We start from the raw sequence: 57,671 nt of genomic DNA, 5'->3' as shown, positions 1-57,671 counted from the left end.
CGCCTTACCTGCGCAATCGCCTGCAGGCTGCGCGTGCGCAGGGTCCGGCGACGCTCACCGTGCACGGCGCCCGCGTACAGACATTGCAATGCGATGCCGATGGCGCGCTGTTGCAGCTCGACGATGGACAGACCCTGCAGGCCACCAGCGTGGTGCTGGCGGTAGGCAATGCGTTGCGGCCGTTGCCACTGCGCGGGGCCACCGGCCTGTCGGCAGCGCAGCGGGTGGAAGCCTGGGATACCGAGGCGGTCGCCGCTTTGCCGCAGGAGGCGGCGGTGTGCATCGTCGGCTCGGGACTGAGCATGGCCGACACGGTGGTGACGCTGGCCGCACAGGCGCATCGTGGGGCGGTACACGTGGTGTCGCGGCATGGGCTGCTGCCGTTGCCACAGGTGCACTGCGTTGCGGCGGACTTCGATCCGCAGCCGTTGCTGGCGCTGCCGCTGCGTGCGCGGATGCGCAGCGTGCGGCAGCATGCGCGGGTTGCGATGGCGCAAGGCCTGCCCTGGCAGAGCGTGATGGAGCGTCTGCGCCCGCTGAGCCAGGCCTTGTGGCAAACGCTGTCGATCGCCGACCAACGCCGCTTCCTGCGCCATGTGGTGCGCTATTGGGATGTGCATCGCCACCGCATCGCTGCGCCGGTGCATGCGCAGCTGCAGGCGATGCGCGCGCGCGGGCAATTGCAGCTGCATCGCGCGCGGCTGGAGGTGGCGTACCAGGCCGGTGCCTGCGTGCGGCTCAGTGCCGGCGCCAGTGCCGGGCATGCGCTGCAGCTGGATGTGCAGACGCTGGTCAACGCCACCGGCGTGGAAATGCGCGTGCAGGCGATGCGCAACCCGCTGCTGCAGCAACTGCTGGGGCAGGGCATTGCGGTCGCCGGGCCGCATGGGATCGGGGTGGATACCGATGCCGATGGCTGCCTGATCGATGCCGATGGGCGCGCCAATCCGCGGCTGCGGGTGATCGGCAGCCTGCGGATCGGTTCGTTGTGGGAGAGCCTGGCGGTACCGGAGCTGCGTGAGCAGGCAGCGGCGATTGCGCGGGATGTGTTGGGACTGCTTGGGCGGTGATTGATCGGCGTCGCTCCCTTCTCCCGCCGGGAGAAGGTGGCGCGTAGTGCCGGATGAGGGCGCTCAGACATCTACCAGTGCCTGCAGTGACAAACGCGTCGCCACGCGCCTTCGGACGTGATGCACCGACTGCTTCGCCTCGTACCCTCACCCCGACCCCCCCGCTCCGCGCCCGGGCCCGGGTTCGGGCGCGGCCCACGTCTTGCGACGCGGGCGATCCAGGACACGCGCGCCAATGGCGTGCAAGCGGCGCCTCTTCGCCCCAACGGGAGAGGGGCCTTACGTCCTTCTCCCATTGGGAGAAGATGCCCGGCAGGGCGGATGAGGGCAGGGCGCAGCGCCGCATTCCCAACCGCTTCATCGCAATCTCAGCCGCAGCGACGCCACAACCGGTAAAATACGGCGGTGGATGTCTCTCATTTGCTCGATCATTTAAACCCCGCCCAGCGCGAGGCCGTTTCCGCGCCGCCGGGGCATTACCTGGTGCTGGCCGGCGCCGGCTCCGGCAAGACGCGCGTGCTGATCCATCGCATCGCCTGGCTCAACGAAGTCCAGGGCGTGCCCAATCACGGCATCTTCGCGGTGACCTTCACCAACAAGGCCGCCGGCGAAATGCGCCACCGTACCGACCTGCAGCTGCGCAACGGCAGCCGCGGGATGTGGATCGGCACCTTCCATGGGCTGGCGCATCGGTTGCTGCGCCTGCACTGGCAGGACGCGCGACTGCCGGAAGGCTTCCAGGTCATGGACAGCGACGACCAGCTGCGGCTGGTCAAGCGCGTGGTGCAGGCGCTGGAGCTGGACGAGGGCAAGTATCCGCCCAAGCAGATGAGCTGGTGGATCAACGAGCAGAAGGACGAAGGCCGCCGTCCGCAGCATATCCAGCCCGAGCCCAACGACGACTGGACCGAGGTGCGCCGGCAGGTGTACGCGGCCTACCAGGAACGTTGCGACCGCTCCGGCCTGCTGGATTTCGCCGAGTTGCTGCTGCGCGCGCATGAACTGCTGCGCGACACCCCGGCCTTGCTGGCGCATTACCGTGCGCGCTTCCGCGAGATCCTGGTCGACGAATTCCAGGACACCAATGCCATCCAGTACGCCTTCGTGCGCGTGCTGGCCGGCGAGACCGGGCATGTGTTCGTGGTCGGCGACGACGACCAGGCCATCTACGGCTGGCGCGGCGCCAAGGTCGAGAACGTCCAGCGCTTCCTGAAGGATTTTCCCGGCGCGCAGACCGTGCGGCTGGAGCAGAACTACCGTTCCAGCGCCAATATCCTGGGCGCGGCCAATGCGGTGATCGCGCACAACCCGGACCGCATCGGCAAGCAGCTGTGGACCGACTCCGGCGACGGCGATCCGATCGACCTGTACGCGGCCTACAACGAGGTCGACGAGGCGCGCTATGTGGTCGAGCGCGCACGGCAGTGGGTGCGCGACGGCGGCAGTTACGGCGAAGTGGCGGTGCTGTATCGCAGCAACGCGCAGTCGCGCGCGCTGGAAGAAGCGCTGATTTCCGAGCAGCTGCCGTACCGCGTGTATGGCGGCATGCGCTTCTTCGAGCGCGCCGAAATCAAGGATGCATTGGCGTACCTGCGCCTGCTCACCAACCGCAGCGACGATGCCGCGTTCGAGCGCGCGGTCAACACGCCGACACGCGGCATCGGCGATCGCACGCTGGATGAAGTGCGCCGCCTGGCACGCGCCAACGCCTTGTCGCTATGGGAAGCGGCGATGCTGTGCACGCAGGAAAACACCCTGGCCGCGCGCGCCCGCAATGCGCTGGCCACGTTCCTGAGCCTGGTCGGCCAGCTGCATGCCGAAACCGGACAGATGGAACTGGCCGAGCGCATCGACCACGTGCTGATGCGTTCGGGCCTGCGCGAGCATTGGGCCAAGGAAAGCCGCAGCGGGCTGGATTCGGAATCGCGCACCGAGAACCTGGACGAACTGGTGTCGGTGGCCTCGCGCTTCACCCGCCCGGACGATGAAGACAGCCAGGGCATGACCGAGCTGGTGGCCTTCCTGGCCTATGCCTCGCTGGAAGCCGGCGAAGGCCAGGCGCAGGCCGGCGAAGAAGGCGTGCAGCTGATGACGCTGCATTCGGCCAAGGGCCTGGAATTCCCCATCGTGTTCCTGGTCGGCCTGGAAGATGGCCTGTTCCCCAGCGCACGCTCGCTGGAAGAAAGCGGCCGGCTGGAAGAAGAGCGGCGCCTGGCCTATGTGGGCATCACCCGCGCGCGGCAGAAGCTGGTGCTGTGCTACGCCGAATCGCGGCGCATCCACGGCCAGGACAACTACAACGTGCCCTCGCGCTTCCTGCGCGAAATCCCGCGCGAGTTGCTGCACGAGGTACGCCCGAAAGTGCAGGTCTCGCGCACCGCGTCGCTGGGCGCGACGCGCGGCGGACCGGTACACGGCGTGGTCGAAGCCGCACCGATCAAGCTCGGTGCCAATGTCCAACACCCCAAGTTCGGCGGCGGCGTGGTCGTGGACTATGAAGGCGCCGGTGGGCATGCGCGGGTGCAGGTGCAGTTCGACGACGTCGGCGCCAAGTGGCTGGTGATGGCCTACGCGAATCTGACGGTGGTGTAAGCGGGGCGAGCAATCGCCTGCATCGCGGGGTGTGTTCGGTACGCGGCAGCCGTGTCCCGATCCGGCCGGACAGTGTCATCGGCATGAAGGCACTGCCGGCAGCATTGGTGCATCGCCCGATGCATTCACTGCGGCATCCGTGACACCCTTGCGTTCGAATCGAACGCAGACAGACCCACGGCCCGATGCGCACCGAAAAACATAAGATGCTGGCAGGCGAGCTCTACAACGCTGCCGATGGCCAACTGCAGGCCGACCAGACGGCCGCGGCCGACTGGATGGCGCGCTACAACGCCAGCGCCGCGCAGCCGTCTGCCCACCGGCACGCGCTGCTGGTCGAGCGCTTGGCCGAGGTGGGTGCAGGCGCGGTGATCCGCCCGCCGTTTCATTGCGACTACGGCTACAACATCCGCCTGGGCGCCGGCGTGTTCCTCAACTTCAACTGCGTGATCCTGGATGTCTGCGAGGTCAGCATCGGCGAGGGCACGCAGGTGGGCCCGGCGGTGCAGTTCTATGCCGCCGACCATCCGCGCGACGCGGCAGGACGCGCCAGCGGGCTGGAGTTCGGGCGACCGATCCGGATCGGGCGCAACGTGTGGATCGGTGGTGGTGCGATCATCCTGCCGGGCGTGTGCATCGGCGATGATGCGGTGATCGGCGCCGGCGCAGTGGTCACCCGCGATGTGCCGGCCGGCGCGACCGCGCTGGGCAATCCGGCGCGTATACGTGCACGCCGCGACGCTGCCGATGCAGCGCCAACCGATTGAGTATTGCAGCAACCCGCGTGGCGGCATTGATGCGGATCAAGGCGTGTGCCGCAGCGGACTGTCAGGCTGAATTCCACCGGCAGCCAGGCCGGTCATCCAAGGAGGTCACCATGTACAAACGTATCCTGATCGCCATCGATGCGTCCGAGTTGTCGCATCGCGGGTTGTTCCAAGGCCTGGAGTTGGCGAAGGCCACCGGTGCCAAGGTGGACATCGTCACCGTGTCCGAGCCGTGGGCGATGGGCATGTACGACGCGATGGGCTGGAGCGTGGGCTACGAGGCAAGTCCGGAGTACCGCAAGGAACGCGAAGCTGCCGCAGAGAAGATCCTGCGCCCGGCGCTGGAGCTGGCAGCCGCGGCCAATATCAAGGCCACCTCGCGCCACGTGCTGGACCGCTTCGCCGCCGAAGGCATCGTGCAGACCGCCAAGGAGTGCAACAGCGATCTGATCATCATGACCTCGCACGGCCGCCGCGGCATGCGCCGCGTGCTGCTCGGCAGCCAGACGGTGGAAGTGCTCACGCACAGTTCGATTCCGGTGCTGGTGATCCGCTGACTGCCGGACGTCTTGCTGCGCAGGACCACCGGGAGCGCATCGCGCGCTCAAATCGCACATCCTCTTGGCGGCACGTCTTTTCGTAGGAGCGCGCCCGAGCGCGACGAAGCGTTACCGGCAACATCCCATCGCGCGCAGGCACCGCTCCTACGCCGATTGGATCAGCGTTCCATCGGCTCCGGCCGAGCTGCAGCAAGGCGTGTGGCGTGTGCAAGACGCCGTAGCGCTTCGGGATGCAGCAGGTCGCGATCCAGCAAGGCTGCGGAGCGCACCGGCGGCATGCCGGTACGCTCCGGCGCGTCTTCCCGGAGCGGGTGCGGGCTCAGTTCGCGCATGAAGCGCCATAGCGGCATGGCGTGCCCGCGGCGTGGCGCATGCGTCGGCTGCGCGGCACGGCACTGGCGGCGCCACTGCACCGGCGGCATGCCGAAACGCTGCTGGAAACAGCGTTGGAACTGGCGCTCCGATGCAAAGCCCACTTCGTACAGCAACCAGGTCAGGCTGCACTCCGGGTAGGCCTGCAGATAGCGGTGCGCGGTGCACAGGCGCCGCTCGCGGATATGGCGGGCCACCCCGCCACGCGACTGGAACAGCCGGTACAACGACGCACGCGACACCGCGAATGCCTGCTGCAGGGACTCGGTACCGAGCTCGGCTTCGCCGATATGCTGCTCGATGTAGGCCAGCAGCTCGCTCATCAGCGGCGCGTGCGCCTCCACCAATGCGGAGGCCTGCGGGACGATGGCGTTGTCATAGCCGGTGTTGCTCATGCGGGTGCTACCTGCGGCCCGCTCCCCGGGGCCTGTCATCTGACCAACCGAGAAAAGCGGCGCCAGGCCATCACCGCGTTTCGTGAACCCGGCGCTGCGTCACGCGTCGGTGTGATCGATGCCGATCCAGGCCAACCGGCCGGCCCCTTCCTCGATGCACCGCGGCGCTGGAAAGCTGCATGGACCCTGCCTGTGCCTTGGGTGGCGGCCAACGCAAAGCCAATCGCAACGGCATCGCATCGAGGTCGGGGTCGGGAACGGCGCTGGCTGGAGAAAATGCAGCATGGCAGGCTGACCGTTGCGCGGGATGCTTGGGTACCAAGCCCCGGCTGATCGAGCGAGCTAAACCGTTTGGTTTTGAAACGCCCACCCGATCGCCAATGCGGGATACTGGGTTCTCACGCAGGCGAGATGGCCCGATGTCCGAGCTGCCGATCACCGAGTTGTTGCAGGCCTGGCAGCGCGACGAACCCGGCGCGGGCGATGCGTTGGCGCGGCAGGTGTACACGGCGCTGCGCGAGACCGCGTTGCGGGCGCTGCGGCGCGATGCACGCGCGGGCTTGCAGGCGACCGAGCTGGTACATGAGGCGTGGATGCGGCTGGAGCAGGGCCAGCAGGGGTTTCAGTCGCGCGCGCATTTCTATTCGGTCGCCGCGCTGCAGATGCGCCATCTGTTGGTGGATCTGGCGCGGCGGCAGGCCAGCGCCAAGCGGCTCGGGCAGGCGGTAACATTGACGATCAGCCTGTCCGATGGCGCGCCGCGGCCGGAGGCATTGCTGATGGTTGCCGATGCCTTCGACAAGCTGGCGCGCGTGGATGAGCGCAAGGCCAAGGCATTCGCGCTGACCGAACTGGTGGGTTTCAGCGTGGCCGAGGCGGCCGCGCAACTGGAGGTATCGGTGCCGACGCTGGAGCGCGATCTGCGCTTTGCGCGGGTGTGGCTGGCGGCGCAGCTATGAGCAGTGCCGCCACCTCCTGGCAGCGATTGGAAGCCTTGTTCCATCAGGCCTGCCAGCTGCCGGTGGACGCGCGCCAGGCGTTTGCGCGCGCGCAGGCCGGCGAGGACGTGGTGCTGCGCGATACATTGCTGGCGATGCTGGCAGTGGAATCGCAGGCCACACTACGCGTCCGCGCACCGTTGAAACAGGCCGTGGCGGCATTGCGCGCGCCATTGCCGGAACTGCCGGCCGGTACCCGCTTCGGTGCATGGGCGATCGACCGTCTGATCGGTGCCGGTGGCATGGGCCAGGTATATCTGGGCCATCGCGCCGACGGTGCGTACGAGCGCGAGGTGGCGATCAAGCTGGTCGCCGCCGACGCGCTGGATGTGCAGGGCCGCGCGTTGTTCGAGTTTGAATGTCGCTTGCTGGCGCAGATGGTGCACCCGGCGATCGCGCAGATCCACGACGTGGGCACCGACGCGTACGGCCGCCCGTACCTGGTGATGGAATACCTGCGCGGCGAGCCGATCACCTGGTGGTGCGATGCGCATCTGCTGTCGCTGCAGGCGCGTGTGCTGCTGATGCTGCGGGTCAGCGAAGCGGTGCAGCATGCGCACCAGAAAGGCGTGATCCATCGCGACCTCAAGCCCGGCAACGTCTTGGTCAGCGACGTCGACGGGCGGCCGATGCCGGGCGTGATCGACTTCGGCATCGCGATCGATGCGGCCAACCCGGCCATGCGCTTCGCGCAGGGGCGCGGCACGCCCGGCTACATGAGTCCGGAACAGGCGCGCGGCGCGCAGGACGTGGACGCACGTAGCGACATCTATGCACTGGGCGCGATGTTCTATGAGTTGAGCTGCGGGCTGGCGCCGGTGGCCGGGCGCGATGGGTTGCCGCAGCCACCATCGCAACGCGTGGCGGCGGTACCGGCCGACGCGCGTGCGCGGATCTGCGCGGCACGCGCGACCACGCATCCGCGACTGCAGCAGCAACTACGCGATGGCCTGGATGCGATCTTGTTGTGCGCGTTGGCGCCGGAGCCTGGTGCACGCTATGCGTCGGTGTCGGCCTTGATGGACGACCTGCATCGCTGGCTGGACGGGTATCCGCCACGCGCCCTGCAGGCCGGCCATTGGTTGCGCGTGCGCAAGTTTGCCCAGCGCCACCGCAGTGGCGTGTTGGCTGCCGCCCTGGTGTCCACTGCGCTGATTGCCGGCCTGGGCGCAACGTTGTGGTCGCTGCAACATGCTGCGCGCGATGCGCAACGCGCGCAGGTCACCGGCGATTTCATGAGTTCGGTATTGTCCAGCGTGGATCCGGGCATTGCGCAGGGCCTGGACAAGACGCTGATGCTGCGCGTGTTGCAGCAGGCGTCGCAGCGTGCCGCGCGCGAGCTGGCCGACCAGCCGGACGCGCGTCTCCAGGTGGAGCTGACGCTGGGCCGCACGCTGATCGCGCTTGCCGACTATCCGCAGGCGGCGGCGCATCTGCGGACTGCGCATGCACTGGCGCAGCGCAGCAAGGGCGCTGCCAGCCTGCAGGCATTGCAGGCAGCGTCGATGCTCGGACAGGCGCTGACTGGCGCCGGCAAGACGGGCGAGGCCGAACAGGCGCTACGCCAGGGCATGGCGCAGGCAGCGCACGGCAACGCGAGGCAGCAGGCGCTGGGCAATGAGATGCGTGCGTGGCTGGCGTGGACGCTGCGCGGCCAGGGCCGCATGCGCGATGCACTGATGGAGGGCCGGCACGCCTATGTCGCTGCCGTGGCCAACACGTCCACCACTGCCGACCAACGCATCGACGCGGGCAATGTCTATGCCGGCATTCTGGCCGACGTCGGGCAACTGACCCCGGCGATTGCGTTGCAGCGCAGCCTGCTGCGCGAGCGGGTTGCCGCACATGGTCCCGACCACCCGCTGGTCGTGCCGATGCGCAACAGCCTGGCCATGTTCCTGCTGATGCAGCGCGATTTTGCCGCAGCCGAAACCGAACTGGCCGCGCTGCTGCGCGTCACCCGCAAGCTCTATGGCGATAACGCCGCCGATACCTTGATGGTGGAAGGCAACCTGGCCCATGCATTGCGTCAGCAGGGCAAGCTGGCCGAGGCCGGCCCGCATTACCGCGCCGCGATGGAGCGTGCGCGCACCGTGTTCGGCGACGATGCGCAAGCCACCATCACCTACCGCAGCAACCATGCCCTCTGGCTGCTGGATGCCGGGCAGGTGGATGCCGCATTGGCCGAACAACGCGCATTGCTGGCCCCGTCCCTGCGTGTGTTGGGCCGGGGGCATCCACAGACCGCCGAGATCCTGCGCGGCATGTCCGAGGCCGAGCGCAGGCTCGGCCAGCGGGCTGCCGCGCGCGCTCACGCACAGCAGGCCTTGCAGATCCTGACCGGCATCTACGGCGATGCCGAGGAGCCGTTGCGTGCCGCACGCCTGACCTTGGCGCAGGTCACCCCGGCCAGTGCGCCTCCTGCCACTGCCAGCGCACCGAACACGGCTACGGTTGCGCAACGCTGAGAGCCCGTGCCGGGTTGACCGGGTGCCACCGGCCGAGCGTGGCTACCACTGCAAAAGTTCGAGCGTGGCCCTGCATGTCGCGCGCCTGACAGGCCTGGACGCGTGCCCGATGATCGCCGGCGAGGCACCGTCTGGCGGCGTGTCGGGGGTCGGGCCTGAGGCCCAACGCCCAAGGGCCAAGGCACTGACCATGCTGATCGGCGGCCTGCCCGCGACGCGCATCGTCGGCCTGGCGATGTACCTCGGCCCCCGTCTGGCAGCGTGGCCGGCGTGCCCATCGCATCAGCCGGCATCCGGACCGTCACCGCAGCCGGCACGCCGCCGGCCTCCATCAACGCCACCAGTGCCGCTGCCGGCCTGCTCGATCCGGCCAACGCCTCCGGCTCACCGTGCCGGCCTCCGCCGTTGCCGTCGGCGGGCAGCGCCCGGCCGGCCACAGCGTGGGGTTTGCAGATCTGTCCACCAGCGGCACCCGCCCCGGGCCTGACCCGCACCGACCCCGCGCACCAATTCGCCGCCGCAACGCCACAAGGTGCCGTCACCGGGACCAGCGACTGAAGAGCCAATGGACCGACCCTCTACGATTCCCGATTCCCGATTCGATCCCGAATCCCGAATCACCAGCTATACAGCTTCCAATACACCTTGTTGACCTTGTCCCTCTCGGCATCGGTATGCCCGTCGTGATCGCGGTCGTACAGGAAGTAGGGCGCCCCGCGTGCAGGCGTCACCCGCACCATTTCCAGCTGGCCGTTGACGCGGTACTCGTCGACCTTGTCGCCGTTGCCCATGGTCTTGCTGGTCACATCCGCGCCGGCCGGCACATCGCCGACCGCACCGCTGGTGGCGCAGCCGCCGAGCAGCAGTAACGGCAGCAGCAAAAGACTCGCTCTGATCATTGTCGTCATCCGTTCTAGGTCGTCGGCCAGTATGCGCTGGCAAGGTGTAGCGTGGGCGTGCAGCGTAGAATTGGCGCATGAGCAGATTAGTCCTGATCGACGGGTCCAGTTACCTGTACCGCGCGTTCCACGCGCTTCCGCCGCTGACCAATGCCCAGGGCGAGCCCACCGGTGCCTTGTTCGGCGTGGTCAACATGCTGCGCGCCACCCTGAAGGAGCGCCCGGCCTATGTCGCGTTCGTGGTGGATGCGCCGGGCAAGACCTTCCGTGACGATCTGTATGCCGACTACAAGGCCAATCGCCCGTCGATGCCCGACGAGCTGCGCGCGCAGGTGCAGCCGATGTGCGACATCGTGCATGCGCTGGGCATCGACATCCTGCGTATCGATGGCGTGGAAGCCGACGATGTGATCGGCACGCTGGCCCTGCAGGCCGCCGCCGATGGCCTGAGCGTGACCATCTCCACCGGCGACAAGGACTTCGCCCAGCTGGTGCGTCCCGGCATCGAGCTGGTCAACACCATGAGCGGCAGCCGCATGGATTCGGAGGAGGCGGTGATCGCCAAGTTCGGCGTGCGCCCCGACCAGATCGTCGACCTGCTGGCGCTGATGGGCGACACCGTCGACAACGTGCCCGGCGTGGAAAAGTGCGGCCCCAAGACCGCCGCCAAATGGCTGGCCGAATACGAGTCGCTCGATGGCGTGATCGCCAACGCCGACAGGATCAAGGGCAAGATCGGCGAGAACCTGCGCGCCGCATTGCCGCGGCTGCCGCTCAACCGTGAGCTGGTCACCATCAAGACCGACGTGACGCTGGCCAGTGGCCCGCGCGCGCTGGACCTGCGCGAGCCCAACGCCGAGACGCTGGCGGTGCTGTACGCCCGCTACGGCTTCACCCAGGCGCTGCGCGAACTCGGCGGCGCCGCTGCCCAGGCCGGCCTGCCGACCGAGCCGATGGCGCTCGGCGCCGCCGCCGCCAGCGCCCGCACCGAACCCGGCCGCGCCCGCGGCACCGGCTTCGTGTCCGGCCCGGTCAGCGCCCCGGTGGAGGTGGACCCGGCACTGTCGGCACCCGGCCAGTACGAGACCATCCTGACCCAGGAACAGCTCGACGGCTGGATCGCGCGCCTGCGCGCCGCCGGCCAGTTCGCCTTCGATACCGAAACCGACAGCCTGGATCCGCTGCAGGCCGACCTGATCGGCCTGAGCGTGGCCGCCGAGCCCGGCCAGGCGGCGTATCTGCCGTTCGGCCACAACTTTCCCGGTGCCCCGGCCCAGCTCGACCGCACCCAGGCGCTGGCGCAGCTGGCACCGCTGCTCACCGACCCTGCGGTACGCAAGCTCGGCCAGCACGGCAAGTACGACCTGCATGTGATGCGCCGCCACGGCATCGCACTGGCCGGCTACAGCGACGACACCCTGCTGGAAAGCTTCGTGCTCAATTCCGGCAGCGCCCGCCACGACATGGACAGCCTGGCCAAGCGCTACCTGGGCTATGACACGGTCAAGTACGAGGACGTCTGCGGCAAGGGCGCCAAGCAGATCCCGTTCGCCCAGATCAGCCTGGAGGACGCCACCCGCTACGCCGCCGAAGACGCCGACATCACCCTGCGCCTGCACCAGGTGCTCGGCCCCAAGCTGGCCGCAGAACCCGGCCTGGAGCAGGTCTACCGCGACATCGAGATGCCGCTGGTGGAGGTTCTTGCACGCATCGAGGCCAACGGCGTGTGCGTGGACGCGGCCGAACTGCGCCGCCAGAGCGCGGACCTGTCCAAGCGCATGCTCGCCGCCCAGCAGAAAGCCACCGAGCTGGCCGGGCGCAGCTTCAACCTGGATTCGCCCAAGCAGCTGCAGGCACTGCTGTTCGACGAGCTCAAGCTCCCCGCGGTGGTCAAGACGCCCAAGGGCCAGCCCTCGACCAACGAAGAGGCGCTGGAGGCCATCGCCGATCAGCACGAGCTGCCGCGGGTGATCCTGGAATACCGCGGCCTGACCAAGCTGCGCAGCACCTACACCGACAAGCTGCCGGAGATGATCCATCCGCAGTCCGGACGCGTGCACACCAGCTACCACCAGGCCGGTGCGGCCACCGGGCGGCTGTCCTCGTCCGATCCGAACCTGCAGAACATCCCGATCCGCACCGAGGACGGCCGCCGCATCCGCCGCGCCTTTGTCGCCCCGGCCGGGCGCAAGCTGATCGCCTGCGACTACTCGCAGATCGAGCTGCGCATCATGGCGCACCTGTCCGGCGACCCCGGCCTGGTGGGCGCGTTCGAGTCCGGTGCCGACGTGCACCGCGCCACCGCCGCCGAGGTGTTCGGCCGCACCATCGACACCGTCAGCAATGATGAGCGCCGCGCCGCCAAGGCGATCAACTTCGGCCTGATGTACGGCATGAGCGCCTTTGGCCTGGCCCGCCAGCTCGGCATCGGCCGAGGCGAGGCGCAGGACTACATCGCGCTGTACTTCAGCCGTTACCCGGGCGTACGCGACTTCATGGAGACCACCCGCCAGCAGGCGCGCGACAAGGGCTACGTGGAGACGGTGTTCGGCCGCCGGTTGTATCTGGATTTCATCAACGCCGGCAGCCAGGGCCAGCGTGCCGGCGCCGAGCGCGCCGCCATCAATGCGCCGATGCAGGGCACCGCCGCCGACATCATCAAGCGCGCCATGGTCAGCGTGGACGGCTGGATCGCTGAGCACGCGCAGCGCGCGCTGATGATCCTGCAGGTGCACGACGAACTGGTGTTCGAAGCCGAGACCGATTTCGTCGACACGCTGCTGAGCGAAGTGACCGCGCGTATGTCGTCTGCTGCTGAATTACGCGTGCCGCTCGTGGTTGACTCGGGGGTTGGCGACAACTGGGATGAGGCGCATTGATGCAGTAGTGGCGCCGATATGCTGAACGCGCAGACCAGACATAATGCGTATCGGACCTGCGCCGATGGAATGAATAACCGCTAAATTCTACATTTTTTTAACAGGTATCTTCACGATCCATCAATGTAGAAAATGGTGTTATATCCCTCGACGGGCGCAACGCCTGTCGTCAGATCTCTCCCATCCCCTGGAGCAGATCTCGGAACGGAAACTACTCCCCAAGTTTCCGTTCCCTGGCCCCGCCGACCTCCCCCTGGTCTGCGGGGCTTTTTATTTTCGGCGTCGAATTATTTTGCTACGCAACATAACCGGTTCAGCGCATTGCGCATTCATCGGTACCGTTGGTAATCACAAATTTAAATGGGCTGTATTAATTCAATTAATCAACACAGCGTTTCATCAGTACCGTGTTCTTTATCTGGATTCAGCCCAGCCAGTCGCGCGGTACCAGATAGTCCATCAGCCGCGCCTCGGCGCTACTCGGTTCCGGCGTGAAGCCATATTCCCAGCGCACCTGTGGCGGCAGGCTCATCAGGATGCTTTCGGCACGCCCGCCACTTTGCAGGCCGAACAGCGTGCCGCGGTCGTAGACCAGGTTGAACTCCACGTAGCGGCCGCGGCGGTAGAGCTGGAACTGGCGTTCGCGCTCGCCATAGGGCGTGTCCTTGCGGCGCGTGACGATCGGCAGGTAGGCATCCAGGAAGCCGTCGCCGACCGCGCGCTGGTAGGCGAAGTCACGTTCGAAATCCTGACCCAGGTCGTCGAAGAACAGCCCGCCCACGCCACGGGTCTCGTTGCGGTGACGCAGGAAGAAGTATTCGTCGCACCAGTGCTTGTGCGCGGCATAGCGTTCGTCGCCGAACGGCGCGCACAGTGCCTGCGCGGTGCGGTGCCAGTGCAGCACGTCCTCGTCGACCGGATAGAACGGGGTCAGGTCGAAGCCGCCACCGAACCAGGCCGCCACCACTTCGCCATCGCGCTCGGCGCGGAAGTAGCGCACGTTGGCGTGGGTGGTGGGGACATGCGGATTGTGCGGATGGAATACCAGCGACACGCCACAGGCGCGCCACGTCGCCCCGGCCAGCTCGGGCCGATGCGCACTGGCTGACGGCGGCAGGCGCGAGCCGGACACATCGGAAAACCCGATGCCGGCCTGCTCGAACACCGCGCCATTGCGCAGGATGCGGGTGCGTCCGCCACCGCCTTCCTCGCGTTGCCATAGGTCTTCGGCAAAACGCGCGCTGCCATCGATGGCTTCCACAGCAGCGCAGATACGATCCTGCAGGCCGGTCAAATAATCGCGTACACGGTCGAATTCGTTCATGCCACGATTCTAAGCGCTGCGTCGCGCTTCTTGCAGTCGGGCAAACGCGCCCGTTTGTCGCAGGGCGAGGCGCTGCGTCGTGTGGGGATTGGGCGCATGAGCAGCCAGGCTTTGCTGCGTCGTCCCACACCAGGCTTCACGCCTGGCGTTTTCCGTTGGGATTGGGCGTGTGGGCGAGGCAGAAGCACGAGCAAAAGCAAAAGCAAAAGCAAAAAAAGCAGGGCGTTGATCTGCTGGTTTGCTGCAGGGCCCTTGCCCGCCCACCATCGCAGGACACGCCGCAAGTACGTCCTTGTAGGCTCTTACGCGGCATCCATGCCGCGTAAGGTCCCGCGACGGTAGGCGGGCAAGGACCAGTCGGGATGGCCGGTGTACATGGAAAGAGCAGAAGCGGGGGTGGCGGTCGGGCCAAGGTCCCGCGGCGGCGGGCGGGCAAGGACCAGTCGGGATGGTCGGTGTGTATGGGCAAGAACAGAAGCGGGGTGGCGGTTGGCCAAGGTCCCGCTGCGGCGTGCACGGACCATCGGGGATGGTCGGTGTGCATGGCTGGGGACGCAGGCCAACTTCAACCAGCGATCATGCCTTGCGCGAGGCCGTAAATTCGGCGCGCACCGCAGGCGTGCACAACCGCCATGCCAGCGCTGCGTGGAGACAGCCGATCGCCAGCACGCCCAGGCCCGTCAGCAGCAGCGCCGCCTGGCGTGTTGCCTGCAGGCGTGCCTGCAGCTCCGGCCACTCGGGGCTGTGCAGGACGTCGGCCGGCAGCATCGCCTGCACGCCCTCGAACACCGGCCCGATCAACGCCAGGCCGCCGACATTGAGCAGCCCGGTCACCAGCAACACCGCTACGAACCCGACCCGCGCCCACTCGCGTCGCTGCAGCAAGGCCCAGCTCAACCATGCGAAGGCGACCGACAGCACCACGCCTACGACCGACAATGACACGGCATGATCGATCAGCCACTGCAACGAGGCGGGCAGGGTGATCCCTTCGGGCAGGCCCAGCGTCGCCGCGTCGGGCATCAGCGCGATCATCACGATCTGCAACAGGTTGGACATCGCACTGACGACGCCCAGCAACAAGGACACCCACGCCAGCGGCGTGACGAAGCCGCCTCGTGGTCGGGAGGCTGGTGCCGGCGTGCTCATTGCAGCAAGGCGATATGGGCGGCCACGGCAGCCTGGCCCGGAGGATCCAGCGCTGGCTGCAGTTGCGCGTACCAGCCCGGCAGCGCGTCGGCCGGCAGGCACTGGCGCAACAACGGTGTGCTGCGCTCCAGGAAGGCGTCGAGGAAGGGCAGCCCGCGCACGTAGAGGAAGTGGCTGTCGGTGATCGACATTCCGGCGTAGGCTTCGCGCAACCATTCCAGATGCGGCAACGCGTGTGCGCCGTGACCGGCGCGGGTCAGCGCGGTGAGGAAACTGGTGCGTGCGGTGGCCGGCGAGGTCGAACGCTCCTGCGCGTTCAAATCATCGAAGGTCAGCAACCACTGCTCGCCACGATCGATCTCGTTGCACATCACCGAGGTGGTCGCCAACTGCAGTGCGTTGTGTGCGGTGGGTTCGAGCTCGTACAGCGCCAGCCAGTGCGGATACGCCTCGTGATAGCGGTCCAGCGCACTCAGCGCCAGTGCGCACAGGCGTTGCGCGTCGGCACCCAGGTGCAGCTGCGCCTGCGCAGCGTTGTAGGCGCCCAGCTGATCGCCGCGCTGGAACAGGGTCAGTGCGGGCTGCAGTGCCGGGTCGATCTCGACGTCGGTCGCGGTGTCGTCGGCTGCAGCCGCCGGCGCTGCGGTGGGTTCGGTTCGGGGCGTCGTGGCCACCGGGGTCTTGCGTCCAAACAAACGGTCCCACAGGCCCATCGCGATTACCTTCTGCACGCCGCGGAAGTGGAGACCGCTGCGGTGCCGGCGGCGCTCCGGTCGGGCGGCGGGCCGGCAGAGGGGAGCGCACTGCGCCAGCGATCTGCCGATCCTGCGCCAAGCTTAGAGCTAGTTGCGTACGTGGAGGTGAGTACCGACATGGTGTCGCGTGGCATGCGTAACGCAGTGGCGCATCACGCGTGCGACGTGGCTGGCCTGCAGCTTGCTGCAGGATGCGGATGCTGCCGCTGCGACATGCCATCGGCCGGACGATGTACCACCCATCGCCCGGTCGCAGCGCCATGGCTTACGGCTTCACCTGCTCATTGAACAGCTTGAGGATGCGCTTGTATTCGTCCAGCCACGAATCGGCGCGGGTAAAGCTGTGGCGTTCCAGCGGATACGGCGCCACCTGCCAGTTGTCCTTGTGCAGCTCCATCAACTTCTGGGTCATGTCGACCGAGTCCTTGAAGAACACGTTGTCGTCGATCATGCCGTGCGCGATCAGCAGATGGTCGCGCAACCCGTCGGCGTAGTTGATCGGCGATGAGGTCTTGTACGCGTCGGGGTCGAGCTCGGGCGTGTTGAGGATGTTGGAGGTGTACTCGTGGTTGTACTGCATCCAGTCGCCGACCGGACGCAGCGCCGCGCCGGCCTTGAACGTGCCGGGGCTGCGGAATAGCGCCATGTAGGTCATGAAGCCGCCGTACGAGCCGCCGTAGATGCCGGCGCGCGCACGGTCGCCCTGCTTCTGCGTTACCAGCCACTCCAGCCCGTCCAGGTAGTCTTCCAGCTCCGGATGGCCCATGTTGCGGTAGATCGCGGTGCGCCAGTCGCGGCCGTAGCCCTCCGAGGCACGGTAGTCCAGGTCCAGCACGATGTAGCCCTGCTGCACCAGCAGGTTATGGAACATCTGCTCGCGGAAATACGGCGTGTAGCGCTGCGAGACGTTCTGCAGGTAGCCGGCGCCATGCACGAACATCACGATCGGATACTGCTTGCCGGGCTCGGGGTTCTGCGGCCCGTAGTACTTGCCCCAGACCGTGCCGGCGCCATGCCGCGACGGCACCTGCACGTACTGCGGTGCGATCCACGGCTGCGCCTTGAAGGCGGGGGTGCGGGTGTCGGTCAGCAGCGTGGCCTGGCCGCCTGCGGCCGGCACCACCGCCAGCTGCGGTGGCAGGTAGCTGCCGGAATAGCGCACCAGCAATTGCTGCCCGTTCGGCGACAGACGGAAGCCTTCCACGCCATTCAAGGCGGTGACTTCGGTGAGCTGGTCGCTGCGCAGATCCAGCTTGCACACCTCGTAGTCGCCCGGCCATGTCTGATTGCACAGAAAGAACATGCTGCTGCCGTCGGCGCTGGGTACCGGCATCGACACTTCCCACTTGCCGCGCGTGCGCTGGCGCGGCTTGCCGTTGCCTTCCACGGTGTACAGCTGCGAATAGCCGGATTCTTCCGACAGCAGCCACAGCGTGCGGTTGTCGGGCAGCCAGCCGAAATCGTTGAAGTCCCAGTTGATCCAGGCGCTGTCGCTCAGGCGATGCCGCGGCTGCAAGGTGGCATTGGCCAGGTCCACGCTGGCGATCCAGCGGTCCTTGTTGTCCACCGCGCGAATCTCCACCGCCACATTGCGCCCGTCATCGCTCCAATGCACCGCCGGCCCGCTGCCGTCGCCATCGCTTTCCACACGCACGGCGCGGTTGCCCTTGAGCGGATCTTTCCTGGCGGCCTTGCGCAGCGCGGCCAGCGGGTCGGTGGCAATGCCCGGCAGCGTGTCGAACGACAGCGCTCTGGCGGTGCCGGCGCTGACATCCACCAGCCACAGCGCATGCGCCACCGGTGCATTGCGACCGACGCGGGTGCGCACTTCCTGGAATTCCTCGTAACCGGATTCGGTCACGTACTTGGGCATCTTGCCGGCCTGGCCCTCTTCGGCGCCCTTGGCCTGGGTGACCACCAGCAGATGGCGGCCGTCCGGCGACAACGCGCTGTCGACGATCTCCACCTCATCGCCCAGATACACCGGTGCCGCCGCACGGGTGGCATCGGCGCGGCGCCAGGCGTCTTCCTGCGCGCGTAAGGCATCGCGCTGCTCACGATCGCGCCGCAGTGTGGCCAGCGTGGCCAGCTGCTGCTCGCGCAACACGTCGGCCTTGGGCGCAGCGTTGGGATCGCGCTCGGCCTTGACCACCGCAACCTGCGCGGTGCCGGCGTCGGCGCGCCAGTGGTACCAGTTGTTGCCCGCGCGCCAGATCGCACCGCCATCGCTGGCGAACTGCGGCCGCGATTCGACCTCGTTGCTGCGGGTCAGCTGGGTCAGCGCGCCGGAGCGCAGGTCGCGCAGGAAGATGTCGCCATTGCGCGCAAACAGCATGCGCTGACGGGTCGCATCGTAGCTCGGGTTATCCGCATCCAGGCCGGCACGGGCGTTGTCGGCCACGCGTTCGGCAGTGCCGCCGCCGGCGCCCTGGCGGTAGGTGTCGCGCACCGGTGAGCCATCGCGCTTGAGCAGGTATTGCACCTGCTTGCCGTCCCACTGCCACCAGGCCTGATCCACCGACGGCCCGATCCAGTCCGGATCGGCCATCACCTGTTCGATGGTGAGCGGTGTGGCGGACTGCGCGTGCGCGGTGACAGCCAGCAACAACAAGGACAGCGGCAACAATCTGGGCATCGGTAACGACTGGACGCAACAAGGAGCGGACAAGCCTAGCAGCTCGCTTCCATCGGGGGCTTGGGCCACAGGTCATGGACGCGGGGCGGTGCGTGCGTCATCGACGAGGCAAGGCATTCGCCGCTGGCGGACGCGACCAGCTGCGGTGCGCGCATGTCGGCCAACGCCAGCGCATCGGCGCGATGCACTCCACGCCGCGCGCCGCGCCAGCAGCGGCGTGGAGCCTGGGTCATGTACGCCTTCGGCCAGCTTCGAACCGCCGCCGCCGCCGCGTAGCGGGAAACCTCCCGACTTGCCAGCAGCGCAGGTGGCGGCCAAGCTAGCGCGCTTTTGCGATTGTCGGTTCCCATGTCCAGCCTGCCTGTTCCTGCCGTTTCCCACCCGATGGCCGTCGGCGCGCCCGGCCGGCCGCTGGCCTGGCGCGCGGGGCAGTCGGTCGACCTGGCCACCTTCATCGCGCACGTGCACGGCCTGGCGCAGCAGCTGCCGGACGGTCGCCACGTGGTGAACCTGTGCGAAGACCGCTATCGCTTCATGGTCGCGTTCTATGCGTGCGCGCTGCGCGGCCAGGTGTCGCTGCTGCCGTCCTCGCGCGCACCGGCCGTGGTCGGCGAAGTGCAGGCGCGGCATGCCGATGCGTACTGCCTAGGCGATCTGGCGCTGGAGCTGGCGCCGCCGCGCTACTGGCAGTTGCCGGCCGAGTTGCCGCAGGCCCCGGGCCCGATCCCGCAACTGGCCGACGATGCCCTGGTGGCCATCGGCTTTACCTCCGGCAGCACCGGCAGCCCGCAACCCAACCCCAAGACCTGGGGCAGCTTCCTGACCAGCACGCGCCAGGACCTGGTTGCGCTGGAAAGCCTGTGGGCGCACACCGACGCGGTGCCGCACGTGGTCGCCACGGTGCCGCCGCAGCACATGTACGGCATGGAATTGTCGGTCCTGCTGCCGATGGTGACCGCGCTTGCGGTGCATGCGGGCCGCCCGTTCTTCCCGGACGATGTGGCGCGCGCGCTGGCCGATGTTCCCGCCCCGCGCGTGCTGGTGACCACGCCGGTGCATCTGCGCGCGCTGGTGGAATCGGGCGTGGTGTTGCCGCCGCTGGTCGGCATCGTCTCGGCCACCGCGCCGTTGGCGCAGGACGTGGCCGCTGCCGCCGAGGCGCGCTTTGGCGGCGAGGTGCGCGAGATGTTCGGTTCGACCGAAACCTGCGTGTTCGCCGTGCGCCGCACCGCGCTGGAAGCGGCATGGACACCGCTGCCCGGCGTCCGCCTGGAAACGCAGGCGGCAGGCACCTTGGTGCACGCGCCGCATCTGGCCACGCCGGTGCTGTTGGCCGACATGATGGACGTGGCCGCCGACGGCCGTTTCCAGGTGCGCGGCCGGCAGGCCGATCTGCTGGAAATCGCCGGCAAACGCGCCTCGCTGGCCGATCTCACCCGTCGCCTGCTGGCCATTCCCGGCGTGATCGATGGCGTCATCGTGCAACTCGCACCCGACCCCGGCCAGGCGGTCGGGCGCATCGCCGCACTGGTGGTCGCCCCGACCCTGGACGAGGCGCAGATCCTCGACGCCCTGCGCGTCAGCGTCGACCCGGTGTTCCTCCCGCGCCGCCTGCGCAAACTCGCCGCACTGCCACGCAACGAAACCGGCAAGCTGCCACGCGATGTGGTGCTGGGTTTGCTCAACGGCTGAGCGATACTGGCCGGACACCAAGGAGGCGTGGCCGCATGCGCAAGGGATCTGCAAGCAGATTAGTACTCATCAGTGTCGCAGTCGTATTGGCGATTGTGGCGATGTGTCTGGCGTGGCTGCGATGGCATCGCCTGGATCAGGCAGTTGAGGCAGATCCTGTGCATGCGGCCACTGCTGTTGTCATGCCGGCCGGACAATCCAAGCCTGTTGTCGCTTCTGCGCCTCTACCGCCAGCTGATACGCCGCTGCGCCAAGTCTTCGACGACCTCAGTCGTCGCGCGGATCAAGGTGATCCAGCGGCCGCATGCCGCTTGGCTATCGAGCTTGATCGCTGCGATGTGATCCAGCAGCAACTCGCCACTTACGACGAGTTGGTGTGGCGCGCACAGCGTGCGCGTGAGCGAAAGGTCGTCACCCCCAATGCGAACGCCGACTTTGCTGCATGGGACAAGATGCTGGATGGCATGGCGACGGGACTGCTCAAAGCTGCGGATCGTTGCGAAGGTGTACGGCAGGTTTCCGTGGCCGAGCGGGTCGCGTTGTGGCGACAAGGTGCGCTTGGTGGCAATCCGGGGGCGCTTGCGCACTACGCGGTCGGCAACGCGTTTCGGCGCCGCGACATGCTGGAGCTTCTGCCGGAACTGCAGCGCTATCGAAAAGAAGCGGAATCGATGGCGCTGCAGGCGGCCTCGCGCGGAGACCTGCAAACCTCCCTGGCCTTGGCGGCGGCTTATTCGCCTCGCCGCGATACCGGTGAGCGATTTTTCCTGGCGCAGGTGGTCCAGACGGATCTGGCCCGATCGTTGGCGCTGTATCGACGTGGCAGCCAGCAGCTGCCGGCAACTGCCGGCCCGCGCTCGCGCGAGGTGATAGACGACAACATCGCCTGGTTGCAGAAGCGCGCGACAGCCAGCGATCTCGCAAGAGCTGATGTGCTGGGCAATGCGTGGGCGCGGCAGTGGTCTGCTACGCCAAAGGCTGGGTCAGCCGCGTTGACGGTGAACGAAGAAGGCGGTGTGGACGATATCGAACCAGCGCAATGCGCTCAATGACTCACCCATGCACCCCGTCGATCTCCACCGCCAGCTCGTCGCGGCAGATCACCGCGTGCAGCAGCAGGCGCGGCACCGCATCGCCGAAGCGGGCGTCCAGTGCCTGGGCGACCTTGGGCAGGTCGTCCTGCTCGCGCACGTAGACCTTCAGGCGGGTGCCGGCGCCGAACTGCGTGGGCAGGGCGGGGGCGTGCTGGCGTGCGGCGCCGAGCAGGGCGTCGAAGTTGGCGAAGGTTTCTTCCAGCTGCGCCAGCAGCTGGCCGGTGTGCATCGAGGCATGCCCGACCACGGCGGCGGTGCCCGACAGCAGCAGCGGCATGTCGCTGCCGGCCGGCGGCAGCATGGCGCGCGCGAAACTCGGCGGCTGCGGGCCGTACTGGCGCGGGTAGTTGTAGGCGCTGACCTGGCGCGGATTCTCCAGCGGGGTGCCGGCGTCGCTGGCGGCCAGCCAGTAGATCTGGATGATGCGCTCGGCATCGCAGCGGCCCACCGCGGTGGCGGCCGGCAGCTGCGCAGTGTCGAAGGCGCCCAGGCCGCGCGCACGGCCCACGCAGAACTGCCGGTAGCGTTCGCGGTCGCCACTGCCCAGGGTGATGGCGTCCAGATAGTTCCAGATACGCAGCAGGCGCGGCGTCTGGCTGCCGGTGACGAAGGCGGTGATTTCCGCATAGGCCTTGGCGGCGGCGGTTTCGATATCGACATCCTGCTCGTCGATTTCGATCACGCCGAACTGCAGGCGGCCGTCGCTGGCCCAGGCGATGTTGCCATCGCGGCCGCTGTGCACGGCTGCATCGCTGCGCCACACTTCCAGCATCTCGGCCTGATACGGCTGCAGCGGCACGCGCAGGTAGCGCGGGTCGTCCAGGCGTGGCGCCGCGGTGCCGAAGCCGAACACGGCCAGCACCTGCGGGTCGGCCAGCAGTGCGGACGGGTCGGTCTGCTCGACATAGTCGACCTGCAGACGGGGATGGCGCACGCTGTGCGTGGTCTGGGCCTGGGAAGCGGTCATCGGGTGTCCCGTCGTTGCGTGTCGCGTTGCAAGGTCTCGCCGTCGAAGCCGAGCGTGGCCTGACGTCGGCGTTGGCGCCAGGACTGCCAGGCGCGCGGTATCATCGACAAGGTGGTCAAGGCATAGATGGCGCGGAATGCGCGCAGGCGCAGGCGCACCCTGGGGCTGTCGAACACGTCGCCGGCCAGCATCGCCACCACCGCTTCTTCGATCCGCCAGGTGTTCTGCGGTTGCGCAAACAGGGCGCGCATGGTCGGCGAGGTGAAGCGGTAGATGAACCACTTGAACTCGTCCACGCCGCGCCTGAGTTCGCGCTGCAAGGCGCGCTGCAGTTTCGCCTCGTGCTGCGGCATGCGCAGGGCCTGGTCCACCATCGCCGCACCGCGTTCGGCGCTGTGCATGGCCAGAAACACGCCCGACGAAAACATCGGGTCGACGAAGGTGTAGGCATCGCCCAGCATCAACCAGCGCGGGCCGGACATGCGCGTGCATTCGTAGGCGTAGTTGCCGGTGGCATGCACCGGGGCCACGCGTTCGGCGCCGAGCATGCGCGCGTTGAGCTCGGCATTGAGCGCGAGCGTGCGCATGAAAAAGCCCTCGCTGTCGCCCTTGCGGGTCTTCATGTATTCCGGGTAGCAGACCGCGCCCACGCTCATGATGTCGTCCGGCAACGGAATCAGCCACATCCAGCCATGCGCGTGGCGGTAGATGCTGATGTTGCCGGCATCCTCGCCCGGCCGGCGCGCCACGCCGCGGAAGTGGCTGAACAATGCGGCCGACTGATGTTTGGCATTGGCGCGTTTGAGCTTGAAGCGGGTGCCCAGGAAGGTGTCGCGGCCGCTGGCATCGAGCAGATAGCGCGGGCGGAACCGCTGCACCCCGGCCACGCCTTGCGCCTGCAGCACCGGCTGCTGCCCGTCGAACTCCACCGCTTCGACCTTGACCTGATCGCGCGCATCCACGCCCACCGCCCGCGCGCGCTCGAACAGCACCTGGTCGAACTGCGCACGTGGCACCTGGAAGGCGAAATCGGCCTTGGCATCGAGCGCATGCGAAAAACGAAAGGTGTTGTAGCCGCCGCTGTCGTTGGGAAAGTCCGCCCCGCGCTTGAGCACGCCGATGTCGCGCACGTCCTCCAGCACGCCCAGGCGTTCGAGAATCGGCACGTTCATCGGCAGCAGCGACTCGCCGATATGGAAGCGCGGATGCTGCGCCTTCTCCAGCAAGGTCACCTGCCAGCCCTGCTGGGCCAGCACGATCGCCGCCGTACAGCCCGCCGGCCCGCCGCCGATGATCAGGACATCCGGGCACTCGGGCCCGGGAGCCGGCCCGGCTGCCGGCATGGCGGTCGGGGTGGGGCGAACAGCAGTGGAAGTCATCCTGGAACGAACCTGCAGCGGGCGAGCGTCATGCAGTCATGATAGCCTGACCGGCGGCCCGGACAGGTATGCCGGCCGCCGAATCGTTGTTGCAGAACGATCGACGCCATCGACAATGCGGCCGCAAGGCAGCCGCGGCGAGTGCTCGGAATCGGCCGGCACGGCAACGTACACTGTGTTGCGCAATCGCCCACGCCGACCTGACGGTTGTCTGTGACGCTGCGGTGGTTGTGCTGAAATTTCTCGCTCTGATCCTGTCGCCCGACCCTCACCTGGAAGCTCTCTGGATGTCCTCGCAAACCGCTGCCGAACGTGAACTGGCCGAACTCCTGGTCGAAAGCCTGAACCTGGAAGACGTCCAGCCCGCCGACATCGATCCGGAGGCGCCGTTGTTCAATACCGGGCTGGGGCTGGATTCGATCGACGCGCTGGAACTGGCGCTGGCAATCAGCAAGCGCTACGGCTTCCAGCTGCGCTCGGACAATGACGAGAACCGTCGCATCTTCGCGTCGCTGCGCGCATTGTCGGCGCATGTCCAAGCCAACAAGACCGTCTGACCTGCCAACTGCAGCGCCTGCCGATGCGCCCCCGTGGGTGCTGGGGCTGGGCGTGCTGCTGGCGGTGGCGTATTCGCCGCTGGCGCATTGGGCCAACGCCAGCCATCGCCCGGACCTGGCGGTCATCGCCGGGGCCTTGCTGGTGCTGATGGTGCTGATCGAACCGATGGTCGCGCGCCGCGCCTGGGCCTGGGCGCTGGCCGTGCTGACCTTGCTGGGCCTGAGCGCGTTGTGGCACTCGCCGTACGCGATGCTGGTGCTGGCCGCGCCGCCGGTGGTGTTCACCGGCTGGATCGCCTGGTTCTTCGGGCGCAGCCTGCGCTGCGGGCGCACGCCGCTGATCAGCCGCATTGTCGAAGGGCTGTATCGCCAGGCCGGCATGCCGATCACCCCGGAGCAATACCGCTACACGCGCCGCCTCACCCTGGCCTGGGCGTTGCTGCTGTGCGCGCTGACCCTGGTCAACCTGGTGCTGGGCCTGTGCGCCGAACCCAGTGGCGTGCTGGCGCAACTGGGCCACGCCTCGCCGCTGCCGATCAGCGACGCGCGCGCGTCGTTGTTCGCCAATCTGCTGGCGTACGGGGTGGTTGGCGGGTTCTTCGTGGGCGAATATCTCTTGCGCAGCCGCTGGTTTCCACAGCGCCCCTATCGTAATCTGCCAGACTTCTTGCGCCAGATGGCGCGGCTCGGGCCGGAATTCTGGCGCGATCTGCTGCGCTGAGTGCGTGGCCAGGGCAGCGACGTACGTGCACATTTTCGGGGACAAGACAAAAATGCCGTTGGCAAGGATGCCGTCGCGCCTGGCGTGGGCCGTGTTCAATCTGCTGCAACTGGCCTTCACGCTGACGTTTACCGCTGGCGGAATCGTCTATGCCCTGGTGCTGCTGGCGATCACGCGCGATGCCGACCGCCTGCTGCGCATGGGCGCCTGGATGTGGTCGCCGGTGCTGTTTCGCGGCGCCGGCGCCAAGGTGATCGTGGAAGGCCGCGAGCGCGTGGACTGGTCCAGGAATTATCTGTTCGTCAGCAACCACCAGTCGGTCATCGATATCTGCGCGTTGTTCTACGCCTTGCCGGTGCCGCTGCGGTTCCTGCTCAAGGACGAGATGCTCAAGGTGCCGTTCGTGAACTGGTATGCGCGGGCCACCGGCATGCTGTTCCTGGACCGCGACAGCCGGCGTGCCGGGGCGATGGTGCGCCGGCAGGCAGCGGCGCTGCTGCGCGAGGGCAAGCAGTTGTGTCTGTTTCCCGAAGGTACCCGCAGCCGCAGCGGCGCATTGTTGCCGTTCAAGGCCGGGCTGTTGCAGGCCGCTATCGATGCTGGCGTGCCGGTGGTGCCGGTGGCGCTGGATGGCTGCGGCAAGGTGCTGCCGGTGGAGGGTGTGTTCAGGGTGCGCCCGGGCATCATCCGTGTGCGTATCGGCGATCCGATCCCGGTGACCGGGCCGGATGCGCCGGACCGCCAGCAATTGACCGAGCAGGCACATGACGCCGTGGCTGCGATGCTTCAACCCAGGATTTGAGTTGCCCGCTTATGGATTTTGTCGTGCCGCATGATCATCCCTGCCTGCCCGGGCACTTTCCGGGGCGTCCCGTGGTGCCTGGCGTGGTCGTGCTCGACCATGTGCTGCAGGCGGTGGAAGCCGCCCATGGCCCACGCGCGGCGGCGCGCCTGCCGCAGGTGAAGTTCGTGCGGCCGTTGCTGCCGGGGCAGGTGGCATCGATCACGCTGGACGGCGTTGGCCCGCGCTGGCGCTTTCGCGTGCAGCGCGCCGACGAGCTGCTGGTCAGCGGCGAACTGGTGGCGGAGGCGGCGCAATGAGCAGCCAGTGGAAGCAACGTCCCGAAGGCGGCGGACGTTTCGCGCTGTGGCTGATCCGCGGCATCGCCCAGCACGCCGGGCGCGCGGTGGGACGCGCGCTGCTGTACCCGATCACGCTGTACTTCCTGCTGGTGCGTGCGCCCGAGCGCAGCGCCTCGCGTGCCTATCTGACCCACGTGCTGGACCGCCCGGCCACGCTGCGCGATGTGGCGCGGCATATCCACACCTTTGCCTCGACGATTCTGGACCGCGTGTACATGCTGTGCGGGCAGATGCAGCGCTTCCGGGTCGACATCACCGGGCTGGATCAGCTGCATACGCAGATGGACCGCGGCCGCGGCGTGCTGATCTTCGGCTCGCACCTGGGCAGCTTCGATGCGCTGCGCGTGCTGGCCACCGAGCGGCCGGACGTGCAGGTCAAGGTGGTGCTGGACAAGGCGCACAACCGCGCCATGACCGAGCTGCTGGGCGCGCTGAATCCGCAGCTGGCGGCCAACATCATCGATGCCGGCATGGATGCGACCTCGATCGTCATGGCGATCAAGGACGCCACCGATGCCGGCGCGCTGGTCGCGCTGCTGATCGACCGCCCGCGCGAGGGCGACCCGGCCTTGCCGGCGATGTTCCTCGGCCGCAACGCGATGTTCCCGACCTCGCCGTGGCTGATCGCCGCAGCGCTCAAGGTGCCGGTGGTGCTGGCGTTCGGCCTGTATCGCGGCGGCAATCATTACGAGCTGGCGTTCGAGACCTTCAGCGAAGGCCTGGACGTGCCGCGCCGCCAGCGTGCACCGGTGCTGGCGGTACTCATGCGCGATTACGCGGCCAGGCTGGAACATTACACACGCTACGCGCCGTACAACTGGTTCAACTTCTACGATTTCTGGAACACCCACCATGCCGATGTGCCGCACCCTGCCGTGGATGCTGATACTGCTGTTCAGCGCCGCACCGCTATGCGCCGCACCGCCTGAGACGCTGGACGTGGGCCAGGTGCTGCAGCGCCTGGCACGCCCCGCACCGGTCAGTACCGAGTTCGTCGAACTGCGCGGCTCGGCCCTGCTGAAGACGCCGCTGCGCGTGCAGGGCCACTACCGGCGTCCGGACGCGCAGACGCTGGTGCGCGAGGTCAGCGCACCGTATCGCGAGACCACCACGTTGCAAGGCGACCAAGGCGTGCTGGAACGCGAAGGCAAGGCGCCGCGGCGTTTTGCGCTCAGCCGCGTGCCCGAGCTGGCCGGCTTGAAGTCCGGCTTCGGCGCATTGCTGGCCGGCGACCGCGCGCTGCTGGAGCAGCACTACCGCATCAGCGGGCAGGGCCAGCTGCAATCCTGGGCATTGACCCTGCAGCCCAAGGACGCCGCTGTCGCCAGGCAGGTCCGCCAGTTGCGGCTGTACGGGCGCAATGACGAGTTGCGCTGCATCGAAAGCCTGCCGGCCAAGGGCGAGGTGCAGCGCACGCTGCTGGCCGGTGCCGCGCGCGAGGCCGCACGCGTAACCGATGCGGCGGCGCTGATCACGCTGTGCCACGGGTCGGGCGCGTGACGCAGCGCGCCAGCGGCGCCAGCAAGGCGCCCGCACAGCCCGATGCCGCGCGCGCGGCCGGTGCACGTTCGGCCACGCAGCTGGAGCTGATACATGGCATTTGAGTTGAATGCCAACCACCGCATCGGCCTGGCGCTGCTGTGGCTGGCCTTGCTGGCGGTGGCCGGGCTCTGGTTGAGCGAGACGCTCAAGGTCACCGGCGACCTGCGCAAGTTCATGCCCGCCCCGCGCACGCCGGCGCAGAAACTGCTGATCGAGGAACTGGGCGAAGGCCCCGGCTCGCGCCTGTTGCTGATGGCGCTGTCCAACAGCGACCCGGCCACGCTGGCCGCGCAGTCGCAGGCACTGCAGCAGGCCCTGGCCGCACAGCCGCGGCTGTTCGAGCTGGTTGGCAATGGCGGCACTGCGGGCCTGGATGCGATCCCCGAGCGCCTGCTGCCGTATCGCTATCTGCTCAGCGACAGCTTCGACGCCGCGCCGCTGGATGCGCACACCCTGCAGGCAGCGTTGCAGTCGCGCGTGCAGGATCTGGGCTCACCTGCCGCTGCGATGGTGGAGCCGTTGTTGCCGCGCGACCCGACGCTGGAAGTACTGCATCTGGCCGAAACCCTGCAGCCGGCCGCGGCGCCGCAGACGCGCAACGCGGTGTGGTTCGACCGTGCCGGCACCTCGGCCCTGCTGATCGTGCAGACGCGCGCAGCCGGCTTCGATCCCACCGGCCAGCAGCTGGCCTACGACGCGGTGCGGACGGCGTTTGCCAAGGTCAGCCAGGGCACCTCGACGCAGCTCGTCCTGACCGGCCCCGGCGCCTTTGCGGTGGAAATCACCGCGCGCACCCAGGGCGAGGCGCAATGGATCGGTACGCTGGATACGGTGGGGCTGGTGCTGTTGCTGCTGGTCGCCTACCGCAGCTGGAAGATCCCGGTGCTCGGCGTGCTGCCGTTGGCCAGTGCCGGCCTGGCCGGTCTGGGCGCGGTGGCCGTGTTGTTCGAGGGCGTGCACGGCATCACCGTGGCATTCGGCTTCACCCTGATCGGCGTGGTGCAGGATTACCCGATCCACCTGTTCAGCCATCAGCGTCCCGGTCTGGATCCGCGCGACAACGCGCGCCATCTGTGGCCGACGCTGGCCACCGGCGTGGTGTCGACCTGCATTGCCTATGTGACCTTCCTGTTTTCCGGTGTGGACGGCTTGCGGCAGCTGGCGGTGTTCACCATCGCCGGGCTGGCGACCGCCGCGATCACCACCCGGTGGCTGTTGCCGGCGTTGATCGACCCGGCGCCGCGCGACTACGCCGATTCGCGCGTCCTCGCCGCGGTGTGGCGTGGCATCGCGCGGCTGCCACGGCCGCGCATCAGTCTGGCGGTGATTGCGCTGATCGGCATCGCGGTGATCGCATTTGCACCGGGGCAATTCTGGCAGAACGATCTGTCGAAGCTGACCCCGGTGCCGCCCAAGGCGTTGGCGCAGGACACGCACCTGCGCCAGGAACTGGGCGCCCCCGACGTGCGCTACGTGCTCGCATTGCCTGCCGCCAGCGACGAGGCCGCGCTGCAGGCCAGCGAGCAGTTGCGCCCGCGCCTGGATGCGCTGGTGCGCGCCGGTGCGTTGACCGGTTACGACATGGCCGCGCGTTATCTGCCCAGCATCAAGACCCAGCATGCGCGTCAGGCCGCGTTGCCGGGGGCGACGCAGGCGCGCGCATTGACCGACAGTGCAGTGGCCGCCACGCCGTTTCGCAGCGATGCGTTTGCGCCGTTCCTGCAGGACCTGGACGCTGCCAAGCGCGCCGCGCCGCTGTTGCCGAAGGACCTGGCCGGCTCGCCGCTGGCGACCTCGGTCGGCGGGCTGCTGCTGGGGCGCGGTGATCGCAGCACCGCGCTGGTGTCGTTGACCGGCCTGCGCGATCCGTCGGTGGTGGCTGCCGCCGTGCAAGGCAGTGGCGCGCAATTGCTGGATCTCAAGGATGCCTCCGAATCCCTGGTTGCCGCCTATCGTGGGCGTGTGCTCGGCGCGCTGGGGCTGGCTGCGCTGCTGCTGGCGGTGACGGTGGCAATCGCGTTGCGCAGCCCGCGCCGGATCGTGCGCGTGTTGCTGCCGATGGCACTGACCACGGTGCTGATCCTGGCGATCCTGCGCGGCATGGGGGTGGAGCTCAACCTGTTCCACCTGATCGCGCTGATCCTGGCGGCAGGCCTGGGCCTGGATTACGCATTGTTCTTCGACCATGCCGGCGACGATCACGCCGACCAGTTGCGCACCTTGCATGCCTTGATCGTGTGCAGCCTGATGACCTTGCTGGTGTTCGCGTTGTTGGCTGCCTCCAGCATCCCGGTGTTGCGGGCGATCGGCAGCACGGTGGCGTTGGGGGTGTTGTTCAATTTCATCCTGGCCTTGCTGGTATCGCGCGAGCCGGCGCTGGAGCGCGCAAGAAGTGGAGGTGCACATGCAGGGACGTGACGCGATTGCTGCCTTGATTCCGCACCAGGGCAGCATGTGCCTGTGGGAAGAGGTGGTCGACTGGGATGCACAGCGCATCGTGCTGCGCAGTCACGCGCATCGCAGCGACACGCATCCGTTGCGCGCCGATGGCCGCCTGCGCGCGCTGCACCTGTGCGAATACGGTGCGCAGGCGATGGCGGTGCATGGCGGTTTGCTGGGGCATGATCCCAGCCAGCCAGCGCGCCTGGGCATGCTGGTCGCCCTGCGAGGCGTGGAGTTGCATCTGGCCTATCTGGACGACCTTCCTGCTGCGATCGAATGCGAAGCAGTGGTATTGATGCAGGCCGACGACAGCCAGCAATACAGCTTTCGCCTGACCCACCAGGGGCAGTTGCTCGCCGAAGGCCGCGCCACGGTGATGCTGGTCGCCGGGCGGGCCCCGTAGGAGCGCGCTTGCGCGCGATGAAGCGTTGCCGTTGAAGCCTCATCGCGCCCAAGCACGCTCCTGCCGAATGTGGGCGATCAATGCGGGCGATCTATTCCTGCACTTGCTGCCAGTCGTTAGGATGAGGCTCTTCCCGCCGTCATTTCTGCGGCTTCCATCGAGGCGTCCATGAGCACATCCATTCCACAGCGCCGCGCGCTGGTCACCGGCGGCAGCGGCGATCTCGGTGGTGCGATCAGCCGTCACCTGGCGGCGCAGGGTCGCCATGTGATCGTGCACGCCAATCGCAATCTCGCCCGCGCCGACGAGGTGGTCGCAGCGATCGTGGCCGACGGCGGCAGTGCCGAGGCGGTGGCATTCGATGTGGCCGATGCGCAGGCCAGTGCAGCGGCGCTGGCAAGACTGCTGGAGGTCGGCCCGATCCAGATCGTGGTCAACAATGCCGGCATCCACGACGATGCGCCGATGGCCGGCATGAACGCCGAACAGTGGCATCGGGTCATCGACGTGTCGTTGCACGGGTTCTTCAACGTCACCCAGCCGTTGCTGCTGCCGATGGCGCGTACGCGCTGGGGCCGTATCGTCAGCGTGTCGTCGGTGGCGGCAGTGCTGGGAAATCGCGGGCAGACCAACTACGCCGCGGCCAAGGCCGCCTTGCACGGCGCCAGCAAATCGCTGTCACGCGAGATGGCCAGCCGCGGCATTGCCGTCAACGTGGTCGCGCCGGGCGTGATCGAAAGCGAGATGGTCGGCGAAAGCTTCGCGCCGGAGGTGATCAAGCAACTGGTGCCGGCCGGCCGCGTCGGCAAGCCCGACGAAGTGGCCGCATTGGTTGCGTTCCTGTGTTCGGAGTCAGCTGGCTATATCAACGGCCAGGTCATCGGCATCAATGGTGGCATGGGCTGAGAGCCGCTATCGAAATGACTGCGGCCGCCGCTTGGTGGGCGCGTGCCCGTACACCCGCTTCTGAACGTGCCGTCAGGTTGCAACTCCGTCGTGTTCAATGAGTTGAGGCTCCGCTGCTGCAGAGGACTACAGCAGCGTAAGACGGCTTTAGCCGCCGGTCTCGTCGATGTTCATGATCAGATCGCGCTCGCGCGCGCCCCGCGTGGCGCTGCAATGCACCGACACGGTATTGCCATTGGCACGTAGGCGGCCGTCGACATACAGGCCATCCCCGCGATCGTGATACGACGCCGTCCAGTTGTAGATGCTGGCGCCTTGTGCGAGGTAATGGGTTTCAGCGGCGCGCCGACATGCGGGGACCAGGTCGCTGCCGTTCATCAGCAGCGGTTCGGGGAGGTACTGCACGATGTTTTGCGCCACAGCCTGCGTACTGATAGCGCCGGCGATTGCCACAACAAGCCAATAGAACAGTCTTCGGTACACGGCTCACCTCCTGTGAGTGCAGATGCCCGAAGTATAGATGCTAGGTCTGAATGCAGAAACGCACGCGCCGTCGCCGGCACGGTCTTCAAGCTTACGCTGCGTCGGCGTACCAGGCGGCGGTGAGGATGGGTTCGCCGACGGCGTTGGCGGTCAAGGCGTCCAGTCCATGGTCCGGCAGTCCGGCATGGCGCTGACGCGCCTTGTGCAGGATCTCGCGCGCCAGCACCGCCATCTGCGCGACATTGCGGTGGATGCGCGCGGCAAAGGCATCGTCGTCGAGGGTGTCGTGCAAGGCGCCGTTGAGTTCGTTGAACCAGCCGATCAGGTATTGATCGAGCAGGCGCCCATCGTCGCTGGCCAGGCCTTCTGCAGTGTTGTGCTGGCCCCAGTCGTGCAGCACGCGCTGCATCGCCAGATTCATGTCGCGCGCGTAGAAAAAATCCGCCTTCATGCGCGAGAGCAGGCTGAGGTCGGCGATCCGTCCGCTGCAGAACAGCGGCGCCAGCAGCGACCAATAGTAGGTGTAATCCCAGATCACCTTGACCGGCATCACCTGCGCATCGCCGAACAGGGCGTACTGATCCTGATACAGGGTCAGGGTGTTTTCGTAGAACGAGAAATACAGCTGCTGATACAGCTCGACATACGGGCTGAGCGATCTGCCGGCGCGGTCGCGGCCGATCAGTTCGCAGATGTAGGTATTGGAAATTGCGATGAAGTCGCTGCCGGGCGAATAGAACGGGTCCAGGAACAACCCCGCTTCGCCGGTCAGCGCCCAGCGCTGCGGCGAGAACACCTGCGTGCAGCCATAGGAGAAGTTGCGCAGGAACAGGAAGTCCTGCAGCCGGTAGTCGGCCTTGTCGAGCGTGGCGGCGACCTGCGGCTGATGCGTGCGCAGCCAGGTCATCGCCTTGTCGTGGGTGTTCATCGTGTCCAGCGGATGCATGGCCGCATCGCAGACGATGCCCAGCGAATGCGCGCCGGAGGAGAGCGGAATCAACCAGAACCAGTAGCCCGGCCCGCACATGTGGTTGGTCGAGCGCCAGCGATCCGGCGGCGTGCAGCGCTGCAGCCAGCTGCTGTCCTGCGACCAGCCATTGGGGTCGATCAGGCCTTCCACGCGCCACCACACTGCATTGGCGTCGTGCGCGTTGTCCTGCGCCAGGCCGAGCTTGCGCTTGAGCAGGCCGGCGCGGCCGCTGGCATCCACCACCCAGCGTGCGCGCAGCGTGCCGGCCTCGCCTGCGCGCTCGTAGCGCACGGCGTGGTCGGCATCGTCATCGGCCAGGTCCACGCCCTTGACGCTGCAGCCGTCGACAAACGTGATGCCCTGCGCGCGGGCGCGCTCGCCGAGGAAATTCTCGAAGCGGCCGCGATCGATCTGCCACGACGGCGTCGGCAGGATCTGGCTGACGCCCAGCTCGGTGCAGCGGTCGATGTCCTGGCGCCTGTCGGAAAAGAAGAAGCGGAAACCGAACTTGCGGATCTGCTCGGTCTCCAGGTGCTCGCGCAGGCCCAGCACGTCGGCAAAATAATGCGCGCCGATTTCCACCGTGGATTCGCCGACCTTGAACGCGGCCTCGCGCACCGGGTGCGCACGGCGCTCCAGCACGGTGATCGCCAGTTCGGGGTCGCGCTGGCGCAGCTGCAGCGCCAGGCTCAGGCCGGCCAGGCCACCACCGGTGATAACGACATCGGCACGCTGTGCATTCATGGGGATGGCTTGTTGGTGGTGACCGCTGGCACAGTAGCAAATTCGCCGTCGGCGTCGTCGATCAGCACCGGGTTGGCGCGCACGCGGCGGTACTCGCGCCAGATATGCCCGTAGCTCCAGGCCTGGACGACCACGTGCGAGGTGATTTCCCACAGGTCGCGCACCAGCCGGAAATGGCTCTTGCGGAAGGTGCCCGGCGAGGTGCCGGCGTAGCGGGTTTCGATCGGCACCGCGACCACGCGCGCGCCGGCCTGGCGCGCGGCGGAAATCAGCAGCTGCGCTTCGAACACGAAGCCTTCGCCGGGCACGTCGGGCAGGGTGAACACCGAGGCCGGATACAGGCGCTGGCCGCTCTGGCTGTCGACCAGCTGGAAGCCGCAGGCCCAGGCGATGCCCCAGTCGCCGAAATCGTTGCCGATGCGGCGGATGGTGGGCTGGGTGGCGCGCTTGCGCATGCGTGCGCCGACGATGACACAGCCGGGGTGGCGGTTGGCCGCGGCCAACAGGCGCGGGAAATCGGCCGCCTTGTGCTGGCCGTCGCCGTCCATGGTCATCACGGCGCGCATGTCCATCCGCTGCGCCTGCGCAAACCCGCTGCGCAACGCGGCGCCCTTGCCCTTGCGCTGCGGATGCCGGATCAGGGTGATCGGCAGGTCGGCGATGCAGTCGGCGGTGCCGTCATCGGAGCCGTCGTCGATCACGATCACGTTCGAGCAATAGGTCAGCGCATCGTTGACCACTTCGCGGATGCGCAGCGACTCGTTCAGGGCCGGCACCAGGATCGCGGTGTCCTCGCGGGTCAGCGGTTGCCGGCTCACTGCTGGACCTCCAGCTGCAACACCCGGCCCGGGCCGGCGTACAGCGCCACGCGCTCGCCGCCAGCGGCGAGCAGGTCGAACAACGGCAGCATCGGCGCCATCGCATTGCCGGCGACCTGCCGCGACAACGGGCCCTCGCCCGGTGTCGGCGTGCCGTCGTCCAGCCACGCCCGCAGCTGCGGCTTGCCGGCCTGGCCGGGGGCGCCCAGCACCAGCGCGCCGCCCAGCAACCCCTGGCTGGGTGCGACCCGGCCCAGCGGCCCGACCGAGCGGGCGTCGTAGCCGGCCAGCAGCACCGCGTCCATGCCGGCGGCGCGTTGGACCAGCGCCTCCAGCAGGCCCTGCGCGAAGCTGCCCAGGCTGGCGCTGATCGCCGTGGCCGGGGTCATCGCCCCGGCACCGATGGTCCAGTAGCCGGCCGCGGCGTTATGCACCGAGTTGTGGAACTTGGTCGGCGAGATCGCCAATGGGTCGCTGGCCAGCGTGGTGCACATGTAGTCGGAGATGGCCAGATCGCCATAGGTGGAGGTAAAGATCGACGGCAGGCTGGCCGGCGCGCGGCCGGCGGCGTGACAGGCGGCCAGCGCCGCTTCCAGCGAGACCGCCACCGTGTCCGGTGCGCGGCGGCGTTCGTTGGCGGCCAGCAGCTGCGGCGCCGGGCGTGCCCCGGTGTCCTGCAGCGTGCCGTCACGGACGAAGGCCGCAGCAGCCTCCCAGCTCGGCAGGCCCTGGGTCCAGAAGCCGATTCCCTCGATGGTGGCAGCCAGCATCAGCGGGCCCGCCCGAACAGCAGCGAACAGTTGTTGCCGCCAAAGCCGAAGGAGTTGTTCATGGCGTAATCGATCTTGGAATGGGCATTGTCGAAACGGATCTGCGGGCCGCAGGCCGGGTCGGGCACGGCGCTGTTGAGCGTGCCCGGCAGCACGCCGTCGCGCAGCGCCAGCAGCGCGATCACCGATTCGACGATGCCGGCCGCGCCCAGGGTGTGGCCGGTCCAGGCCTTGGTCGAACTGGCGTGCAGGGTGGCGGGGAAGATCGCCGCCACCGCGGCCGCCTCCACGCTGTCATTGGCTGGGGTGGCGGTGCCGTGCAGGTTCAGATAGCCCACCGCATCGGCGTCCAGGCCGGCGCGATCGAGCGCATCGCGCATCGCCAGCTGCGCGCCCAGGCCCTGCGGATGCGGGGCAGACATATGGTGCGCATCGCTGGATTCGCCATAGCCGTACAGCCACAGGGTGGCGTGCGGTGCGGCAGCGGTGCGTTCGAGCAGGGCAAAGCCGCCGGCCTCGCCCAGGCTCAGGCCGACCCGGCGCGCATCGAACGGCTGGCACAGCTCCGGCGCCACCACCTGCAGCGAGTTGAAGCCGAACAGCACGCTGCCGCACAAGGTATCCACGCCGCCGACCAGGGCGGCATCCACCACCCCGGCATCGATCAGGCGCGCGGCCTGGGCGAACACCTTGGCGCTGGACGAACAGGCGGTGGCCACGGTCACGCTGGGGCCGCGCAGGCCGGTGGCGTGCTGCACGAAGTCGCCCAGCGAGTGCGGGGTATGCACGATCGGGCGATCCAGATCGTCGGGGAAGCGTGCGCCGTCGGCGTCTTCGACCAGGCGCGTATAGGCCGCCTCGCTGGCACCGATGCTGGAGGTGGAGGTGCCGATGATCACCGCCACGCGCTCGGCGCCGTAGCGCTGCGCGGCGGCCTGCACCGCCTCGGCCATGCCGTCCTGCTGCAGGGCCAGCCAGGCCAGGCGATTGTTGCGGCAGTCCCAGCCTTGCAGAGATTGCGGCAGGACGACGTCTTCCACGCCCTCCACGCGGCCGATCCAGCAGCGCAGCGGCTGCGGGCCGAAATCGTTGCGACGCATGCCGCTGCGGCGAGCGGTCAGGGCGGCAGCCTGGGCATCGAGCCCGGCGCCGAGCGCGGTGGTGGAGGTAAAGGCGGTGACGGCGACCGGGGCCATCTGGGACGGATGCTGCGCTTGGCTCACGGTGGTCTGCTGGCAAAAAGTGGGCTCAGTATATCGATGGCGGGTCTGCCTCCCGTCGATGGCGCAACTGAACGTGCCGGTCATGTCGCTGACGGGGCAGGACTTTTCGCGTGCTGCCGCGCTTTCGCCATCGGCACAATTGGGACACAATCCTGCGACACACTTGCCGATCGAGCGCGACCACGCGCGCATGCACGCCTACGTCTATAAAAGCCAACGCAAGCAGGACACCTTCGTCTATCTCGCCACGCGCGACGACTTCTCCGGTCTTCCTGCCGCCGTGCACGCGCAGCTGGCGCCGTTCGCGTTCGTGCTGGAGGTGGCGTTGACGCCCGAGCGCCGCCTGGCGCAGGCCGACGTGACCACGGTGCGCGACGCACTTGGCAAGCATGGCTTCTATCTGCAGCTGCCCAAGACGGTGGTGCTGGCGGGCGAGTGCGACTATGACTGAGGCCGCACGGGCCGCACGCGTGCGGGCCGCAGCGCTGGCCGGGGCGGCCGGCGTGGCGTTGTCGTTGCTGGGCGGCATCGGCGGCGGCGTTGCCGCGGTGGCGCTGTGGCTGGCGCAGCCGGCGTTCGCGCTGGCGGTGTCGTGGGCGCGCGGTACCCGCGCATTGCCCAGTCCGCCGCGCGCGGTTGCGCAGGCCCTGCCGCCGCTGCTGACGGTCTGGGGCGTGGGCCTGCTGGCGCTGGCCGCCCTGATCAGCTGGCCGCTGACCGCCCTGCGCGACAGCGGCAGCCTGGCTGCCGCGTTGGCCCTGAGTGTGGCGGTCAGCGCTGCGCTGCTCGGGCTGTGGCGGACCTGGCCGCTGTGGGGCGAGGTCGAGCGCGATGGCGGCGCCCTGGCCCCGCGCTGGCATGCGCTGGCGACGCAGGAGTTGCACGCCTGGCGCGGCCTGCTCGCCGCTGCCCTGGTGCTGGCGATGTGCACGCTGGTGGTGGCGCTGGCCTGGCCGGGCTGGCTGTCGAGCAGCTTGCGCTGGAGTCTGGCGATCGCCGCCAGCGTGCTGCTGCCGGCCGCCCATCTGCTGTTGCAACGCACCGCCGCGCCGGGACGCAGCGACGCCCCGGCGGCCTTGCAGGCGGCCGATTTCTTTTCCGAAGCGGCGGCCGAGCCGCGTCCGCTGGAGCCGGTGGCCCAGCATCAACTGGTGCCCGAGCTGTTCGAGGCCGCGCGCAGCGGACGCGTGGACCGCGCACTGCAGTTGCTCGATGCCGGCGCCGACCCGCAGGCGATGCCGCTGCCGGAGTGGCGCGACCAACGCAGCCTGCCTGCGCTGGCCGCGGTGCTGCCGGACCTGCGCCTGCTGCGCGAGCTGATCGTGCGCCGTGTCGACGTCAACCAGCCGCATCGCGGCATGACGCCGTTGCTGGCCGCCACGCGCGACAGCTGGCACGGTCGCCCGGACGCGGTGATGACGCTGCTGGCCAACGGCGCGGACCCGCGCGCCAGCGACAACGACGGCAATACGCCGCTGCATCATGCGGTGCGCAGTTCCGACCCGGGCGTGGCCGCGCTGCTGCGCGATGCCGCCGCCGAGCTCGACGCGCTCAACCACGATGGTCACTCGCCGCTGGCGATGGCCTGCCAGGTCGGCAACTGGCGGCTGGCCAAGTTCCTGCTGGAACGCGGCGCCCACTCCGAACCGGACGGCGGCGCGCCGGTGCTGCTGGCAGCGGCCGGCACCGAGGAGGACGACCCGGCCGGCGTGCAACTGCTGCTCAAGCACAAGGCGCGCGTGGATGCGCGCGACCGTCAACGCCGCAGTGCCCTGCACGAAGCCGCACTGGCCGGGCACGGCGACATCGTCGAGGCGCTGCTGGCGGCCGGCGCCAATCTGGAAGCGCGCGACCTGCTCGGCCGCACGCCGTGGCTGGATGCGGCGCGGCAGGCACGGAGCGGCGTGCTCGAACGCCTGGTCGCACGCAAGGCCGATGTGCTGGCCGTCGATGGCGAGGGCCGCAACGCGGTGATGCTGGCCTGCGCCGCCGACAACGTGTCGCCAGCCCTGATCCGGCGCCTGCTCGACCTGCAGGTGCCGGCCGACAGCGCTGATGCGCACGGCCGGCGCGCGGTGGATGTGGCCGCCGAAGCCGGGCGCTGGGCGATCGTGCAATTGCTCGACCCCGCCTATCCGTTGCCGGCGGCGGTCAGCGATGCGCACGGCGAGACCCCCGGCGTGGCGCTGCTGCCCGACCGCCCGCCCCTGGTGTTGTTGCGCGAAGGCCTGCAGTTCGGTCAACGCGACGGCCTGGTCGCGCTGGCCCGCCTGTGCGGCCCGGAAGAACTTGGCAGCCTGCTGCACGACGCGCATCTGGCCTTGAACGCCGATGCGGTGGACTGGCTGCTGCGCCATGGGGCCGATGCCGAAGTGCGCGATGCCTGCGGCGACGTACCGATGTTTGCACTGCTCTCGCGGGGCGTGGAGGCGGTGCCGGCACTGCAGGCGCTGCTGCGCCATGGCGTCTCGCCCGCCGGTGCGGGCGGGCTGACACGGCTGCTCAGCGCCTGCGTGCAGCACGATGCGGCATCGCGCGGGCTGGAACAGTTCGCGCTGGAATTGCTCGAACGCGGCGCCGACCCGTTCGCCGCGTCGGCGGCCGGCGATCCGCCGTTGTCGCTGGCGGTGCGGCTGGGCTGGCTGCGCCTGCAGCAGTGGTTGCTGGAACACGGCGTGGACCGCGAGGCGCGCGACAGCCACGGCATGACTGCGCTGCACCTGGCCACCGCGCTGGGCCGCGAGGCATCGCTGAAATTGCTGGTCAAGCAGGGCGCCTCACCGGAAGCGCGCGCTGCCGACGGGCAGACCCCATTGGGCGTGGCGCTGTCGATCGGCCGCCGCGACCTGGCCGACTGGCTGGACTGGCGCATCTGGTCGCTGCCGCACCGCAGCCTGCGCGAGGCGGATGTACCGGCGGCCGCGATGGTCGGCGACACCGATGCGGTGCGTCGCCTGATCGATCTCGGCCTGCCGGTCGACGCCATCGATGCGCAGGGCTGCACCGCGCTGCTGCGTGCGGCCGGTGGCGGCCATCTCGGCGTGGTGGCGCATCTGCTCGGTCGCGGCGCCGATCCGCAACGCGCAGCCAATAGCGGCGCCACGCCGTTGTCGGCGGCGGTGAGCATGCGCCAGACCGAGATCGTGGCCGCGTTGCTGCAGGCCGGCGCGCAGATCGAGCACCGCCTGCCCGGCGGCGTCACCGTGCTGATGCTGGCCTGCGCGCTGGGCCTGCCGGATATCGTGGCGCGCCTGCTCACCGCGGCGGCCGACGTGCACGCCAACGACGACCAGGGCCTGGCGCCGCTGCATTGCGCCGCGCTGTACGGCTTCACCGCGCGCGACAAGAGCCGCCTGCTGGCCCTGCTGGATACCTTGCTGCTGGCCGGCGCCGACCCGGAGTATCTGGCCGGTGGCCGGGTCAGCCCCCTGCTGCTGTTGCTGGGCGCGCGCGCCGAACCGGGCACCGCCTGCGACGAGCAGGTGGTGCTGGCCGGCGTCGAACGCCTGCTCGATGAAGACGTCTCGCTGGACGTGGCCGATCAGCGCGGTTTCGGCCCGCTGCACCTGGCCGCACTGCACGGTTTGCCGCTGCTGGTGCAGCGCCTGCTGCGGGCCGGCGCCGATGCCGACCGCCGCGACGCGCTCAACCGCACCCCGCGCGAGATCGCGATCATGCGCGGGTTCATCGATGTGGCTGGCCAGTTCGAGCCCGCCTTGCCGGGTGTGTCCTCGATGGCGCGCTTCCTGCGCGAAGGCCGCTGAGCCAGCGCGGCGGGGCACCGCTGCGGGTGCTGTTCGTGTGCAGCCGTAACCGGCTGCGCAGCCCCACCGCCGAGCGCGTGTTCGCCGACTGGCCGGGCGTGCAGACGCAGTCGGCCGGGCTGGCCGCCGATGCGGACGTGCAGCTCACCCCGGAGCTGTTGCACGAGGCGCAGCTGGTGCTGGTGATGGAGCGTCGCCATCTGCAGCTGTTGCGCAAACGCTTTGCCGCGCATCTGCGCCATTGCCGGGTGGCCTGTCTGCAGATTCCCGACGACTACGCCTACATGGACCCGACACTGATCCGTCGCCTGGAACACACGGTGCCACCATTGCTGCGTCTGCCGGCGTTCTCGTAACCTGATCCCGACACTGCGCGTGCAAGACTGGGCCTTCACTCGCACGAAGGAAGCGCCTCTACGATGAGCGTGCGTATCGAGGACCATGCCATGCTGGGCAATTGCCACAGCGCGGCCCTGGTCGACCACCGTGGCACCATCGACTGGCTGTGTCTGCCACGTTTCGATTCCGACGCGTTTTTCGCATCCCTGCTGGGCGATGAGCAGCACGGGCAATGGGCGTTGTCGCCGGCCGGCGACTTTCGCAGTGAACGTGCCTATGAAGACGACAGCCTGGTGTTGTGCACGCGCATGCGCACCGACACCGGCACGGTGGAACTGGTCGACTTCATGGTCGCCAGCGAGGAAGGCGACGGCCACCAGCACCTGGTGCGGATCGTGCGTTGCGTGCAGGGCGAGGTGCCGATGCACATGCGCCTGACCTTCCGCTTCAACTACGGCCGCACCGTGCCCTGGGTGACGCGTATCGATGGCGGCATCCGCGCCATCGCCGGGCCCGACCAGCTCGCCCTGCGCTCGCCGCAGGCGCTGCATGGCGAGGACATGGGCACCGAAGCCGACTTCACGCTGCGCCAGGGCGAGAGCACCTGGTTCCTGCTGAGCCATGGCCTGTCGCATCAGCCCACGCCAACGGCGATCGATCCGGAACAGGCGCTGCAACGCACGGCCGCGTTCTGGCATGGCTGGGCACGTCGCTGCACCGATGTCGGCCCCTGGACCGAGCAGGTGCGTCGCTCGCTGGTGGTGTTGAAAGGGCTCAGCTATCTGCCCACTGGCGGCATCGTCGCTGCGCCGACGGCCTCGTTGCCCGAGCATCTGGGCGGCACCCGCAACTGGGATTACCGCTACTGCTGGCTGCGCGATTCGGTGTTCACGCTGATCGCCCTGCTGCAGGCCGGGTATCGCGACGAGGCAGAGGCCTTCCGCGATTGGGTACAGCGTGCCATCGCCGGGTCGCCGGACCAGTTGCAGGCGCTCTACGGCATCGCCGGCGAGCGCCGGCTGCAGGAATGGGAAGCGCACTGGCTGCCCGGCCATGAAAACTCCAGCCCGGTGCGTATCGGCAACGGGGCGGTGGATCAGTTCCAGCTCGACGTCTACGGCGAGTTGATCGGTGCGTTCCACTACGCGCGCGAAAAGGGCGTGGCACCGCTGTCCGACGCCGATGGCTCGTCGGCATCCTTGCTGGAAAAAGTGCTGGAGACGCTGGAAACGCTGTGGCGCCTGCCCGACGAAGGCATCTGGGAGATCCGCGACGAGCGCCGTCATTTCGTGCATTCCAAGGTGATGGCCTGGCTGGCCTTCGATTGCGGCGCGCGCGATGGCATCACCAATGCCGATGCGGCCAAGCGCGCACACTGGGGCCGCATCGCCGAGGAAATCCGCGCAGAAGTGCTGGAGAAGGGCGTGCACCCGGACGGGCATTTCGTGCAGAGCTATGGTTCCGACCGTCTGGACGCGTCGCTGTTGCTGATTCCGATCGTGGGATTCCTGCCGGCCGAGGATCCGCGCATCGCCGCCACCGCCGATGCGATCGCACGCGACCTGACCATCGATGGATTGGTCGAACGCTATCGCGCCGACGACAGCGCCGACGGGCTGCCGGCCGGCGAGGGCACCTTTCTTGCCTGCAGCTTCTGGCTGGTGGAAAACTATGCATTGCTCGGGCGCACCGAGCAGGCACGCATGCTGCTCGAACGTCTGCTCGGGCTGTGCAACGACGTGGGCCTGCTTGCCGAAGAGTACGACCCGCGCAGCAAACGCATGCTTGGCAACTTCCCGCAAGGGTATTCCCACGTGGCTCTGGTCAATGCGGCATTGCGCCTGCACGGACGCATGGGCGAAAAGGAAACACATCCATGAACGAACAAGCCACAACCCCGCCGTGCATCATCGTGGTGTTCGGTGCACGCGGTGACCTGACCAAGCGCCTGGTGATGCCGGCGCTATACAACCTGCGCCGCTCCGGCGCGCTGGGCGAGCAGTTCGCCATCGTCGGCATGGATCATGGCGATATAAGCGAGCGCTCGTGGCGCACGATGATGGGCCAGTCGATGACCGAGCTGCTCAGCAGCCGCGATGCCGAATTCCAGACCGACGAGTTCGATACCGACACCTGGGAGTGGCTGCGCGAGCGCATGCATTATCTGCGCGGCGATTTCACCGACCTGGGCGCCTATCAAACCCTGGGTGGCGCGCTGGAGAAACTGCACAAGCGCTATGGCACCCAGGGCAATGTGCTGTTTTACCTGGCCACCGCCGCGCGCTTCTTCGAGCCGGTACTGCTCAACCTGGGCGAAGCTGGGCTGGTCCGGCAACGCGAGGGCGAGGGCTGGCGTCGGGTGATCGTGGAAAAACCCTTCGGACACGATCTGCCCAGCGCCGTCGCGCTCAATGCCACTGTCGCCAAGGTGCTGCACGAGGATCAGGTGTTCCGCATCGACCACTTCCTCGGCAAGGAAACCGTGCAGAACATCCTGGCGTTCCGTTTCGCCAATGGCCTGTTCGAGCCGGTATGGAACCGCGACCGCATCGATCATGTGCAGATCACCGCCGCCGAAACCATCGGGGTGGAGGGGCGCGGACGCTTCTACGATCCCACCGGCTGCCTGCGCGACATGGTGCCCAATCACCTGTTCCAGTTGCTGGCGATGATTGCGATGGAGCCGCCGGCCGCGTTCACCACCGAGGCGATGCATCGCCGCCGCGCCGAAGTGATCGAAGCAGTGCGCCCGATCAAGCCCGAAGACGTGGTGCGCGGCCAGTATGCCTCCGGCGCGGTCAACCGCAGCGCCGTGCCGGGGTATCGCGAAGAAGACACGGTGCCGGACGATTCGGAAACCGAAACCTATGTAGCGATGAAGCTGCAGGTCGACACCTGGCGCTGGGCCGGCGTGCCGTTCTACCTGCGCACCGGCAAGCGCCTGCGTGAGCGCACCACCGAGATCGCGATCCGCTTCAAGCCGGCGCCGCTGGCGCCGTTCCGCAGCACCGAAGTGGGTGGCTACGGCCCCGACTGGCTGGTGCTGCATATCCAGCCCGACGAAGGCATCTCGCTGCAGTTCGACGTCAAGCGCCCCGGCGCGCAGGTCAGCCTGGCACCGGTGCGAATGGACTTCCGCTACCGCGACTGGTTCCCCAAGGAATACACGGTGGGCTACGAGCGCCTGCTGCAGGACTGCATGAACGGCGAGGCCGGCCTGTTCCAGGACGCGGCCATGGTGGAAGGGGCCTGGCGCATCGTGCAGCCGATCCTGGATGCCTGGAAACAACCGCCCAGCGACTTCCCCAATTACGCCGCCGGCAGCGCCGGCCCCTCGGCCGCCGATGCCTTGCTGGCCATGAATGGTGGACACGCCTGGCGCGCGCTCACCCCGGGCCGCAAGCCACCGCCGCGCCGCGCACCGGACGCCCGTGGCAGCGCCACCACGCCGGTCAAGAAAGCCACCGGGAAGACGGTCAAGAAGGTTGCCAAGGCACCGGCCAGGAAGATCACCAAGGCGCCAGCCAACCGCGCATCTGCGGCTGCAGCAAGACCATTGCAGGATGCGGCTACGTCGCCGGGCAGCGCGGCAAAGAAAGCCGTGAGCAAACGCGCAACCGGCAAGGTCGCAAAGACCGCCGGCAAGACCGCGGCAGGCAAGCGCGCAGCGAAGAAGTCGACCAGCAAGACCGCGGCGCGCACGCCACGCCGCTGAGGGATGCGAGCGGCATACAGCCGCCGCAGCTCCACGTAGGAGCGTGCCCGCGCGCGACGGGCTTTATCGGTAACGCCCGGGTCGCGCGCAGGCACGCTCCTACGAACACGGCAGCGATTGTGGGTGGTTGGTGCAGGTTCGCCATCCGCATCGGCTTAGGACTTGGACGCGATCGAATGCTCGCGTGCAGGTCGTCTTCAAGCGTCGACTGCGCAGCTAACGCTGACGAAAGATGCACCACATCCGCGTAGGAGCGTGCCCGCGCGCGACGGGGCTTTACCGATAACGCCTCGTCGCGCGCAGGCACGCTCCTACGAAGGGCTCAGCGATCGAGCGTGGTGGGTGCAGGCTCGCCGTCCACATCGGCCTTGACGTCGGCTTCGAACAGATGCATCAGGTCCGCGCGTGCATCGCGCGAGGTCTGGATCACCTTGGCTTCGTCGTCATAGACCAGGTGCTGGCGATGCAACAACTCTTCGTCGTGCTGGCGGAACCGTTTGACGTGCTCCTTGGCCACCGCCTCGCCCAGCCCGAGCGAGGTCAGCACGCGTTCGCTCAGTTCCAGGCTGGAGGCGAATACCTCGCGGAACGGTTCGGCGCCCAGGTCCATCAGCTTCCAGGCATGCTGGCGATTGCGTGCACGTGCCAGCACCGTGGCCTGCGGGTACAGGCGGCGGATCAGCCGCACCGCCTTGATGTTGGTTTCCGGGTCGTCCACCGCGATCACGAACACCTTGATGCGGTCGGCACCGGCGGCGCGCAGCAGTTCCGGGCGGGTGGGGTCGCCGTAGTACAACTGGCTGCCGAAGCGGCGCAAGTCCTCCACGGTGTCCGGATTGTGTTCCAGCGCCACGAACGGCACATGCCGCGCGGTGAGCAGGCGCGCCACGACCTGGCCGAAGCGGCCCATGCCGGCGACCAGGACCTTGGGCGTTTGCGCATCGATGGCGTCGAACGGGCGATCGGACGTGGGCGCGTGCAGCCGCAGCGGCCCGTTGAGGATGCGCTGCATGCCGAGCAGCAACAGCGGCGTCAACGCCATCGAGACACCGACAATGGCCACCAGCCGGTCGTGGTTGGCGCGCTCCAGCAAGCCGACGCGATCGGCCTCGTTGAACACCACAAAGGCGAATTCGCCGCCCAGCCACAACACGCTGCCCAGCATCAGGCTGCTGCGCAGCGGCAGTCTGGCCACGCTGCCGATCCCGACCAGCAGCGAGAACTTCACCACTAGCAGGATCGCCACGCCGCTGGCGATCAGCCACGGCTCGGCGACCACCCGGTTCAGGTCGATGCCCATGCCGACCGAGATGAAAAACAGTCCCAGCAGCAAACCTTCGAACGGCTCGATCTGCGATTCGAGCTCGTGGCGGAATTCCGAATCGGCCAGCAGCACGCCTGCCAGAAACGCGCCCAGGCTGGCGCTCAATCCGGCTTCCTGCATGATCCAGGCGGTGCCCAGCACCACCAGCAAGGCGCTGGCGGTGAACACTTCCGGCATGCGCGTGCGTGCCACCATGTTGAACAGATAGCGCAGCACGAAGCGCCCGCACAGGATCACCAGCGCCAGCGCCGCCACCGCCTTGGCCACGTCCTGCCATTCCAGGGTGGCGTTCTTGCTGCCGCCCAGCAGTGGAATCGCCGCCAGCAGCGGAATGGCGATCAGGTCCTGGAACAGCAGGATGGCAAATGCCAGGCGCCCGTAATCGCTATTGAGCGCCTTGCGTTCGGCCAGCAGCTGCAGCCCCACCGCGGTGGACGACAACGCCAGCGCCACGCCGACGATCAACGCGCTTTTCCAGCCCAGGTTGCCGAGCATCAGCAGGCCGCCCAGGATCAGCGTGGTCACCACCACCTGAGTGGCGCCAGCACCGAACACCGAATGCCGCATCACCTTCAAACGTGCCGGCGACAGTTCCAGGCCGATCACGAACAACAGCATCACCACGCCGATCTCGGCCGCGCCGCTGATGCGCTCGGCATCCTGCACCACGCCCACGCCATCGGGGCCGAGCACCACACCGGCGACCAGGTAGGCCAGCACCGCGCCCAGGCCGAAGCGCTTGAACACCGGCACCGCCACGATGGCGGCCAGCATCAGCACCAGAGCCAGTTCCAGACCACCGCTATGCATGCGCACTCTCCGTTGAGAGGTGCATTATGCCGCCCGCGGCGGCCTGTCGGCCCGGATCAGCGTGTCCTGCCTGCAACACGGCAGGCGATCGCCGCCAGCGGGCGCCGGCATCGCCATCGAACGCCGGGGTCAGCCTAGGGCGCGACGCCCGCGCCCTGTTCCGGCTGCGGCCCGATGGCTGCTCGCCACTGTGGATCTGCCGCAGGGCGTGCGTGCGGCGTCCGCTGCCCGGCGGCCCGATCGCGCCTTTCAAGCCATGCCGTGCACCGGCGGCTGGACGCGCGCTGAGCGCCGCCCACGCAGGGCATTGACCACGCCAGCCCAGGCGCGCAGACTGCGCCGCGCCGCCGCCCGGATCACCGGTCGGTACGCACTCTCGGAGCCCTCTCTCATGTCCAGCGACAGTCACCCTAGACCCGGGTCGATGACCCAGTTGGCGCGTGCCTGAGGCTTCAGGTTCGCCGGCTGTCATCGACGACGGTCGTCACCAGGCGAACCCCATGTACAACGAAACCCTGCGCCTTGCCCAAGGCGTCGATGCCTTGATCGCACCCATGGCCGACTTCAATACGGCCGATGCGGTGGAATACCTCAACACCCTCGACCGGGACGATGCCGCCCATGTGCTGGCCGCGCTGCCGCCGCCGCGTGCGGTGAAGGTGCTCGAACAACCCGAGCTGCACGACGCCAGCGCCCTGGTCGCGCAACTGCCGGCCGAGCAGGCCGCCTCCCTGCTCGGGCAGATGGCCGACGACCGCGCCACCGACATCTTCCATGGCCTGGATGCCGAGCAGCGCCAGGGGTTGCTGTGGCTGCTCAGTGCCGAGGCGCGGCTGTCGATCCAGGCCTTGATGCGCTACCCGCCCAATACCGCCGGCGCGCTGATGACCACCGAGTTCGTGGCGGTGCCGGCCGACTGGACCGTGGGCCGCACCCTGCAGCACATCCGCGAGGTGGAGCGCAGCCGCGAGACGGTCTATGCGATCTACCTGCTCGACCCGCACACCCGCGTGCTGACCCAGGTGGTCACCATGCGCCGGCTGATCACCGGCGCGCCGGATGCGCCGACCCTGGAGGTGGCACAGGTCAACCCGCCGGTCACGGTGGACCCGGCGCTGGACCAGGAAGAAGTCGCCCGGCTGATCCGCCGCCACGACCTGCTGGCGATCCCGGTGGTGGATGCGCACGGCCATGTGCTGGGCATCGTCACCGTGGACGATGTGCTGGACGCGCTGATCGCCGAATCCACCGAGGACGTGCACAAGTTCGGCGGCATGGAGGCGCTGGACAAGCCCTACATGCAGATCGGCTTCGGCCAGATGATCAAGAAGCGCGCCGGTTGGCTGAGCGTGCTGTTCCTGGGCGAAATGCTCACCGCCAGCGCGATGCAGCACTTCGAGGACGAGCTGTCCAAGGCGGTGGTGCTGACCCTGTTCATTCCGTTGATCATGAGCTCGGGCGGCAACTCCGGCTCGCAGGCCACCTCGCTGCTGATCCGCTCGCTGGCACTGCGCGAACTGCGCCTGGGCGACTGGTGGAAGGTGGCGCTGCGCGAACTGCCCACCGGGCTCACCCTGGGCGCCATCCTGGGCATCCTGGCGATCGTGCGCATCACCCTCTGGCAGACCGCCGGCCTGTACGACTACGGCCCGCACTGGCAGATGGTGGCGCTGACCATCGGTGCGGCGCTGATCGGTATCGTCACCTTCGGCTCGCTGTCCGGCTCGATGCTGCCGTTCGTGCTGCAACGGCTCGGCTTCGACCCGGCCAGCGCCTCGGCGCCGTTCGTGGCGACCCTGGTGGACGTCACCGGCCTGGTGATCTATTTCAGCATTGCCGCCGCGATCCTCAGCGGCACCTTGTTGTAGCGCGGCGGGCAGTGCGCGGGGCGCGCGAACAATTGCGCCCCGCCATGCTCCGGTCGAGAAGCCGCACGCAACGCGGCACCTCGCCCGGTCGTTGACGCTGCGTCTCGGCACTCGGCACTCCGCGGCCGGTGCCGGACCAGGCCGGACCGGTGGTCCAGCCTGCCTCGCTACACGGCCCACCGTGCAGCGAGGCGCAGCGGCGATCGCGCCTCAGAAGGTCACATACAGCGTGGCGCGCAGGTTTCGGCCCGGTTCGCTGTAGCGGCCGATGCCGTCATCGGTGGCATAGCCGTACAGATAGAAATCGCCGCGGGTGACATTGCGGATGCGCGCCCACTGGTAGTAACGCTCGTCGAACAGGTTGTAGACGCCGAGATTGACGCGCACGTGCGCGTTGAAACGGTAGCTGCCGAACAGGTCGACCACGCTGTAGGCATCGCTGAGGAATGGCTCGGCCGCAGCGCCGAAGATGTCGTTCTCGACGTTGACGTCCTTGGCTTTCTTGGCCAGCGCATGGGTGATGTTGGCGGTGACACGCAGGCGCTCGTCCAGGCCCTGCCAGCTCAGGCCGAGCACGCCGCGATCCGGATTGATGCTGTCCAGCGGGCGGCCATCTTCCAGCTCGCCCTGGTTGTGGGTCCATGCCGCGCGCAGCAGCCAGGCATCGCCGAGCCTGAACTGCGCATCCAGTTCCACGCCCTTGACCTCGACCTGGCCGACATTGCGCAGCGTGGTGTAGGCGTAGCCGTTGCGCGTGGTGCACACGCCGCGGGTACAGGTCTGGTAGAGCGTGCCGGCATCGGTGGTGACGGTCTCGCTCTGGATGAAGTCGTCGTAGCGGTCGCGGAACACCGACAGGCCCACGCGCGCCCAGTCGCTCTCCCAGCGCCAGCCCAGTTCCAGGTTGAGGCTGCGCTCGGCCTCCAGCGCGGGATTGGCGGCCACGGTGGGGACGTTGACGGTGGCACCGGTGTCCACCCGGGTCAGCGCGGTGATGCTGGTCGGGGCATACATCTCGGCCGTGGTCGGGGCACGGAAGCCGCGCCCGGCCTGGAACCACAACGTCTGCTGCGGGGTGAAGGCGTAGCTGATGCCGGCCTGCCAGGTGGGCGAGGAGAACGTCACCTCGCGCACCGTGCCGGTGCTGTCGACGAAGGTGGGCGACAGCGTCGGCGCGTAGCGATAGTGGTCGTAGCGCGCACCCAGGGTCAGCTGCAGGCGGTCGTCGAGCAGGCCGATGCGATCGCGCAGGTACACGTTCCAGCTGTCGGCATCGGTCTTGGGCACCTGCGCCGGGTCGATGGTGGCGGTGTCCAGCGTGCCGGCATTGTTCCAGCGGTAGTCGATCGCGCTGTAGTCGATGCTGCGGCGCTGCCAGGCCGCCCCGTACAGCAGCGCCTGCGACCAGCCGTTGCCATGCAGCTGCTTGTCGAAGTCGACCGCGATGCGGTCCAGGGTCTGCTCGGTGTCGCGATCTTCGGCCCGGCGGCACGGCAGCGCCACCGTGCAGCGCGTGGTGGCGGCGGTGGCCGGCGTGCTCGAGCTGCCGCTCTGGGTCAGGATGCGGGTGGTGCCACGGCTGTCGGTCTGCTGGCGGTCCAGCTGCGCCTGCAGGGTGTCGAACAGGGCGTTGTCGGCATTCCAGAGGTAGCGCAGGCCGTAGCGGTCACGGTCGTTGCTGTCGTCGCCAACGCGTTCGGCGTAGCTGGGCGCGCTGACGCGGCTCCGGTTGTCGACCCGGTTCTGCGCGCGGTTGCGCTCGTACACCACGCCGAAGCGGTGCTGTGCGTTCGGCACCACGTCGAGTTTGGCCAGCACGTTGTCGCTTTCGTTGTCGATCGGGTCGGGCGTGCGCCGCGCGCTGCCGGTGTCGATCCCGGTGCTGGAATACCAGCCCTCGGACTCGTGGCCCTCGCGGCGGGTGTAGCTCAGCATCGATTCGACGATGCCGCTGCGGTTGGCGACGGTGAGGTTGCCCAGCCATTGGTCGTTGTGGCCGGTGTAGCCGGTCTTCAGGCCGACATGGCTGTCGTTGCCCTGGGCCTTGAGGTAGTCGTAGGGGTCCTTGGTGGTGAATACCACCGCACCACCGAGCGCGCCGCTGCCGGCGCTGATGGAATCGGCGCCCTTGACGATGTCCACCCGCTTGAGCGAATCGACGTCCACGCCGCCGCGGCCGGCGCGGAAGAACTCGTAGTCGCGCGCGGTCTCCACGCCCTCGGCCATCGACAGGCCGTCGATGGTCATCGCCACCCGGTCGCCTTCCAGGCCGCGGATGTTGAAGCCGTTCTCGCCGAAGCGGCCCATGTCGGCGATGCTCACGCCGGGGATGTAGCGCACCAGGTCCTCCATGCTCTCGGCCTGTTCCTGCTGCAGCTGCGCAGTGTCGAGGGTGGTGACGTTCTGGTTGCCGGAGGCGCGTTTGTCGCGCGCGGCCTTCACTTCGACCGGGTCGAAGGTGGTGGCGTCGGCCGGTGCCTGTTCGGCATGCAGCGGGAAGGCCAGGCCGGTGGCGATCGCCAGGGCCAGCAGGGTCGGTGTCGAGGTCATCGTGGAGTCCACAGTCAGGGAGAGGAAGGAGCGCCGGACGGCGCGGACCTGGCTGCAAGCGGCAGAACACCGCAGTCGCGTAGCTGGGTGGGCCCGCCAGCGGCGGACCAGGGGGCACGGGCGCCAGGGCCCGCGCGGCAGGTCAGTCGGCCCGGGCCGGCGTGGTGGCCGGCGCGGTCGCAGGCGCAGGCGCCGGCGGCGGCAGCGCGGCATCGCTGGCATCGACCACGCCATCGTGGTTGCGGTCGACGCGGGCGAAGGTGCGCAGCCCCGACGCCTGATATTCGGCGAAGGTCATGCGCTGGTCCTTGTCGGTGTCGAGCACCTTGAAACGCACATGCACCTGGCGGTCGTCGGCCTGCTCGAGCGCGGTGAGGCGGCGGTTGAGGCGGTCTTCGAACTCCACCCGGTACTCGTCCGGCGACAGCGCCGCGTTGCGGTCGCCGTCGGCGCTGGCGAACTGCGCCGCGCGCAGGTCGGCGTATTCCTTGCGGCCCACCTTGCCGTCGCCGTTCTCGTCGTACAGCGCCAGGAAGCCCTCGGCCGACTGGCTGTCGGGCATGCCGGGGCGGCCGCCGTCGCGATCGAAGGCCTGTGTCCTGTCGCCCGGGGGCGCCTTGGCCGCCGCCGTCAGCGCCGCCTGGCCGCGCGCCCAGTCCTGCGCACCGGCGGCGTCGAATTCGGCGCGCGCCACCTGCCCGTCGCCATCGGCATCGAGTGCGGCAAAGCGCTGCCTGCCGTGCGCGGCCTGCGCGCTGCGTTCCTGCTCCAGCGCCTGCTGGCGACGCTGGCGGAATTCGGCCACGTATTCGTCCTCGTCGACGCTGCCGTCGTGGTTGCGGTCGGTGGCGTCGAAGCGGGCGCGGCGAAAGGCGGCGAAGTCGGCGGCGGTGATGCGGCCGTCGCGGTCGTCGTCATGCTGGGTGATGAAGGCCTGCACGTTGTTGCCGTGACCGCCGAGCAGCGGGCGCGGCCCGGACTGGGCGAGTGCGGTTGCGGGAAGCAGCAGCGCGCACAGGCACGCGCCGGCCAGGGAGCCAGTGTTCATGGATTGCCTCTTGAGGGGGAAAACGGTGGCGGGCCGTGGCGCTGGCTGGGCCTGCAGGCGTGTCGGTACGCCGGGCGGAGACACCGCGCCGGCGAAGTCGGGCCAGTGGGGCAATGCAACCGCCGCAGCGGTTGCGCGGCGCTACGGCTCCAGCACCTGGAAGGTGAGCGTGGTGCTGTTGCTGTACTCGCGCACCGGGGCGTCGGCCGGGGCCGGGGTGCGGTGGCGGGACAGCGCCAGCCAGGTGCCGGCGCGGTCAAGCTTCATCGTGGCGCGGCCGGCCGCGTCGGTGGTCAGGCTGACCAGCGTCGGGCTGCGGTCGGAAGTCCAGACCGCCTCGCTGATGTCCACGGTCTGCCCGGCCAGCGGCACGCCGTCGTACTGCACCGTAAAGACGAAGCGCTCGCCGACATACAGGTCGTTGGGATGGGAGACCGGCACCAGTTCCAGGCCACGGTTGCGCGGCGCCAGCGCGGTGCGATCGGGCTTGCCGATGCTCAGATAGGTGTCAGCCAGGGTGCGCGACTGGAAGCTGGCGAGCAGCGTGGCGCCCTTGGGCATGGGTACGTTCGGATCGCGCACGGTCTGCCGTTTGCCATCCAGCTCCCAGGTGCGGAATTGCGCGCCCACGCGCAGGCCGGTGCTGACCCGGTAGGTTCCGGGCTGCTTGCCCAGGGTGTGTTCGACCACGGTGCGGGTGTCGAGCGCCTGCACCCGGGCCGGCGCGACATCGCGGCCGTCGGGCCCGGTGATGCGGAAGTGGCTCTGGTCGAAGGCCGCCTCCGGGACGAAGAAGGTCTCGGCGAAGGCCGCGTCCAGGGTCACCGTCTGGCCCGGTTGGGGCGTGAAGGTGTTGGGTGCCAGGTAAGGGGTGTGCGCAGAGGCGGAGGCAGCGAGCAGCAGCGCCGACAAGGTCAGCAGTTTCATGGGGGGCCCTGTTCCGAGTGGGTCGCTGGCGGCAGGGCGCGGGGCGGCGCAGGAAGCTGGCTGACCACACGATATTAACGAAAATGCGAATCGTTCACAACAATAACAGGCGCTGCGTCGCGCTTCTTCAGCGCGGGATCAATGACGTGCGCTCGGGCCGACGTGTACCGTGTCCGCTTTCCCCGCCGTCTCTTCGCCATGAGTACCTACCACCTGCAGCAGGTCTTTCGTCCCACCACCGTGGCGGTGGTCGGCGGCAGCCCGCGCGATCGCTCGGCCGGGCGGGCGGTGGTGCGCAATCTGCGCGCGGCCGGGTTTCCCGGGCAGATCGGCTGGGTGAGCCCGCGCTATACCGAGATCGACGGCGTGCGCACGGTGGCGCGACTGACCGATCTGCCGTGGGTGCCGGACCTGGTGGTGATCACCGCGCCGGCGCGCATCGTGCCGCGCATCGTCTCCATCGCCGCGCGGCGCGGGGTGGCTGCGGCGATCATCCTCACCGCCGGGCTGGGCAGCGGCCCCGGCTCGCCGGCCGCGCGGATGGAAGCGGCCGCGCGCGCCAAGGGCATGCGCATCCTCGGCCCGCACTGCCTGGGCGTGATCGCCCCGCATGCGCGGCTCAATGCCAGCATCGCCGCGCATTGCCCGCAGGCCGGCGACCTGGCATTGATCTCCGAATCCAGCGCGATTGCCGCCGCGCTGGTGGAATGGGGCGTGGCGCGCTCGGTGGGGTTCTCGGCGGTGGTGTCGCTGGGCGACACGCTGGATGTGGATTTCGGCGACCTGCTCGACTACTTCGCCACCGACTACCGCACCCGCGCGATCCTGCTGTACGTCGAACGCATCGGCGATGCGCGCAAGTTCATGTCGGCCGCCCGCGCCGCCGCGCGCGCCAAGCCGGTGGTGGTGGTCAAGTCGGGCCGCCAGTTCCGCATCAATCCCAATGCCGATACGCATGCGCAGGCGCTGGCCGGCTCGGATGCGGTGTATGGCGCCGCATTCGCGCGTGCCGGCCTGTTGCGGGTGGGCGCGCTGGACGAATTGTTTGCCGCCGCCGAGACGCTGGGCCGGCTCGGCAGTTTTCCCGGCCGGCGGCTGGCCATCCTCAGCAATGGCGGCGGGGTGGGGCAGCTGGCGGTGGACCAGCTGGTGCTGCGCGGCGGCACCCTGGCCGAGCTGTCGGCCAAGACGCTGGAGCGGCTGGATCAGTCGTTGCCGCAAGGCTGGTCGCGCAGCAACCCGGTGGACATCATCGTCGATGCCGATGGGCCGCGGTATGCCGCGGCGATCGAAGCCTTGCTGGACGACCCGGAGAACGACGCGCTGCTGGTGGTCAACGTGCCGACCGCGTTCACCTCCTCGGCCGATGCGGCCAAGGCGCTGACCCGCGCGCTGGACCAACGCAACCGCTACCAGCGCGAAAAGCCGGTGTTCGCGGTATGGCTGGGCCAGGACGATGCGGCGATTGCCGCGCTCAACGCCGCGCGCGTGCCCACCTATGCGACCGAATCGGACGCGGTGCGCGGCTTCACCCACCTGGTGCGCTATCGCGAGGCGCAGGCGGCGTTGATGGAGACCCCGCCCAGCCTGCCGGAAGATTTCGTGGTGGATGCGGCCATTGCCCGCACCGTGGTCGACGACGCCCTGGCGGCCGGCCGGCGCTGGCTGGACCCGGTTGCCACCAACCGCCTGCTGGCCGCCTACGGCATCCCGATCGTGCCGCTGCAGGTGGCCGCCACCGCCAACGAGGCCGCCTTGCTGGCCGACCCGCTGTTGGCCGTCGGCCGCACGGTGACCTTGAAGGTGCTGTCCAGCGACATCGCGCACAAGTCCGATGTGGATGGCGTGCGCCTGAACCTGTCCAGCGTGGCGGCGGTGCGCGAGGCGGCGGCCGGCATCCTGGCGCGGGCGCGCGCTGCGCTGCCGGATGCAGTGATCGAGGGGGTGATCGTGCAGCCCACCGTGCTGCGGCCGAAGGCGCGTGAACTGATCGCCGGCATCGCCGACGACCCGGTGTTCGGCCCGGCCATCGTGTTCGGCCGTGGCGGCACCGCGGTGGAAGTGATCAACGACCGCGAGCTGGCGTTGCCGCCGCTGGACCTGCGCCTGGCCCACGAGCTGATCGGGCGCACGCGGGTCTCGCGCATCCTCAAGGCCTACCGCGACGTGCCAGCGGCCGACGAGCGCGCGGTGGCGCTGGTGCTGGTCAAGCTGGCGCAGCTGGCCGCCGACATCCCGGAAATCACCGAGCTGGACATCAACCCGTTGCTGGCCGACCGCGATGGCGTGATCGCGCTGGACGCGCGCGTGGCGGTGGCGCCGGCGCGCAAGCTGCACAAGGGCCGCGGTCATCCGCGCTTTGCGATCTTCCCGTATCCGAAGGAATGGGAGCGCCAGATCGGGCTGGGCGATGGCACGCATGCGCTGGTGCGTCCGGTGCGCCCGGAGGACGACGCCTTGTTCCGCGCGTTCTTCGCGCGGGTCACCGACGAAGACCTGCGGCTGCGCTTCTTCCAGTCGGTCAAGCATTTCAGCCACGAATTCATCGCCCGGCTGACCCAGCTCGATTACGCGCGCTCGATCGCGCTGGTGGCTATCGACCCCAAGACCGGCGACATGCTCGGCGCGGTGCGGCTGCATGCCGACGCCGATTACGAGCGTGGCGAGTACGGCATCCTGATCCGCTCCGACCTCAAGGGCCACGGCATCGGCTGGCAGCTGATGCGCATCATGATCGAGTACGCGCGCTGGCTGGGCCTGAAGCAGATCGAAGGCCAGGTGCTGCGCGAGAACCGCACCATGCTGGCGATGTGCCAGAGCCTGGGCTTCGGGGTACGCCCGGATCCGGACGATGCAACCCTGATGGCGGTGACACTCCCTATAATGGGCGAGCCACGCCCGGCCTGACCTTGGGTCACGCCGCGGTCCCCCCTCCTCACCGCATGCCGGATCTGCCGGGCCTCGCCCCGGCCCGTTGCTCCGGCTGTCGTCTTGGCCCGCCTGGGAGTGTCAATGTTTCGCGATTTCAGAATGTCGTTCTTGGTCACAGCGATCTGCCTGGGCCTGGCTGCCTGGTGGGGTCATACCTCCGCGATGGGCATCTGGCAGGCCCTGTGGCTATGCCTGGTGCTGAGCGTGCTGGAGGTGTCGCTGTCGTTCGACAACGCGGTGGTCAACGCCGGCGTGCTCAAGCACATGAACGCGTTCTGGCAGAAGCTGTTCCTCACCGTCGGCATCCTGATCGCGGTGTTCGGCATGCGCCTGGTGTTCCCGATCGTGATCGTGTCGGTGGCCACCGGCATGGGCCTGGTGCCGGTGATGCAGATGGCGCTGAAGGAGCCGGACCGCTACAGCCAGGTGCTGACCGACAACTACCCGTCCATCGCCGCCTTCGGCGGCATGTTCCTGCTGCTGGTGTTCCTGAACTTCCTGTTCGACCAGGAGCGCAAGCTGCACTGGCTCGGCCCGGTGGAACGGCTGGTCGGCAAGCTGGGCAAGGCCGATGCGATGTCGGTGATCGTGGCGGTGTCGGTCTTGCTGGGCACCAAGCTGTTCCTGCCCGACGCCATCTTCCAGAGCGTGCTGTTCGCCGGCCTGGGCGGCATCCTGCTGTACCTGCTGGTCGGCAGCGTGGACGCGCTGTTCGAGGCCGAAGAGGGCGAGGACGGCATGGGCCCGGCCAAGCGCTCTGGCATTGCCGCCTTCCTGTACCTGGAAGTGCTGGACGCCTCGTTCTCGTTCGACGGCGTGATCGGCGCGTTCGCGATCACCCGCGATGTGGTCATCATCATGCTGGGCCTGGCGATCGGCGCGATGTTCGTGCGCTCGATGACGGTCTACCTGGTGCACAAGGGCACCCTGGACGAGTTCGTGTTCCTGGAGCACGGCGCCCATTACGCCATCGGCGTGCTGGCGATCATCATGCTGGTCGGCACCGTGTACCACGTACCGGAGGTGCTGACCGGCCTGATCGGCGTGGCCTTCATCGCCGCCTCGGTGTGGTCCTCGATCCGCTACCGCAAGCGGCACCACATCGGCCCGACCGAGATCTGATCCCGCGCATTGGCCGCGCTAAAGGCGTCAGGCGGTTCACTTGAGAACGCTCGCAAAGCGTCTTCGCGGTCATCGGGTGGACGCTGCTGACGGACGGGCGCCGTTAGGTCTGTGGCTTGGCTGCAAGGCCCTTGCCCGCCCACCCTCGCGGGACACGCCGCAAGTACGTCCCTGTAGGCTCTGGCGCGGGATCCATGCCGCTCAAGGTCCCGCGACGGTGAGCGGGCAAGAGCCAGTCGAGATGGGCGGTGTGCATGGTTTTCGATAAAGCAGCCGACCAACTGTCTGGTGCGGTGAGGGCACCGCGCTCTTGACGCTGCGAGTTTGCTGCAGGGCCCTTGCCCGCCCACCCTCGCGGGACACGCCGCAAGTACGTCCGTGTAGGCTCTGGCGCGGCATCCATGCCGCTCAGGGTCCCGCGACGGTGAGCGGGCAAGAGCCAGTCGAGACGGTCGGTGTGCATGGTTTTAATAAAGCTGCCGACCAACTGTCTGGTGCGGTGAGGGCACCACGCCCTCGACGCTGCGCGTCCTTGCTGCAGGGCCCTCGACCGCAA

At 68.2% G+C, this 57,671-nt stretch carries 43 protein-coding genes (1 of these 43 running past the window's edge); 26 read left to right on the top strand and 17 right to left on the bottom strand.

The window, feature by feature from the left end:
- The 4 genes from CPBF1521_RS20290 to CPBF1521_RS20270 all read left to right on the top strand — a co-directional run.
- A protein-coding gene (locus CPBF1521_RS20290) for an FAD/NAD(P)-binding protein (RefSeq protein WP_115678220.1) crosses the window boundary here: on the top strand, positions 1-1,070 show its 3' portion. Its footprint begins 322 nt before the window's first position; 1,070 of the gene's 1,392 nt are visible here — the last part of the coding sequence; its start codon lies beyond the left edge, outside the window; its stop codon occupies positions 1,068-1,070.
- A gap of 405 nt (positions 1,071-1,475) precedes the next feature.
- Positions 1,476-3,662, top strand: a complete 2,187-nt coding sequence (gene uvrD, locus CPBF1521_RS20280) for a DNA helicase II (protein WP_115678088.1) — start codon at positions 1,476-1,478, stop codon at positions 3,660-3,662.
- Between the two features lie 185 nt (positions 3,663-3,847).
- Positions 3,848-4,429 carry a sugar O-acetyltransferase gene (locus CPBF1521_RS20275; RefSeq protein ID WP_115678087.1) on the top strand — a complete coding sequence of 194 codons (582 nt, stop codon included), beginning with the start codon at positions 3,848-3,850 and terminating at the stop codon, positions 4,427-4,429.
- Positions 4,430-4,539: 110 nt separating this feature from the next.
- Positions 4,540-4,986: a universal stress protein gene (locus CPBF1521_RS20270; protein ID WP_104585166.1), complete on the top strand. Its 447-nt coding sequence runs from the start codon at positions 4,540-4,542 to the stop codon at positions 4,984-4,986.
- A gap of 161 nt (positions 4,987-5,147) precedes the next feature.
- Here the strand turns inward: CPBF1521_RS20270 and tagK are convergent, their stop codons facing one another.
- On the bottom strand, positions 5,148-5,822 hold the full coding sequence (gene tagK, locus CPBF1521_RS20265) for a transcriptional regulator TagK (protein WP_115678086.1): 675 nt from the start codon (positions 5,820-5,822) through the stop codon (positions 5,148-5,150).
- A gap of 353 nt (positions 5,823-6,175) precedes the next feature.
- Between tagK and ecfK the strand changes: the two genes are divergently transcribed.
- Positions 6,176-6,715, top strand: coding sequence for an ECF-type sigma factor EcfK (gene ecfK, locus CPBF1521_RS20260; protein WP_104650338.1), 540 nt, complete (start codon positions 6,176-6,178; stop codon positions 6,713-6,715).
- On the top strand, positions 6,694-9,222 hold the full coding sequence (locus tag CPBF1521_RS20255) for a serine/threonine-protein kinase (protein WP_115678085.1): 2,529 nt from the start codon (positions 6,694-6,696) through the stop codon (positions 9,220-9,222). Before ecfK ends, CPBF1521_RS20255 begins: the two co-directional genes overlap by 22 nt.
- A 617-nt stretch (positions 9,223-9,839) precedes the next feature.
- Here the strand turns inward: CPBF1521_RS20255 and CPBF1521_RS20250 are convergent.
- On the bottom strand, positions 9,840-10,121 hold the full coding sequence (locus CPBF1521_RS20250) for a DUF2782 domain-containing protein (protein WP_104585172.1): 282 nt from the start codon (positions 10,119-10,121) through the stop codon (positions 9,840-9,842).
- A 77-nt stretch (positions 10,122-10,198) separates the two neighbouring features.
- On the opposite strand from CPBF1521_RS20250, the gene polA reads away from it, so the two are divergent.
- The gene (gene polA, locus CPBF1521_RS20245) at positions 10,199-13,000 is read left to right on the top strand and encodes a DNA polymerase I (RefSeq protein WP_115678084.1); all 2,802 of its coding nucleotides are present in this window, start codon (positions 10,199-10,201) and stop codon (positions 12,998-13,000) included.
- A 424-nt stretch (positions 13,001-13,424) separates the two neighbouring features.
- On the opposite strand, the gene hemF is transcribed toward polA, so the two are convergent.
- From hemF to CPBF1521_RS20220, 4 genes are all read right to left on the bottom strand, one after another.
- Entirely contained in the window at positions 13,425-14,324 is a 900-nt protein-coding gene (gene hemF, locus CPBF1521_RS20240; RefSeq protein WP_115678083.1) for an oxygen-dependent coproporphyrinogen oxidase, read from the bottom strand.
- A 576-nt stretch (positions 14,325-14,900) separates the two neighbouring features.
- On the bottom strand, positions 14,901-15,473 hold the full coding sequence (locus CPBF1521_RS20230) for a hypothetical protein (RefSeq protein ID WP_104585181.1): 573 nt from the start codon (positions 15,471-15,473) through the stop codon (positions 14,901-14,903).
- Positions 15,470-16,186: a hypothetical protein gene (locus tag CPBF1521_RS20225; protein WP_115678081.1), complete on the bottom strand. Its 717-nt coding sequence runs from the start codon at positions 16,184-16,186 to the stop codon at positions 15,470-15,472. The genes CPBF1521_RS20230 and CPBF1521_RS20225 overlap by 4 nt, the downstream gene beginning before the upstream one ends.
- 307 nt (positions 16,187-16,493) lie before the next feature.
- Positions 16,494-18,854, bottom strand: a complete 2,361-nt coding sequence (locus CPBF1521_RS20220; RefSeq protein WP_164740286.1) for a S9 family peptidase — start codon at positions 18,852-18,854, stop codon at positions 16,494-16,496.
- A 357-nt stretch (positions 18,855-19,211) separates the two neighbouring features.
- On the opposite strand from CPBF1521_RS20220, the gene CPBF1521_RS20215 reads away from it, so the two are divergent.
- Positions 19,212-20,555, top strand: a complete 1,344-nt coding sequence (locus CPBF1521_RS20215) for an AMP-binding protein (protein WP_181901312.1) — start codon at positions 19,212-19,214, stop codon at positions 20,553-20,555.
- Between the two features lie 35 nt (positions 20,556-20,590).
- Entirely contained in the window at positions 20,591-21,607 is a 1,017-nt protein-coding gene (locus CPBF1521_RS20210; protein WP_147295481.1) for a hypothetical protein, read from the top strand.
- A gap of 1 nt (position 21,608) precedes the next feature.
- Here CPBF1521_RS20210 and CPBF1521_RS20205 read toward each other — a convergent pair whose 3' ends face one another.
- Entirely contained in the window at positions 21,609-22,616 is a 1,008-nt protein-coding gene (locus CPBF1521_RS20205; protein WP_166763506.1) for a chorismate transformation FkbO/Hyg5 family protein, read from the bottom strand.
- Positions 22,613-23,959 (bottom strand): NAD(P)/FAD-dependent oxidoreductase, encoded by a 1,347-nt coding sequence (locus CPBF1521_RS20200; RefSeq protein WP_115678077.1) that lies wholly within the window; start codon positions 23,957-23,959, stop codon positions 22,613-22,615. Before CPBF1521_RS20200 ends, CPBF1521_RS20205 begins: the two co-directional genes overlap by 4 nt.
- 323 nt (positions 23,960-24,282) lie before the next feature.
- On the opposite strand from CPBF1521_RS20200, the gene xanC reads away from it, so the two are divergent.
- The 9 genes from xanC to fabG all read left to right on the top strand — a co-directional run bounded on the left by xanC (position 24,283) and on the right by fabG (position 31,709).
- Positions 24,283-24,552 carry a xanthomonadin biosynthesis acyl carrier protein XanC gene (gene xanC, locus CPBF1521_RS20195; protein ID WP_005914783.1) on the top strand — a complete coding sequence of 90 codons (270 nt, stop codon included), beginning with the start codon at positions 24,283-24,285 and terminating at the stop codon, positions 24,550-24,552.
- Positions 24,553-24,589: 37 nt separating this feature from the next.
- On the top strand, positions 24,590-25,273 hold the full coding sequence (locus CPBF1521_RS20190; protein ID WP_181901329.1) for a COG4648 family protein: 684 nt from the start codon (positions 24,590-24,592) through the stop codon (positions 25,271-25,273).
- Between the two features lie 52 nt (positions 25,274-25,325).
- The gene (locus CPBF1521_RS20185) at positions 25,326-26,075 is read left to right on the top strand and encodes a lysophospholipid acyltransferase family protein (RefSeq protein ID WP_104585197.1); all 750 of its coding nucleotides are present in this window, start codon (positions 25,326-25,328) and stop codon (positions 26,073-26,075) included.
- Positions 26,076-26,146: 71 nt separating this feature from the next.
- Positions 26,147-26,374, top strand: a complete 228-nt coding sequence (locus CPBF1521_RS20180) for an ApeI family dehydratase (RefSeq protein ID WP_232087889.1) — start codon at positions 26,147-26,149, stop codon at positions 26,372-26,374.
- A complete protein-coding gene (locus CPBF1521_RS20175; RefSeq protein WP_104585201.1) occupies positions 26,371-27,345 on the top strand; it encodes an LpxL/LpxP family acyltransferase in 975 nt (324 codons plus the stop codon). The genes CPBF1521_RS20180 and CPBF1521_RS20175 overlap by 4 nt, the downstream gene beginning before the upstream one ends.
- Positions 27,269-27,916: a LolA-related protein gene (locus tag CPBF1521_RS20170; protein WP_115678075.1), complete on the top strand. Its 648-nt coding sequence runs from the start codon at positions 27,269-27,271 to the stop codon at positions 27,914-27,916. Before CPBF1521_RS20175 ends, CPBF1521_RS20170 begins: the two co-directional genes overlap by 77 nt.
- A 93-nt stretch (positions 27,917-28,009) precedes the next feature.
- Complete coding sequence (locus tag CPBF1521_RS20165; RefSeq protein ID WP_115678074.1) at positions 28,010-30,376, top strand: MMPL family transporter; 2,367 nt, start codon at positions 28,010-28,012, stop codon at positions 30,374-30,376.
- On the top strand, positions 30,363-30,803 hold the full coding sequence (locus tag CPBF1521_RS20160; protein WP_115678219.1) for a hotdog family protein: 441 nt from the start codon (positions 30,363-30,365) through the stop codon (positions 30,801-30,803). Before CPBF1521_RS20165 ends, CPBF1521_RS20160 begins: the two co-directional genes overlap by 14 nt.
- Before the next feature lie 168 nt (positions 30,804-30,971).
- The gene (gene fabG / locus CPBF1521_RS20155) at positions 30,972-31,709 is read left to right on the top strand and encodes a 3-oxoacyl-ACP reductase FabG (protein WP_115678073.1); all 738 of its coding nucleotides are present in this window, start codon (positions 30,972-30,974) and stop codon (positions 31,707-31,709) included.
- 147 nt (positions 31,710-31,856) lie between these two features.
- Here fabG and CPBF1521_RS20150 read toward each other — a convergent pair whose 3' ends face one another.
- From CPBF1521_RS20150 to CPBF1521_RS20130, 5 genes are all read right to left on the bottom strand, one after another.
- Positions 31,857-32,162, bottom strand: a complete 306-nt coding sequence (locus tag CPBF1521_RS20150; RefSeq protein WP_235858492.1) for a hypothetical protein — start codon at positions 32,160-32,162, stop codon at positions 31,857-31,859.
- Between the two features lie 121 nt (positions 32,163-32,283).
- Positions 32,284-33,906 carry an NAD(P)/FAD-dependent oxidoreductase gene (locus CPBF1521_RS20145; protein WP_115678072.1) on the bottom strand — a complete coding sequence of 541 codons (1,623 nt, stop codon included), beginning with the start codon at positions 33,904-33,906 and terminating at the stop codon, positions 32,284-32,286.
- Positions 33,903-34,724 carry a glycosyltransferase family 2 protein gene (locus CPBF1521_RS20140; RefSeq protein ID WP_115678071.1) on the bottom strand — a complete coding sequence of 274 codons (822 nt, stop codon included), beginning with the start codon at positions 34,722-34,724 and terminating at the stop codon, positions 33,903-33,905. Before CPBF1521_RS20140 ends, CPBF1521_RS20145 begins: the two co-directional genes overlap by 4 nt.
- Positions 34,721-35,494, bottom strand: a complete 774-nt coding sequence (locus tag CPBF1521_RS20135) for a beta-ketoacyl synthase chain length factor (RefSeq protein WP_115678070.1) — start codon at positions 35,492-35,494, stop codon at positions 34,721-34,723. Before CPBF1521_RS20135 ends, CPBF1521_RS20140 begins: the two co-directional genes overlap by 4 nt.
- Complete coding sequence (locus CPBF1521_RS20130) at positions 35,494-36,690, bottom strand: beta-ketoacyl-[acyl-carrier-protein] synthase family protein (protein ID WP_115678069.1); 1,197 nt, start codon at positions 36,688-36,690, stop codon at positions 35,494-35,496. Before CPBF1521_RS20130 ends, CPBF1521_RS20135 begins: the two co-directional genes overlap by 1 nt.
- 217 nt (positions 36,691-36,907) lie before the next feature.
- On the opposite strand from CPBF1521_RS20130, the gene CPBF1521_RS20125 reads away from it, so the two are divergent.
- The 5 genes from CPBF1521_RS20125 to zwf all read left to right on the top strand — a co-directional run bounded on the left by CPBF1521_RS20125 (position 36,908) and on the right by zwf (position 44,535).
- Complete coding sequence (locus CPBF1521_RS20125; protein ID WP_115678217.1) at positions 36,908-37,168, top strand: YcgL domain-containing protein; 261 nt, start codon at positions 36,908-36,910, stop codon at positions 37,166-37,168.
- Positions 37,161-40,481 (top strand): ankyrin repeat domain-containing protein, encoded by a 3,321-nt coding sequence (locus tag CPBF1521_RS20120; protein WP_115678068.1) that lies wholly within the window; start codon positions 37,161-37,163, stop codon positions 40,479-40,481. The genes CPBF1521_RS20125 and CPBF1521_RS20120 overlap by 8 nt, the downstream gene beginning before the upstream one ends.
- Positions 40,482-40,507: 26 nt before the next feature.
- Complete coding sequence (locus CPBF1521_RS20115; protein WP_115678067.1) at positions 40,508-40,837, top strand: low molecular weight protein tyrosine phosphatase family protein; 330 nt, start codon at positions 40,508-40,510, stop codon at positions 40,835-40,837.
- A 63-nt stretch (positions 40,838-40,900) separates the two neighbouring features.
- The gene (locus CPBF1521_RS20110; protein ID WP_115678066.1) at positions 40,901-42,700 is read left to right on the top strand and encodes a glycoside hydrolase family 15 protein; all 1,800 of its coding nucleotides are present in this window, start codon (positions 40,901-40,903) and stop codon (positions 42,698-42,700) included.
- Positions 42,697-44,535, top strand: coding sequence for a glucose-6-phosphate dehydrogenase (gene zwf, locus CPBF1521_RS20105; protein WP_181901310.1), 1,839 nt, complete (start codon positions 42,697-42,699; stop codon positions 44,533-44,535). The genes CPBF1521_RS20110 and zwf overlap by 4 nt, the downstream gene beginning before the upstream one ends.
- A gap of 322 nt (positions 44,536-44,857) precedes the next feature.
- Here the strand turns inward: zwf and CPBF1521_RS20100 are convergent, their stop codons facing one another.
- Positions 44,858-46,669: a monovalent cation:proton antiporter-2 (CPA2) family protein gene (locus CPBF1521_RS20100; RefSeq protein ID WP_104650313.1), complete on the bottom strand. Its 1,812-nt coding sequence runs from the start codon at positions 46,667-46,669 to the stop codon at positions 44,858-44,860.
- Between the two features lie 500 nt (positions 46,670-47,169).
- Between CPBF1521_RS20100 and mgtE the strand changes: the two genes are divergently transcribed.
- Positions 47,170-48,537 carry a magnesium transporter gene (gene mgtE, locus CPBF1521_RS20090; protein WP_115678064.1) on the top strand — a complete coding sequence of 456 codons (1,368 nt, stop codon included), beginning with the start codon at positions 47,170-47,172 and terminating at the stop codon, positions 48,535-48,537.
- Between the two features lie 210 nt (positions 48,538-48,747).
- Here the strand turns inward: mgtE and CPBF1521_RS20085 are convergent, their stop codons facing one another.
- From CPBF1521_RS20085 to CPBF1521_RS20075, 3 genes are all read right to left on the bottom strand, one after another.
- Entirely contained in the window at positions 48,748-51,087 is a 2,340-nt protein-coding gene (locus CPBF1521_RS20085) for a TonB-dependent hemoglobin/transferrin/lactoferrin family receptor (RefSeq protein ID WP_115678063.1), read from the bottom strand.
- Positions 51,088-51,229: 142 nt separating this feature from the next.
- Positions 51,230-52,135, bottom strand: coding sequence for an EF-hand domain-containing protein (locus CPBF1521_RS20080; protein ID WP_115678062.1), 906 nt, complete (start codon positions 52,133-52,135; stop codon positions 51,230-51,232).
- Between the two features lie 141 nt (positions 52,136-52,276).
- Positions 52,277-53,062, bottom strand: a complete 786-nt coding sequence (locus CPBF1521_RS20075) for a DUF4198 domain-containing protein (protein ID WP_115678061.1) — start codon at positions 53,060-53,062, stop codon at positions 52,277-52,279.
- Positions 53,063-53,260: 198 nt separating this feature from the next.
- On the opposite strand from CPBF1521_RS20075, the gene CPBF1521_RS20070 reads away from it, so the two are divergent.
- Complete coding sequence (locus tag CPBF1521_RS20070; protein WP_104584156.1) at positions 53,261-55,969, top strand: bifunctional acetate--CoA ligase family protein/GNAT family N-acetyltransferase; 2,709 nt, start codon at positions 53,261-53,263, stop codon at positions 55,967-55,969.
- A gap of 105 nt (positions 55,970-56,074) precedes the next feature.
- Complete coding sequence (locus tag CPBF1521_RS20065) at positions 56,075-57,115, top strand: DUF475 domain-containing protein (RefSeq protein WP_104534912.1); 1,041 nt, start codon at positions 56,075-56,077, stop codon at positions 57,113-57,115.
- Positions 57,116-57,671: the final 556 nt, after the last annotated feature.

Origin of the sequence: Xanthomonas euroxanthea (assembly GCF_900476395.1) — a bacterium.
Lineage (GTDB): Bacteria > Pseudomonadota > Gammaproteobacteria > Xanthomonadales > Xanthomonadaceae > Xanthomonas > Xanthomonas euroxanthea.
The sequence above is the reverse complement of the archived record's forward strand: the minus strand, read 5'-3'. Positions and strand labels throughout refer to the sequence as shown.

Bases quoted from the DNA above. Each gene is read 5' to 3' on its own strand.
- CPBF1521_RS20165 (WP_115678074.1), top strand. From the start codon at position 28,010: ATGGCATTTGAGTTGAATGCCAACCACCGCATCGGCCTGGCGCTGCTG.
- fabG (WP_115678073.1), top strand. From the start codon at position 30,972: ATGAGCACATCCATTCCACAGCGCCGCGCGCTGGTCACCGGCGGCAGC.
- CPBF1521_RS20175 (WP_104585201.1), top strand. From the start codon at position 26,371: ATGAGCAGCCAGTGGAAGCAACGTCCCGAAGGCGGCGGACGTTTCGCG.
- CPBF1521_RS20135 (WP_115678070.1), bottom strand. From the start codon at position 35,494: ATGCTGGCTGCCACCATCGAGGGAATCGGCTTCTGGACCCAGGGCCTG.
- CPBF1521_RS20205 (WP_166763506.1), bottom strand. From the start codon at position 22,616: ATGACCGCTTCCCAGGCCCAGACCACGCACAGCGTGCGCCATCCCCGT.
- zwf (WP_181901310.1), top strand. From the start codon at position 42,697: ATGAACGAACAAGCCACAACCCCGCCGTGCATCATCGTGGTGTTCGGT.
- CPBF1521_RS20160 (WP_115678219.1), top strand. From the start codon at position 30,363: ATGCAGGGACGTGACGCGATTGCTGCCTTGATTCCGCACCAGGGCAGC.
- CPBF1521_RS20125 (WP_115678217.1), top strand. From the start codon at position 36,908: ATGCACGCCTACGTCTATAAAAGCCAACGCAAGCAGGACACCTTCGTC.
- CPBF1521_RS20200 (WP_115678077.1), bottom strand. From the start codon at position 23,959: ATGCCGGCAGCCGGGCCGGCTCCCGGGCCCGAGTGCCCGGATGTCCTG.
- CPBF1521_RS20145 (WP_115678072.1), bottom strand. From the start codon at position 33,906: ATGAATGCACAGCGTGCCGATGTCGTTATCACCGGTGGTGGCCTGGCC.
- CPBF1521_RS20065 (WP_104534912.1), top strand. From the start codon at position 56,075: ATGTTTCGCGATTTCAGAATGTCGTTCTTGGTCACAGCGATCTGCCTG.
- CPBF1521_RS20120 (WP_115678068.1), top strand. From the start codon at position 37,161: ATGACTGAGGCCGCACGGGCCGCACGCGTGCGGGCCGCAGCGCTGGCC.
- CPBF1521_RS20215 (WP_181901312.1), top strand. From the start codon at position 19,212: ATGTCCAGCCTGCCTGTTCCTGCCGTTTCCCACCCGATGGCCGTCGGC.
- CPBF1521_RS20075 (WP_115678061.1), bottom strand. From the start codon at position 53,062: ATGAAACTGCTGACCTTGTCGGCGCTGCTGCTCGCTGCCTCCGCCTCT.
- mgtE (WP_115678064.1), top strand. From the start codon at position 47,170: ATGTACAACGAAACCCTGCGCCTTGCCCAAGGCGTCGATGCCTTGATC.
- CPBF1521_RS20110 (WP_115678066.1), top strand. From the start codon at position 40,901: ATGAGCGTGCGTATCGAGGACCATGCCATGCTGGGCAATTGCCACAGC.
- CPBF1521_RS20185 (WP_104585197.1), top strand. From the start codon at position 25,326: ATGCCGTTGGCAAGGATGCCGTCGCGCCTGGCGTGGGCCGTGTTCAAT.
- CPBF1521_RS20100 (WP_104650313.1), bottom strand. From the start codon at position 46,669: ATGCATAGCGGTGGTCTGGAACTGGCTCTGGTGCTGATGCTGGCCGCC.
- CPBF1521_RS20230 (WP_104585181.1), bottom strand. From the start codon at position 15,473: ATGAGCACGCCGGCACCAGCCTCCCGACCACGAGGCGGCTTCGTCACG.
- CPBF1521_RS20275 (WP_115678087.1), top strand. From the start codon at position 3,848: ATGCGCACCGAAAAACATAAGATGCTGGCAGGCGAGCTCTACAACGCT.
- CPBF1521_RS20210 (WP_147295481.1), top strand. From the start codon at position 20,591: ATGCGCAAGGGATCTGCAAGCAGATTAGTACTCATCAGTGTCGCAGTC.
- CPBF1521_RS20080 (WP_115678062.1), bottom strand. From the start codon at position 52,135: ATGAACACTGGCTCCCTGGCCGGCGCGTGCCTGTGCGCGCTGCTGCTT.
- xanC (WP_005914783.1), top strand. From the start codon at position 24,283: ATGTCCTCGCAAACCGCTGCCGAACGTGAACTGGCCGAACTCCTGGTC.
- CPBF1521_RS20170 (WP_115678075.1), top strand. From the start codon at position 27,269: ATGCCGATGTGCCGCACCCTGCCGTGGATGCTGATACTGCTGTTCAGC.
- polA (WP_115678084.1), top strand. From the start codon at position 10,199: ATGAGCAGATTAGTCCTGATCGACGGGTCCAGTTACCTGTACCGCGCG.
- ecfK (WP_104650338.1), top strand. From the start codon at position 6,176: ATGTCCGAGCTGCCGATCACCGAGTTGTTGCAGGCCTGGCAGCGCGAC.
- CPBF1521_RS20085 (WP_115678063.1), bottom strand. From the start codon at position 51,087: ATGACCTCGACACCGACCCTGCTGGCCCTGGCGATCGCCACCGGCCTG.
- CPBF1521_RS20270 (WP_104585166.1), top strand. From the start codon at position 4,540: ATGTACAAACGTATCCTGATCGCCATCGATGCGTCCGAGTTGTCGCAT.
- CPBF1521_RS20130 (WP_115678069.1), bottom strand. From the start codon at position 36,690: ATGGCCCCGGTCGCCGTCACCGCCTTTACCTCCACCACCGCGCTCGGC.
- hemF (WP_115678083.1), bottom strand. From the start codon at position 14,324: ATGAACGAATTCGACCGTGTACGCGATTATTTGACCGGCCTGCAGGAT.
- CPBF1521_RS20070 (WP_104584156.1), top strand. From the start codon at position 53,261: ATGAGTACCTACCACCTGCAGCAGGTCTTTCGTCCCACCACCGTGGCG.
- CPBF1521_RS20225 (WP_115678081.1), bottom strand. From the start codon at position 16,186: ATGGGCCTGTGGGACCGTTTGTTTGGACGCAAGACCCCGGTGGCCACG.
- CPBF1521_RS20250 (WP_104585172.1), bottom strand. From the start codon at position 10,121: ATGATCAGAGCGAGTCTTTTGCTGCTGCCGTTACTGCTGCTCGGCGGC.